Consider the following 56,724-nt stretch of genomic DNA (forward strand, 5'->3'; position numbering starts at 1 on the left):
GACAAGTAGTTTAGACTTAGGCGCAGATGGTGTAGTGACTGCGGGTGATATTATAACGTATACTTATACGGTAAGCAACACAGGAGATGTCACTTTATTTGATGTTAGCGTATTAGAAAACGCAGCAGACTTTACCGGATCAGGCGCTTTACCAACACCAGTATACCAGAGTGGAGGCGCGGATCTAGATCTAGAGGCAGACTTACAAGACTTAGCAATAGGAACAGGAACGATAGTTTACACAGCAACATATGCCATCACACAAGATGATATTGATGCAGGTGTTGTAACTAACCAAGCAACAGCCGATGGAACTGATCCACAAGGTGGTACAGTTACAGATGATAGTGATGATCCAAACGATCCAACAGATACTGATAATAATGGTGATGGCGAACCAGATGATCCAACCGATACAGTGATTCCACAGAATCCAGAGATCAGTATCTTAAAAACAAGTAGTTTAGACTTAGGCGCAGATGGTGTAGTGACTGCGGGTGATATTATAACGTATACTTATACGGTAAGCAACACAGGAGATGTCACTTTATTTGATGTTAGCGTATTAGAAAACGCAGCAGACTTTACCGGAACAGGAACCTTGCCAACACCAGTTTACCAGAGTGGAGGTGCGGATCTAGACTTAGATGCCGACTTAGAAGACTTAGCCGTAGGTGCAGGAACAATCGTTTACACAGCAACATATGCCATCACACAAGATGATATTGATGCAGGTGTTGTAACGAACCAAGCAACAGTAAATGGAACTGATCCACAAGGTGGCACAGTTACCGATGATAGTGATGATCCAAACGATCCAGCCGATACAGATAATAATGGTGATGGTGAACCAGATGATCCAACCGATACAGATCTTCCTCAAATGCCATTATTAAATGTTGTTAAAGTTGCTGATGTACAAGATAATGGAGATGGTATTATAGGTGTAGGAGATATTATCACTTATACTATAACTGTAAGTAATGCTGGTAACGTAGTATTAGATAATGTGACTATAACAGATACGTTTACTGATATCAATTTAATTCCTTTAACTCTAGATTCTGGACCAACATATGTAAGTTCAGATCAAGGAAGTACAGAAGGGGATTTGTTAGTTGGAGAAACAGCTACTTATATAGCAACGTATACCATAACTCAGGATGATGTTGACGCGGGTGGTTTAATAAATAGTGTAGTTGCCAATGCCGAAGATACTGATGGCAATACTCTAGACGATACAAGTGATGATGGTGACGATGCAGATGGTAATTCAGATGATGATCCAACAGTAACAGAAACAGATTCTGATTTTGAATTATCAGTTACTAAAGAACTAGATATAGCTGAGCCTCTTATCGGAGACGAAGTCACATTTACAATTACTGTGTCTAATGAAGGGTTTGTAACTGCTACCGGAGTTGTTGTTGAAGAAGTTATTCCAAGTGGATATACATTTGTTTCAGCAATTACTACTGCAGGCACTTATTCTGAATTTGATGGAGAGTGGATTGTTGGACAATTAGATCCAGGTCAAGTTGAAGTTCTTCAGATTATAGTGGAAGTTCTAGGATTTGGTGATTACTTGAATACAGCAACAATTACAGCTTTTACAGGTGGTGATGATCAAAATGAGGATAACAACAGTGATTCTGCAGAAGTAGATCCTATATGTTTAACGATTTATAATGAATTCTCTCCAAATGGAGATGGCGTTAATGAATTCTTCGTCATAGATTGTATAGAAACCTTCCCTAACAATAGGATAGAGATTTATAACAGATGGGGAAATATTGTTTATGAAACAAGCAATTACAGAAATGATTGGGGTGGAACTTCTAATGGGAGAGCTGTTCTTAGTCAAGGTGATAAATTACCAGTTGGTACATACTACTATGTAATTGATTTAGGAAATGGTTCAGAACCAAGAGTAGGATGGTTATACATAAACAGATAATTAATAAAGGCAAGATTAAAAACGATATTAAAATGATACAAAAATCATCATTAGTAAAAGGATTAATACTGTTAGTGTTTTGTGCACTAACCATTAATACTAGTTTTGCACAGCAGGACCCTCAGTATACGCAGTATATGTATAATACTACGAGTGTGAATCCTGCTTACGCTGGACAAAGAGAAGTATTAAGTGTTACGGGTTTGCATCGTACGCAGTGGGTTGGTATTGATGGTGCACCTCAAACACAAACTTTAGCAATCCATGCACCACTTAGAAATAATAAGATTGGTTTAGGACTTTCAATTGTAAACGACGCATTGGGTCCAGCAAATGAAACTTATATAGACGCTAATTTTTCTTATACTATTCGTTTAAATGAATCATTGACCAAACTATCATTTGGTGCTAAAGCTGGTGCTCATTTATTAGATACAGATTGGAGTAAAGGTCGTTTTCAAAATCCGGACGCCGTTTTTAATCAAAATATTAGTCTGTTTTCTCCAACAGTTGGAGCAGGTTTGTATTTACATAACAGAAAATGGTACATTGGTTTATCTGTACCTAATTTCTTGACTACTGAACATTATGATGATTTTCAAGAATCGGTAGCAAAAGAGCGAATGAACTATTACTTGATTGCTGGTTATGTATTCGACTTAAGTGAAAAAACAAAGTTAAAACCTGCAGCTTTAGTAAAAGCTGTTTCTGGAGCTCCAATAATTGCTGATCTTTCGGCTAACTTTTTATTCAACAAAAAATTGACATTAGGTGTTGCTTATCGCTGGGATGATTCGGTTAGTGGATTAGCTGGTTTTCAAGTTACAGATGGTCTATATATAGGATATTCCTATGATGCCACCACAACAAACTTAAATAACTATAACAGTGGTTCACATGAAATCATGTTACGTTTCGAATTACAAAAAATAGGTAGAATATTATCACCAAGATTCTTCTAAAAAAATGATTATGAAAACACACAAAATTATATGTATCCTAGTTTTAAGTCTTGTTTTTTCTATGGGATATTCCCAAAAAGGAAAAATTAGACAAGCATCAAAAGAGTATGATAACTTGGCCTACTTAAAGACAAGTGAAATTCTTTTGGAAGTTGCTGAAAACGGATTTAAATCTGTCGATTTATTGCAAAAACTTGCCAACTCTTTCTATTTTAATAACCAAATGGAAGAAGCTGCTAAATGGTATGGTGAGTTAATGACCATGAATGTAGATGGTATAGATCCTGAATACTACTTTAGATATGCTCAATCTTTAAAATCTATCGAAAACTATACGGAGTCTGATAAGTGGATGAAAAAGTTTGCGGCAGAAGATCGAGGTGATTTAAGAGGTAGAGCTTTTTCGTCAACTGTTGATTACTTATCTATGATTGATGAAGCGAGTAGAGACTTCGAAGTATATAACTTGGACATTAATACCGAAGTTTCAGATTTCGGTACAACACAATATAAGAACCAGTTGATTTTTGCATCGTCTCGTGGAAACGGAAAGAAATACAACTGGAACGAACAGCCTTTCCTTGATCTCTTTTCCGCAGAAAAACAAGAAGATGGTTCATATGGTAATGTTGAAAAGTTAGATACTGAAATCAATACCAAGTTTCACGAATCTACGGTAGCTTTCACTCCAGATGATAATGTGATTTATTTTACACGTAACAATTATTTCAAAAAGAAATATAAAAAGAGTGAAGATGGTACCAATCGTTTAAAAGTATTTAAAGCAACTCTAAGTGATGAAGGAAATTGGGATGATATCGAATCTGTACATTTCAATAGTGATGAGTATAGTGTAGCACATCCTGCAATTAATGTTCAAGGGACTAAGATGTATTTTGCTTCGGATATGTTAGGAACTCTTGGTAAGTCAGATATTTTTGAAGTCGATATTAATGAAGATGGAACATTAGGTGATCCTGTAAATTTAGGAGCATCTGTTAATACAGAAGGTCACGAAACATTTCCTTTTATCAATTCTGAAGGTGATTTATATTTTTCTTCTAACGGGTTTAGTGGTCTGGGAGGTCTTGATGTTTTTGTAATTAGAGATTTTGAAAACAAAAGAGAAGCTAGACAACCAATGGCTCTAGAAAATGTCGGTCGACCTATTAATAGTCCGATGGATGATTTTGGTTACTATGAAAATATTGGAACCAAAGAAGGGTTCTTTACGTCAAATAGAGAAGGCGGTAAAGGGGATGATGATATTTATAGTTTCACGATTCCGGAGTGTGCTCAAGATGTTGAAGGAACAGTAAAAGACAAAGAAACACTTGAATTACTTCCAGGCGCAATCGTGACCTTATTTGATGGAGAAGGCACTGCATTGCAACAAGTCACTGTAGGTGACGACGCAATCTTTAAGTTCGAAGATTTAGCTTGTGAAATGGAATATCTTATAAGAGGTCAAAAAGATACATATGCTTCAGATGAGCGACGTTTTACAACACCTAAGAAAAAGCAAAAACTAAACATCGAATTATTATTAGAAAAAGACGAAAAAGAAATTGGAGAAGGTACAGATTTAGCTGAAACTTTAGGTATTCCAATTATTTACTTCGATTTTGATAAATCAAACATTCGTCCAGATGCTGAAGTAGAGTTACAGAAAGTTATCGCAGTTTTGAAAAAATATCCTAGCATGATGATTGATGTAAGATCACATACAGATAGTAGAGCAACGTTTGAGTATAACGATGCATTGTCTAACAGAAGAAATAAATCCACACTAAAATATATTGTTGAAGTAGGAGGAATTGCTGCAGATAGACTTACAGGAAAAGGCTATGGAGAATCACAATTGCTTAATGAATGTAGCGATGGTGTAAAATGTTCTGAAGAAGATCACCAACTCAACAGACGTAGCGAGTTTATTATCGTAAAGATGTAAGCGCATCTATTAAATAAAAGTTAAAAGCTGCCTTTTTTAAGGCAGCTTTTTTAATTCTAGTGTATTTTGATAGTTAAATTGATAATGAGTTGTTATTTTTGTTTGTTATGACAGAAGAACTTGTAATTCTTGTAAATGAGAACGATGAACAGATAGGCACAATGCCTAAAATGGAAGCTCATGAAAATGCAGTTTTACATCGTGCATTTTCGGTATTTATCTTTAATGATAATAACGAGCTAATGTTGCAACAGCGTGCCAAACATAAATACCATTCACCACTATTGTGGACCAATACCTGTTGCAGCCATCAAAGAGATGGAGAATCCAATTTGGAAGCCGGTAAGCGTCGTTTGATGGAAGAAATGGGGTTTGTCACAGATTTAAAAGAAAGTATTTCATTTATCTATAAAGCACCTTTTGATAATGGTTTAACAGAACATGAATATGATCATGTAATGATTGGCCATTTTAATAATGAACCCATTATCAACCCAGACGAAGTAGAATCTTGGAAATGGATGACAATTGAAGCTGTGAAAGTTGACATTGAGTTACATCCAGAAATCTACACAGCTTGGTTTAAAATTATTTTTGATAAATTTTACGAACATATAAATATCTCAAAGTCATGAAGGTAACGGTTAGTAGAAAAGCACATTTCAATGCAGCACATCGCTTATATCGTAATGATTGGAGCTTTGAGAAAAATGATGAGATCTTCGGAAAATGTAATAATCCAAACTTTCATGGTCATAACTATGAACTTATTGTCAGTGTTACAGGTGAAATAGATAAGGAAACAGGTTATGTTATCGATATGAAAGTATTAAAAGACATTATAAAAGCTGAAGTAGAAGATGCATTTGATCACAAGAATCTCAATGTTGAAGTCCCAGAATTTAAAGACCTCAATCCAACTGCCGAAAATATAGTGGTCGTTATATATAACAAAATTAAACCAAAACTAAATAGAGACTTTGATGTTGAAATCACCTTATATGAGACGCCTCGTAATTTTGTAACGTATTCAGGATAATGAAAAATGATTTATATCCCATAAAGTTTCAACCCATTCTAAAAGAAAAGATTTGGGGAGGACAGAAGTTAAAAGCACTGCTAAATAAAGCATCTAATTTACCAAATATTGGTGAAAGTTGGGAAATTAGTGATGTAGAAGGTGATACTTCGGTTGTTGTAAATGGCAGCTTAAAAGGGCAAACCTTAAAAGCTATTTTAGAAACGTATAAAGCAGATGTTTTAGGTAAAAGAAACTATGATATCTTCGGAAATAAATTTCCATTACTCATAAAGTTTATCGACGCAAAAGAAGATTTGTCTATTCAGTTGCATCCCAATGATGAATTAGCAGCAAAACGTCATAGCTCTTTCGGAAAAACAGAAATGTGGTATGTCATGCAAGCTGACCAAGATGCAAATCTGATTGTTGGTTTCAATCAGAAAATGAATTCAGAAACCTATTTAAAACACCTGGAAGATAAAACCTTGACCGAGATTCTTAATTTTGATAAAGTCAAATCTGGCGATTCTTATTTTATAGAAGTTGGTCGCGTTCATGCCATTGGTGCAGGAGTATTGTTAGCCGAAATTCAGCAAACAAGTGATATTACCTATAGAGTATACGATTGGGATAGAGTTGATGATAAAGGGAACGAAAGGGAGCTGCATAACGATCTTGCAATCGATGCATTCAATTTTGAAATGGAAGACGATTTCAGAGTGGATTATAAAAAAGAACCGAACATGTCTAATGACTTGGTAAGCTGTCCTTATTTTAAGACGAGCTTTCTTCATGTGACAGAATCCATTTTAAAACTCAACACTAAGGATTCGTTCTTTATTTATATGTGTGTTGAAGGTGAGGCAATGATTGAAACAGAGGATGCTTCCGAATTTATTAAGAAAGGCGAAACCTTACTGCTTCCAGCAGCAATAAAAACCTATAAAATAACTTCTAGTAATGCAAAGCTATTAGAAGTTTATGTTTAATTTTGTAGCAAATAAAATTTTAAAATTATGGCAAATATTAGAGACCTGAAAAAAGACATCAATTTTGTTTTAGGAGATATTATTGAAGCGGTTTATGTTTGGGAATATAGTAATACAGACAAAGACACAAAGAAGAGTGAAGCGATTATTGACGAAGCTATCTCAAACTTTGATGAATTGATTGCAAAGGTTAATGATAAAAGTGTAGAGAATAAAAAAGCGCACTTTAAAGCAATTAATAGTGAACTCGAAGAGAAAGGAAGAGCGTTAATCGATAAATTAAATAAGTTGAGCTAAATCTTTTTAGGAGTAGTTGCATATGTGGCGAGCAATGCTATATTTGCACCTCTGAAAAGCCGATGTAGCTCAGCTGGCTAGAGCAGCTGATTTGTAATCAGCAGGTCGTGGGTTCGAGTCCCTCCATCGGCTCTATACATAAATAAAAAAGTCTCCATTTTAAATGGAGACTTTTTTTATGTATTTAGAATACGCCTACTGGTTTTCTTCGGATTTTCGTTCTTCAATAAACGCTTTTAATTGTTCGCCATATTTAGAGGCTTTGATATTATCATTTAAACTAGTGTAAATTTCTTCTAAGAATTTTATACTCGTGTTAGGTACTTCGCTAATGGCTAAATAAGGTGACACTTCGCTATCTGGATGGTTTACTGCAAAATTAATAGTATAGAGATATTTTCTTTTTAATAGATTATCAAAATCTGTTTTTAATGCCGCAATTTTGCTTGTGTCCTTTGCTTTTTGAGATTCGAAGCTCTCTTTAATCATGTCTAGATTTTTATTATTGAATTTAGACATCATAAGTAAATATTCATCTAAAACCTCTTGTTGTTTTGAGCCTTTCACGACAGCATCAAAGTTGAAGTTTTTTAAAGTCGAATTGATTTCGGTGATACCTTTATCAGCAAAAAAGACAACGGTGCCTTCTTCATTATCTTTCTTATCAAGTTTTAGAAATAGAATTTCAGGTTCGGCGAGATTTGTATGCAATTCAAAATTTGAACTTCCATTGATATCCAAAGAATCTAAAGTTACCATTATAGTATCCTGTTGTTTTTGGAGATAAACCGTTCCCTTTTTTAAACCTTTTACATGGCCTTTAAGTGTGAAATCATGCTGTTCTTCTTTTCCGCAGGAAAACAATAAAAGTCCGAGTAATACAATAATAAATTGCTTCATTAAGTTTGATTTTTTATGAGCGCAAATATGACATAATTATTTTTCAAATACTAGCCAGCAGCTGCTAATTCCATTAAAATTGTACATCCAATCGCAGCGATTGTACCAATCGCATAACCAAATACAGCGAGTAAAACACCTACAGTTGCTAATGAAGGATGAAACGCCGAGGCAACAATAGGAGCAGAAGCTGCGCCACCAACGTTAGCTTGACTCCCAACAGCTAAGAAGAAATAAGGCGCTTTGATAAGTTTGGCAACTCCAATGAGTAACAAGGCATGAATGGTCATCCAAACAACGCCTATAGCAATCAACCCAAGATTATCAAAAATAAGCGTTAAATCCATTTTCATACCAATAGAAGCTACAAGTATGTAAATAAAAACGCTCCCAAATTTACTTGCACCAGCTCCTTCGAAGTTTTTTGCTTTGGTGTTTGATAGTAAAATGGCAATTAGGGTTGCGATACTAATCATCCAAAAGAATTTTGAACCTAAAAAAGTAAATAAATTACGTGTGGTAAGCGATTCAATACCAGCAACTAAGTCTTCAAAGAAAGGAGCTAAAAAGTTAGAGCATAAATGTGCAATACTTACCGTTCCGAAGGCGATCGCGCCAATAATCATAAGATCTGTAAGCGATGGGTTTCGTTTTACGCTTTCTGAAAATGTCGATACTTTTTCTTTTAATTCTTCAATAGAAGATGTGTCTGCTTTTAACCACTTATTAATGCGATCACGTTTTCCTATACCAATTAATATGATTGCCATCCAAATATTAGCGACTACAATATCTACAAAGACCATTGCTCCATATTTTGCTTGATTGTACTCATATATTTCTAGCATAGCAGTTTGATTGGCTCCACCACCAATCCAACTTCCTGCGAGCGTAGATAAGCCTCTCCAGACGGCATCTGGTCCAAACCCGCCAACTGTTTCTGGTGAAACAGCAGCAATTAACAAAATAGCAATAGGTCCTCCAATGACGATTCCTAAAGTACCTGTGAAAAACATCACCAATGCTTTCCAGCCTAAATTAAAGACAGCCTTTAAATTGATGCTTAGTGTCATTAATACCAAAGCTGCGGGTAAAAGGTAACGACTGGACACATAATATAAATTAGAACTATGCTCTGTAACTTCTCCTGCTTCTGAAACCGTTTGCCATTCAGGGGAAATAAGTCCTGTAGTAGTTAGAATAGCGGGAATCATATAGGCCATAAATAAGCCAGGGACTATTTTATAAAACTTTGACCAAAAACCGGTTTTAATCGATTCGGTTAAAAATACAAATCCTAATGAGAGCATTAGGAGTCCAAAAACTATGGTGTCGTTAGTAAAAAGGGGTGTTGTGTCCATATTCAAAATACGTTAGTGCCTGCAAAATAACAAAATAATAAGTAGTATTTATACCTGCATAAAAAAAGCCACTCAATTAAGAGTCGCTTTCATCTGTTTTTTTAGGTTTGGGTTGTCTGTTTTTCTCCTTGAGGTATTGCATAAGCATCCACTCAATCTGACCATTAGTACTTCTAAACTCGTCAGAAGCCCATTTCTCGATTGCTTTAATCATATCTTCATTTATGCGTAATGCAAATGCTTTCTTTTTAGACATTTTACTTTGTAAATAGTATAATTATAATAGTCAATATAATCACTAAATATAGATATACAATGGTTAGCATTATTGCTTATTAATTTTTTTGTTATACACTAATATAAATAGTGGTAATCCTATACTGATACCAACAACAATAGGCATAAACCATCCACCAATATTAGTAGCATTGCCTCTGCCTTTTTCTACCATTACATAGTGTATGATTGCAAAAATTATAGCTATGAATAAATTAGTAAAACGCAATACTCGTGTACTAAAGCTATAATTTTTTAAGGCATTTTCTTTAGTAATGTTGACCATATGGTTGTGAATGTGCGGTTTCGTATTTAAAAAAAATAACAGTAAAAATGTAACAGTACCAATGATAGGTAATAACCAAATATAAATCTTGTCATTAAAACTGTCAGCTTCTCCCAAAACATTAAAATGTGTTGGGATACTGCCTGATAAATCACCATAATACATGATTGTATAAACTAACATCAATATGAATAAGGTTATAGATATTAGATCGACAATAATGTCCAGAGGTTCCCAAGGCACATTTATTTTTGGTCTGTTTGTTTTCATTGTTATCTATTCTTGTCACGTTCTAATACAACACTTGCCCAACCTGGAGCGATATGGTTAACAATCCAGCCTTCGCGACCATGTTGATTGAGTAAATCTTCAAAATTTTGCTGTCTATTTCTGAGCCCTAGTTTTGGGACAATTACTTTATATTCTTTCATAGCGGTTCATTATTTGATTTATCATTATCGTTTTTAAAAATTATTAAAGCTAGAATAACACCTATTATAGTTCCTATTAACGACCCATACACAACCCCCATGGCGACATTACCTGTTACAGCTCCAATCGTAGTTCCGAAACTGCTTCCTAATGCTACACCAAGAGCGATGCTATATGTTTAGTTTTTATTCATTTTAATGGCTTAAGGTTCCCGTATTTAAAACTGGCGATGCGTCTTTATCTCCACAAAGAATCACCATGAGATTACTTACCATAGCAGCTTTACGGTCATCATCTAACTCTACTATTTGTTTCTTGCCTAGCTCTTCAAGAGCCATTTCTACCATGCTAACTGCACCTTCAACGATTTTATGTCTTGCAGCAACAATTGCTGTGGCTTGCTGACGCTTTAACATCGCATTTGCAATTTCTTGTGCATAAGCTAAGTAGCCAATTCGTGCTTCTAAAACTTCAATTCCTGCAATAGATAAGCGTTCGTCAATTTCTCTTTCTAAGGCAGTACTTACTTCGTTTACACTTGATCTTAAGGTAATATCTTCGTCAACACCTTCATCTGCAAAATTGTCATAAGGATACATACTTGCCAATTTACGCACTGCAGCATCCGTTTGAACACGTACAAAATTCTCGTAAACGTCAACATCAAATGCTGCTTTATAAGTATTCTTTACTTTCCATACTAAAATGGTACTTATCATAATTGGATTACCAAGTTTGTCATTCACCTTTAAGCGTTCACTGTCAAAGTTTCTTGCTCTTAATGATATTTTCTTTTTAGTATAAAAGGGATTTGCCCAATAGAAACCATTTTTCTTAACTGTACCAATATACTTACCAAATAAGAGTAGTACACGAGACGAATTAGGTTGTACCATGATAAATCCTGGTGAAATGAGGATCGCAATTGGGATGATTAATAGAAATTCTCCATTTTGGGTCGCTATTGCTGTTGCTATTGGGCCAAAAAATAATATGAGGAATGCAAAGAGTATTATATATCCGTTTGCTGGGACTATTATTTTTTCTTCGTTCATTGGTTTAGGTTTTAATTAAATAATTCAATATGATATTATTTTGATATCAAATTTACATCAAAAATTTTTAACCTGCAAATTGAGTTTGGCACGCCATTTGCATTATATAAAATATAAATATAAATGTTTATGATGATGTTAGTAGAGGAGTGATTACCTCGCATAACGGAGTAACATTTATCATTTGGTTGGTTAGTTAGTAAAAACGCATCTCAAACTTTGAGATGCGTTTTTAATTTTTAGAATGTTTTAAGTTGAATTATTTCAAAATGAAATTTGAAACAGTGGTTATTAATTCTTCGGAAATTTTCCTTGAAGATTCATTATAGGATTTTGAGTTTTCTAGTTGACCACCTTCAATAATAAACAAGACATGATTCATGTTGTCTATAATTTTTAATTCGGCTTTTTCTGAAGCAGCTTTCAAAAGCTTAGCTTCATCTACAGATACCTGAAGATCTTTTGTGCCATTTACTATAAGCGTTGGAATACTTAGTGATTTGATAAGCTCTTGTGGATTGTATTGCATCCAATTCATGATAAACGGTTGGACATCAGCTCTAAAAATTGAAGCAAGTGCTGGTGGATAGTTGGTAGTTGTTTTGCCTTGTTTTAAACTTTCAAATGCTTTTTTTGTGCCGTCAACAAGTGACGGATCCATAGTGCTAATTTGTTCGGTAATAACTTCATCAATTGATTGCCCAGCACCAGCTAAAGAAATAAACCCGTCTGCTCGGTCTTTAGCGGCGAGCATACCAACTAAACTTCCTTGGCTATGACCAATAACATAGATTGTGGCGTATTTGTTTTTTGTCTTAAAATAATCGACTACAGATATAGCATCGGTAACAAAATCATCGAAAGTTATATTCGGGTCTACTTTATTTTTTAGAATTTGTTTTACAATGCGTTTGTCATATCTAAAAGTAGCAATGCCTTTATTTGTAAGTGACTCTGCTAATTTTTTTAAAGAATTACTTTTTAAGAAGTTTTGATTTCCATTTCTATCGGTAGGACCAGAACCAGCAATAATTATGGCTAATTTTGGTTTGCTTTGATCATTTGGTGATAATAATGTACCATCAATGAGTTTATTTACGGCAAGCTCTTCTGATGTATATGTGACTTCTTGACTGGATGAATTTATAAAAAAACAAAAGAGTAAAGCGCTTAAACAATATTTCATGATCATAATTTTGATTATTCTATGCAATCGATGTACCAAAGTTAACTAAAAATAATCACGAATATTATGTCATTTTAATGTTTAAGTTTTAAATAGATATGATTTCTGATGATGCATTTCATCGGTGAAATACAATATTTCATCTGTAAATGTTAAAATTAGATGTATTTCATCGATTAATTATGTATTTAAACTTGTAAATTGAAATAGAGTTATATATTTGAAGTGTACTAAAATTTAGTTTTTAGTTCAATGGATTAATTAATTAATATTTGCATGTGTTATGAATTAGAGACCCTAAATCTATCACATATAAAAAGCAAATTAGGAAAACCAAGGTTGAGGGACCTTGGTTTTTTCGTTTTATATAGTCACGTATTTATATAATCGTTCTAAAGGTTAGATTAATGCGTTCATCAATAGCTTTCTTTGTCTTTGCAATTTGGTGCAACCAATACTGCTGCATTTCACCTTTCATAACCAATAAACTACCATGATGTAAATTTATTTTATGTCGCTCTTCTTTAATATGTCGATGCTTAAAATGAAATGGTCTAGTCGCTCCAAAGCTAACAGATGCAATCACAGGATTTTGTCCAAGTTCTTTTTCATTATCTGAGTGCCAACCATTACTGTCATTTCCGTCACGATAGAGATTAAGTAGGACTGATGTAAACTTGTGATGTATTTCTTTTTCAATATCTGATTTGATTTCTGTTAATTCTGAAGTAAATACATGGGGATTCATCATAATATTAGAATACGAATAGGGTTTGTCGTTTTCAGAATATAAAGCAGTAAGTCGAGGTTGCTTGTGTGTTTTTCCAAAGATAGTAATGTCATCTTGTTGCCACTTTGTATATTTTCTGAGCACCTCAAAATAGTGATTGGCTGTTTTCGGATTATAAAAACCCGCTATGTATAACAGCTCAGCATTTGGAAGCTTAATTATTGTTTTTTCTTCGGAAAATAAGTCCATCACTTAAATTTTATCTAAATTAGCTATATCATGAAGATTCACAAAATATTAATTCTCCTATGTGTTGTTGTTGCTTTTTCGTTCTCTAAGCAGGATAAAAACGGATTACCAGATGGATTTGTTCATGTAAAAGATATTATTCCAGATATCGACGTGGACTTGCGCTATTTTTCAAATAACAATTTTGTTGGAGATACTATTGCTGGTTACAAAGTCAACACACTCATTTTGACAAAGGAATCTGCCGAAGCTTTAAAAAAGGTACAAGATGAATTGCAAGAGCAAAATTTATGTTTGCGTGTTTATGATGGATATCGACCACAACGTGCAGTGAATCATTTTATGAGTTGGGCAAAAGATTTAAATGATACAATTAATAAACAGCAATTCTATCCAGATGTAGAAAAGCGACATTTATTTAGAGAAGAATATATAGCCTCACGATCTGGTCATAGTCGAGGTAGTACACTCGATCTCACTATTATTGACGGAAACACCAATGTGCCTCTAGATATGGGAAGTCCGTATGATTTCTTCGGATTAGAATCTTGGGTGGATAATCCAGATTTGACAGAAACACAAAAGGCTAACCGACAATTATTACAAAAAGTGATGCTGAAAAATAATTTCAGGAACTACCCTAAAGAATGGTGGCATTTTACGTTGCGCTGGGAACCTTTCCCTAAAACCTATTTCGATTTTGAAGTTGAGTAAAGCTTAAAATTCACCTTTATATTTAATCGCTTGCTTTACATGCGCTAGATGATGGTTACTATGCCAAGCATAAGTACCAATGGTTTCGTCTAATCTATAACGTTTGCCATGTTCTGGATGCACAAACTCTCTCGATAGTTGATCTTCGGAAATGTTACGTAGTAGCTTGCCAAGTTTGGCGTGTAGTCCCTTGAGTAAATAGAGTGTGTCCTGAAGATTGTCATCGTTTCCATCAATCAATGTAGCCCAACGATCTTCGTGATAAGGTCTTATAGTTGGTGAATCTTCAGTCAATGCTAATTTGAATCTAATAATGCAATTCATATGGCTATCTGCACAATGATGAACCACTTGTTTAATAGACCAGCCATCTTGTCTGTATTGCCATTTCAATTGCTCAGAATCTAAATCTTTTGTAGCTGCTTCTATCGACCTAGGAAACTGTTCAATATCATTAATCCATGAGTTAATCATTTCCGATGATATAGAATCTGGAGCTTGAAATTCTCCCACTGGAAAACGTAATTTATAAAGTTCTTCTGAAGTCATAATTAAAGTATTAAAATCGTAATCTAAAGCTAATATTTGGTGTAATGCCTAAGGATAAATTGTCTATAGTTATAATGTCGCCATCTGTGTTTTTTGCATAATAGGTATTAATCACATTCTTTCTGTCTAACAGGTTCCAAATAGATGCGCCTATGGATGCATTAAGTTTGTTAGTGAATTTTAATTGATAAGTTGCAGATATGTCTGTTCTGAAATAATCGCTCAGTCGACTATTATTAGGAGATTCATACGCGATTTGATTGTTAGAATTATCCTGTTCAGATATAGGAGGAGTCTTTGGTTTTCCTGAGTGCCAATTGATACCTAGCGCTAGTTTTAGATTATTTATAGAGTAGGTGCTCGCAAAGGTCGCCGCATGACGAACGTCTATATTATTTGCAAAAGCCTCACCTTCGTTTAGATCCTCAAACACATAATCATTTTTACTATAAGAGTAACTCATCCAGGTGCTAAACGAATCAAACTGTTTATTGACTAAAAAGTCGACCCCTTTCACTTGATATTTGCCAATAGCATTTGCAAATTGAAACTGGTTTTGGAAACCTTGGCTTCGTGCTGTAATACCTTCAACATCTTTAATGAAAGCTTCGGCACTAATAAGGAGTTTGTTTTTATTGTAATGAATCCCAATAGCACCTTGTGCGCTTTTTATGATTGGAGTATCCTCGTTATTAGACAAAATCCATCGCCGCTTCTCTATGCCTAAAAAGTCATTTTGTAAGTCAATGATTTGAGATGTGGTTTGACTTTTTAATTCGGCCAAAAATTCTAATCTAAAATCGTTGTTTAGTTTATGACTTAAGGACAGTCGTGGTTCAGTGAAAAACTCAGAAAACTTTTCAATGTAGTTTGTTCTTATACCTATTCTAGCATAGGTGTTTTTATTAGCTGAAGTAAATTCGGCTTCACCATAAATGGAATGTGTTCTAACGACTTCTTTAATAAAACTTACAAAGCTAGGGTTGTTTAAATCTTCAGAATTACTTATAATCACTTCGCTAAATTGATAACCTCCATGCAATTTTAAGTTGTCATCGATATGGTTTGTGGCATTTAGCTTTATGCCAAAATCATCAACTTGATTATCCTGATTAAGACGTTGATCGTTGATGATGTCAAAATTGGTGGCTTTTAAATCGTAAGTCGTAAAATATACTTGAGCTGTAGTGGTTAACTTACTATTCCAGTATTTTAAATACTCAACTCCAGTAGCAAAATTGGTTTGTTCCAACTCATTTTTTAAAGGAATTTGCGGATTAATATTAGATTGCTGATCATAAGTTAGTCGGTTGTTAACAGTCAAAAAATTAAATCGAAATTGATCTTGGTCTGTCAGATCGTAAAGAAATTTTGTATTAATATCGTAAAAATAGAAACGTTCATTATTTGATATCACTTCAGAATTTCCTTGTTGCGTATTTGAAAAATCACTATCCTGAAACACACGTTGTAGATATTGGTCATAGGTAGGTGTGAAAATGAAATCGGTAACAGATCGTCTGGCAGATACTTGAATTTCGGCTTGTTCATTTAATGGAACTTTAGCAAAACCATCTGCATGAATCAGGTTAAAACCCACTCCAGCTTTAAAATCTTGATCAAGACTGTTAGATTGTTGCATATCTATAACACTGGATACGCCATCACCAAATTTCACACTGGTTCCGTTTTTTGAGACGTTGACTTCTTTGGTTAAATACGGATTGAATGCAGAAACCAATCCGAAGAAATGCCCAGATTGATACATTTTTATGCCATCCCACAGTATAAGGTTTTGATCATGTGTTCCGCCTCTTACATTAATATTAGAAACGCGTTCATCAACACTTATAATTCCAGGTAAAGCCTGTATGCTTTGCAAAATATCAGGTTCTATAAGTCCTGGAAGAATTCCAAAATCTTCGGTTTTGATATTGATTTTACCGTCACTCTTTTTAGAAATGCCTTTAGTTAAGAAATTTGTTATAACAACTTCCTCAAGCTTTTGAGTTATGAAACTACTAAACGGATTTGTGCGTTTTGAGATGACTACATTTCCAGAACCTAGAATAATAAAATCGAGATTGGTTTCAGATTTCAAGAATTCTAAGGCTTTTTCTAAGGTTAGATCTTCATTAGGTAAAACAGTAGTTTTATTCTCAATGGTTTGATCTAAATACGTAAAGTTAATGTTGAATTTAACCTCTAATTGCGTTAACACATCGGCAAGAGGGAGTTTGCTTTTTGAATTTGTTTGTGCAAAAACACATCCTAAGTTCAAAAAAAACACGATTATAAAAAATAAGCGTAAAGCTTTTCTAGTCACGTTTTAGCCTAATGATATTATCCGTTTTACTATACTTTAATTGTAATGGTAAAGTAATGGATTTTAAAGCAGTTTCGATATTATTATGCGTAAAAGTTCCAGTAAAACTTTGAGAATCGTCTATGTTCTCAAATTCGATAGAGACATTGTATTGTCTTTCAAATTCGGCAACGACCTCTCTGTAAGGAATACTTTTAAAGATACTCTTATTGTTTAACCACGATGGAGCGGATAGATTTTCTTTTTCAGTAGCAATATATTTCCCATCAATAATTAAAAAGGTGTCTCCTGCTAGGAGTATGGTTTCTTTTGTAGTTGTCTTAACTCTAACTTTTCCTTCGTAGCAAGTGACTTCGAAGTAATTTCCACGATGCTTAACGTTAAATTGAGTGCCTAAAACTGTAACGTTTCCTATGTTGGTGCTTACATCAAATGTTTCACCTTTTGCGACTCTAAAAAACGCTTCACCATTTAGAGTTACACTTCGACTATCGTTCCAGCTAGATGTGTTAAAACTGATAGTAGACATCGCATTTAATTCAACTTCTGATGCATCAGGTAACAGTATAGTTTCATGCTGAGATGCGATAGTATGTACTGTGGTGTCTAGGGTTGTTGTGTAATAATAAAGACCAAAACAAATCACTAATACTGCTGCAATTTTGGATAAGGTAGATAAAAGTGTATTTGATTTTTTAGATGTTGAATTAATAGAACTCCATATGGTTTCTAAAGTGTCTTCTGTATGAACAGTTTTAGCTTTAAAACCCTTAAGATGCATATCTAATTGGATTAAATCATTATAATCCTCAAGTTGCTTGAATGCTTCAAGCTCTTGTGGGTTTAGGTTATGATCTAACCATTTTTGTATGAGGTCTTCTCGGTTCATCGTATTCAATTCACATATAAAACAGCTGAATGTTAAAAACTCCTACCTTTTATAATTCGTCAATATCTTTTCTCAACTTTTTCAAAGCACCATAAATTCGTTTTTCTACAGCTTTTGTAGAGATATCTAGTAGTGCTGCAATTTCTTTAAAGCGTTTTCCTTCAACTCTATTCATTAAAAATGCGACGCGTTGTGCTTCGGTTAAATTGGCAATAGCATTTTCTAGTTTTGCTCTGTATTCCTTTTCTTGAAGCAGGAATTCCGGATTTATGTTAGTACTGTGCTTTGGTTTTGTTTGATGGTGTCGTAAAACTACTTTTTGATGCGCAAATTCATTCAGCATTAAATTGTTTGCAGTCGTAAATAAAAAACTTTTGGCTTTGTTCTGTGGAACTTTTGCACAGTTCTCCCACAATTTCACAAAAGCTTCCTGCATTTTGTCTTGCGGATTTAACTGACTGCCAAATTTGTAATAGAGGAAATTATGCAAATCTTTGGAGTATTTCCTATAGATAGAAGAAAATAATTGTTCTTCACAGATATGATCCTTAAGCGGTTTTGACATTTTTATTTTTGGTTGTGGCTAAGTTATAAAATTAAATGTGGAAGATAAAGGTAGGAGTTTCATGTTTTTAGTTGTTCTATTAAAAATATAAGTAATTGTTAAGTAAAATTAACCGTTAGTTTTAGTTTTTAGTTGGTTAAAAAGGATTGTTAGTCATAGCAATCCTTTTTTTATGGCATAATTTCAAACTTCGCTTCATAAATACATCACAAATCGTTAAATTTGCGTCTTTAAATTCCAAAAGAATATGTTTAATAATTTAAGTGAAAAGTTAGATAAGGCATTACACGTCTTAAAAGGGCATGGCAGTATTACCGAAGTCAATGTAGCAGAAACTTTAAAAGAAGTTCGTAGAGCCCTATTAGATGCCGATGTTAACTTTAAAATAGCTAAAGAATTTACCAATAAAGTTAAGGAAAAAGCTTTAGGTCAAGACGTATTAACAAGCTTGCAGCCAGGACAACTCATGGTGAAGTTAGTTAAGGATGAGCTGACAGAACTTATGGGAGGCGATGCCGAAGGAATTAACCTTTCTGGTAATCCAAGCATCATTTTGATGTCTGGTTTGCAGGGATCTGGTAAAACAACGTTCTCTGGTAAATTAGCGAATTACTTAAAAACTAAGAAAACTAAAAAACCATTATTAGTAGCTTGTGATGTTTATCGTCCAGCTGCGATTGATCAATTACATGTCGTAGGTGATCAAATTAATGTTGAGGTCTTTAGTGATAAAGGAAATAATGATCCAGTGGCTATAGCACAAGCTGGTATAGCACATGCAAAAGCTAATGGGTTTAACGTTGTCATTATTGATACAGCAGGTCGTTTAGCAGTTGATAAAGCGATGATGGATGAAATTTCTAACATCCACAGTGCTATTCAACCACAAGAAACCTTATTTGTGGTCGATTCTATGACAGGTCAGGATGCGGTTAATACAGCAAAAGCCTTCAATGATATCTTAAATTTTGATGGTGTTATTCTTACCAAATTAGATGGTGATACACGAGGTGGAGCAGCGATTTCTATTAAATCTGTGGTTAATAAACCAATTAAATTTATTGGTACAGGTGAGAAGATGGAAGCGATTGATGTCTTCTATCCGTCACGTATGGCAGATCGTATCTTAGGAATGGGAGATGTTGTGTCTCTTGTTGAAAGAGCGCAAGAGCAATATGATGAGGAAGAAGCTCGTAAGATTCAGAAGAAAATTGCCAAGAACCAATTTGGGTTTGATGATTTCTTGAAGCAAATTCAGCAAATCAAGAAAATGGGTAATATGAAGGATCTTATCGGAATGATTCCTGGTGCTGGTAAAATGATGAAAGATGTCGATATTGATGATGATGCTTTTAAAGGTATTGAAGCAATTATTCATTCGATGACACCAGATGAACGTTCTAATCCATCACTTATAAACGCAAGTAGAAAGAAACGAATAGGAAATGGATCTGGAACTTCGGTACAAGAAGTGAATCAACTTCTAAAGCAATTCAACCAAATGAGCAAAATGATGAAGATGATGCAAGGCGGAAAAGGAAAAGCAATGATGCAGGCTATGAAAGGAGCGCGTTAAGATTAACAAGTAAGCAGCAGAAAACTAAATAATATGACAATTCTAGACGGTAAAAAAGTAAGCAACGACATTAAAAACGAAATCAAGCAACAGGTTGATAGAATGAAAGCTAAAGGCGAGAAGGTTCCTCATCTAGCTGCTATTATCGTTGGAAATGATGGTGCAAGTTTAACGTATGTTGGAAGTAAGGTTCGTGCTTGTGAACGTGTTGGCTTTGAGTCTACAATGGTACGTATGTCTAATACTACCAGCGAAATAGAATTGCTAGATAAAATTGAAGAATTGAACCAGAATGATGATATCGATGGATTTATCATTCAGTTGCCATTACCACCACAAATCAATACTCAAAAAGTGTTGATGGCGGTTGATCCTAGTAAAGATGTTGATGGTTTCCACCCTGAAAACTTCGGAAAAATGGCACTTGATATGAGTACTTTTATTCCAGCTACACCTTTTGGGATTTTAGAATTACTAGATCGCTATGGTGTGCAAACCGATGGTAAGCATACTGTCATAATTGGTAGATCACATATTGTTGGACGACCAATGAGTATTTTGATGGGACGAAAAGGATTTCCAGGAAATTCAACGGTTACCTTGACGCATAGTCACACAAAAAATATCACACAAATTACCTCTCAGGCCGATATTATTATTTCTGCTTTAGGCGTTCCTAATTTCTTAAAAGCTGAAATGGTTAAAGATGACGTTGTCATCATTGATGTTGGAATTACAAGAGTTGAAGATAAGAATTCTCCAAAAGGTTATATCATCACAGGCGATGTAGATTTTGAGAACGTAAGTAAAAAGGCTAGTTATATAACACCAGTTCCAGGAGGTGTTGGTCCAATGACAATTGCTATGCTACTTAAAAACACATTACTGGCTCGCGAGCAACGTATGTAATCTTCATATTTAGTTATATTGCAGGATGATTAAACTCATTGCTGATTTAGATCGTGTTTTAATTTTAAGTTGGGAACATCTCTTACCTCTTAGTATTGCCATTATTTTTGCAATAGTTTTAATCAGATATGCTAAAACTATTTCTAAGGAAAAACAGCAAGGCTTAATTCATTACTTCGCCATATTTATTTCGGTTTCGGTTATAGCATTTCATGTGTATAATATCCTATTTAGAGATTATGATTTAAGAACGGATTTACCATTGTATTTGTGTAGTCTCCTCGGGATTTTGATTCCTATTTTTACGTATTATCGAAAATACTGGATGTTCGAAATTTTAGTCTTTTGGATTATCGCTGGAACACTACAAGGCGTAATTACACCAGATATTGCTGAAGGTTTTCCAAGCTTGGATTATTTTAGATATTGGATAGTACACTTGGGATTACTTATTGTAATCTTTTATAATATCTTCGTTTTTAAACTGAGGCCTAAGTTCAAAAGTGTATTTAAATCCTTTTTGGCATTGCAGATTTACGTTGTAATTATGATCGTCGTAAACTATCTTTTAGAGGCTAACTATTTTTATTTAAATAAAAAACCAGCATCAGCTTCAGTCTTAGATTATTTTGGAGAATGGCCTTATTATATCATCGTTGGCCAGTTGATAATTATTCCGTTATTTCTCATTATTTATTTGCCGTTTCATTTCCGAAGAACAACTACTTAGCAAATATCTGACTCATATCTTTAAAGGCTTTGAACTCTAGTGCATTTCCAGCTGGATCTAAAAAAAACATTGTGGCTTGCTCGCCAACCTGACCTTCAAATCGAACATAGGGCTCAATAACGAATTTAATGTCTTTTTTAGCTATAGTTTTTGCGAAATCATGAAACGTATCCCAAGGTAAAATCACTCCGTAATGTGGCACAGGAACAGATTTTCCATCGACAGCATTAGTGTGGACTGCATCTTCAGATTTTGGTTTATAATGAATCACCAATTGATGACCAAAAAAATTAAAATCGACCCAATGGTCACTACTACGTCCTTCTTCACAGTTGAGAATGTCTCTATAAAAGCTTCGGCATTCATCAAGGTTATGAACGGGAATTGCAATATGAAAAGGAGAGGCGGTAGTCATTAACGATTATGTTTTTTGTTTTGATTATACGTTTTATCTGAGCCTTCGAGCAGTGTATTTAATTCTTTAAACTCTTCAGAGGTTAGCTCTCGATATTCACCAACAGGAATATCTAGAGGAATATTCATAATACGAACACGTTTTAACGTCTCCACCTCATAAGTTAAATACTCACACATACGACGAATTTGTCGATTTAAACCTTGTGTTAGAATGATACTAAAAGTCTGCGAGCCTATTCGTTTAACCTCACATTTTTTTGTGGTTTTTTCTAAATCTTTCAGATAAATACCTCCAGACATTCGTATGAGAAAGGTTTGAGAAATAGGCTTGTCTACCGTAACGATGTATTCTTTTTCATGATTATTACTTGCCCTAAGAATCTTATTAACGATATCGCCATCATCAGTTAGCAGAATTAACCCTTCACTCGGTTTATCTAATCTTCCGATAGGGAAAACACGTTTAGGATAATTAATAAAGTCTATGATGTTATCTTTTTCTACGCGTGTATCAGTTGTGCAGACGATGCCAACAGGTTTATTAAAAGCGAGATAGACAAACTCTTCTTTGTTGTTTTCAATACGTTTTCCATCGACATGCACTTCATCAGTTGGAGAAATTTTCGTGCCCATTTCAGGAATCTCTCCATTAATAGTTACACGTCCAGCATCGATGAGTTTATCGGCTTCTCTACGCGAGCAGTAGCCAACTTCGCTGAGGAATTTGTTAATGCGTTTTAGGTTTTCAGACATGTTTCAAAAGTACGAAACTAAGCGTTAACAAAAGCTAGAATATGATTGTGGACTTCTTCAGATTTTAATCCGTGACCAAATCCCTTAGTTGTAACAAGCTTTGAGTTTTTATAGAAGGATTCATAATCTTTAGCATCGGTATACGGAATAACTTTATCTAACTCATCATGAATAATAAGTCCTTTGGCGTCTATGGTTTCTGAAAGCCGAGCGGCATTAAAATAGTCTGGTTTTTCATTAAAACGTTCTAGTACAAGATCATCCATGACTTTTGATACACGTTTATTATAGCTCATCATATCAACGTATCTATCAAAAACACCTACAAAATTTGAAGGAGCTCCAAGTAATACTAATTTATCTACGGATGGGAGTTGATATTTATGTTGAAAAAGTGCCGTTGCCATTCCACCAACAGAATGACCAATAATGATTTTGGCTTTAAATTTTTTAGCAACCACATTAATGCATTCAGAATAGATAACAGCATTAAAGAGTTTGCCGCTAGATCTGCCATGAGCTGGTGCATCTAGAGATATGATATTGTAGTCATGAACTTTTAATTCCTCAATTAACGTTTTCCATCTAAAGGAATTACTTTCCCATCCATGGGCTAATAAAATGGTGTCTTTTTTGCCTAACCAACGATAGGTCATAATATTGAGATGTTCGTACTGGATATCTTCAATAAAAGCGGTCATCAAGAAATCTTTTTCAAGTTCTTTGAGTTTTATTTTTCGAGGTTTTGAAAATAAATTAATCGCCATTTTCCCTGCTAATCTTGAAGAAAAAAGGCTGATAAGATTAATTATCGCACCAATAAGTTTAACTATTATTGCTTTCATTTAATCTTCTCTATTTACTAAATCCATAGAAAAAGCTGGCGTGCAAATTGAGATGTATTCACATACTTCTGTAAACGGATTAGAGTATTGAACTCTTGTGTTTTTTTTAATTTTAATTGATTGACCAGCTTCCAAAATAATGGTTTCATTCTCAATAACAAATTGTTTCTGACCTCTTATAATATAAGTGTATTCCTCAAATTTTGGAGTTTGAAAAGGCTCGCTCCAGCCAGCAGGAGCAACCATATGTGCAATACTTATTTGTGAGTTGCCATCTGTAGCATTTCCAAAGTGTTCTTCAATGAGTTTGCCGTCACTTGTGGGGACAACAAATGGGGAATTTTGTATGGTGTATTTTTTCATTATTTATTCTCCCTAAATTATTAATATAATATATAGTGCAATATAGCATCTGTGAAATTGCTCTAGGATGTTTTACCAATGCAAAATAAAAAATTTAATTTTTGCATTATCCGGAATTTGAACAGCTTCAATATTTAAGCTCATATCATATCTTAAATTCGCAGGTAATTCTTTTTTATCAATTGTAAACGATGCATTGATATCATTAACCGAAATCACAATTGATTTGATAAGGTTATTAATGCTCGAAATTTTATAATTGGCATTAATATCCTTAAACGTACTTAAGGTCGAAATATTCTGATTCGTTTTATAGGTTTCACTTATAATCTGAACACTCTCTATTACAGATGTAGAATCAAGAGCTTGACGAGGTGTTAGACTTAATAATTTTTTTCCTTCGGAAGAATAAATATCAATATCACTGTTCTGTCCTGTGAATTCATCCCCTTTTATCGCAAATCGAGCAATGGAGTCGTTTGGAAATGCTAATTGCAAATTCTTGACTTGTGTTGAATCGGTTAATAAGCCGATGTTTTGTTTACCAATCTGAAATGGATCTTGTTTTTTTTCTGAAGAACAACTCGCAAATATTAAAGTTGCGATAGTAAATAATGATAGATTTTTTAAAATTGTATTCAAGAGCGTAGTTATTAATTTAAAAGTTAAAATTTATTTTTATTTAAGCAATTTGGTCAAAATACCAAGAACACTTCTAATTACTGTTGGGCTTGTCAAAACTTTAATAATAGGGTTTTGTCGCGTACTTCTACTTCTAGAACGTGAAGTGCGTTGTTTGCTTTCAGCTTTTTTGAGTGCTTCTTTTTCTTTTTGTGCCTTCTCTTTGGCTTCTTCGGCTTCGGCAACTTCAATTTTTTTGTTCAGCATTTCGTAAGCACTATCTCTGTCTATGTCCTCGTTGTATTTTTTTGCGAGTTTAGACTTTCCTAATAAACCGCTTAGTTCTACATCTGTAAGGATATCCATTCTGCTCATTGGAGCACGCATCATGGTTGCCGCTAATGGTGTTGGTTTCCCTTTTTCATTTAATGCTGAAACTAAGGCTTCACCAATTCCGAGAGAAGTTAATACATCTGCAGTATCATAATAGTCAGTATCTGGATAGTTTTGAGCAGTCAATTTAATGGCTTTTCTGTCTTTAGCCGTAAAAGCTCTTAAAGCATGCTGAACTTTTAAACCTAACTGACCTAAAACAGCTTCGGGAACGTCTGTCGGATTTTGGGTTACAAAATATAATCCAACACCTTTACTACGAATCAACTTGACAATACTTTCAATTTGGTTGAGTAAGGCTTTTGACGCTTCATTAAAAATTAAATGTGCTTCATCAATAAACATGATGAGTTCTGGACGACCACTATCACCTTGCTCTGGGAATGTAGAGTATATTTCTGCCAAAAGACTCAGCATAAATGTTGAGAATAACTTTGGTCGATCTTGAATATCTGTTAAACGAATGATATTAATATAACCTCTACCATTATCATCAACTCGTAATAAATCGTCAACTTCAAAGGATGTTTCACCAAAAAACAGTTCACCACCTTGTTGTTCAATTTCTACTATTTTTCTGAGAATAGCTCCTGTTGATGCTGTTGAAATTCTTCCGTAAGCTTCGGTAAATTCTTTTTTACCTTCTTGTGTTGCATATTGTAATATTTTCTTGAAATCTTTTAAATCTAGTAGTGGTAGTTTGTTATCATCACAATATTTAAAGATGACTGCAACGACACCAGATTGAGTTTCAGATAAATCTAGAATACGAGATAGTAAAACTGGACCAAACTCACTAACGGTTGCACGAAGTCTTACACCATCCTGTTCAGAAAGCGTCATAACTTCTACAGGAAATGATTTTGGATTAAATGGAATTCCGATTTTTTCGTGACGTTCATCAATTTTTGGATGACCAGGACTAGGCTTTGCCAATCCACTTAAATCGCCTTTAATATCCATTAATAAAACAGGAACCCCTTTTTCGCTTAAATTTTCAGCTAAAACTTGAAGTGTTTTTGTTTTTCCAGTTCCAGTAGCACCAGCAATTAAACCATGTCTATTCATGGTCTTAAGAGGTATATTTATATAGGCATTTGTTAAGGTTTCTCCATCTAACATAGCAGAGCCTAGAGTAATATAGTCACCTTTGTTAGTGTTTCCATCTGTGATTTCTTTTAAAAAATCGTCCGTTCTGCTCATATTTCAAAATTTGTATAAAAATAGTGTAATTTTAGTCAAGTTTAAAATCAACTAAAATGAAAAATGCATCTCTTTTCATAATTATTTTATTTCTCTTCGGAATGAGTTCTTGCCAACAAAATAACAAAGACATTAGTTTTCATAAATCTCACGAACCTAAAAAGGCACAAGCACCTTTTAGTGATGTGGTTGAAGCTAACGGATTTCTGTTTCTTGCGGGTCAAGTTGGGATGAATCATGCCACGAGAACATTAGTTAAAGGAGGAATAGAAGCCGAAACCAAACAATGCCTTGAAAATATCAAAGCAGTTTTAGTGGAACATGAATCGTCATTAGATCGCGTTGTAAAATGTACGGTCATATTAAAAGATATCAACGATTTTACTGTATTTAATGACGTTTATAAAACCTATTTCCCCAACAAACCAGCCAGAACAACCTTTGCGGCTTCGGGATTAGCCGTTGGAGCTAATATAGAAATTGATGTTGTAGCTGTGAAGTAGCTTACAGTGTTCCATCTCAGTCTCAGTCTCTGTCACAGTTACAATCGCAGTTGTTGTCTAAATTAAAAACATAAAAGAGTTTCTGGTCTATCTAAATTTACTGCTTACTGTCTACTAATTACTGTCTACTAATTAATATATTTGCAGGCTATGACAAGAACAGAACGACAAGAACGCATCGACAAAGGATTGTTGCTTCCTCTAATGGAAGAATTTTATACCATTCAAGGTGAAGGTTTTCATAAAGGTACAGCAGCTTATTTTGTAAGAATTGGTGGTTGCGATGTTGGTTGTCATTGGTGTGATGTAAAGGAAAGCTGGTTAGCTGAATTACATCCGCCTACCGAAACAGAAAAGATTGTTGAGAATGCCGTAAAGTATAGTGAAACTATTGTCGTTACAGGTGGTGAGCCATTGACTTGGGATATGGGACCGCTAACAGCCCAGCTTAAAGCCAAAGGTGTACAAACCCATATTGAAACGTCTGGGGCATATGAGTTGACTGGAGAATGGGATTGGATTTGTCTCTCTCCTAAAAAGATGAAATTACCAACCGAAAAGGTTTATGAAAAGGCACACGAGTTAAAGTGCATCATCTATAATAAAGACGACTTTAAGTTTGCTGAAGAGCAAGCCGCTAAAGTAAATAAAGATTGCATTTTATACCTACAACCTGAGTGGAGTAAACGCGATAAAGTGGTTCCGCAAATTGTGGATTATGTCATGGCAAATCCTAAATGGAAAGTATCGCTACAAACCCATAAGTATTTGAATATTCCGTAATATACAGAAGACTATTTTTGTGTTTTGGCGCTTAGTAAATTAAAGCAATATAAGCCGTAATTATAGATTAATATGGGCTGACTTTTAGTGCTAAATTGTTCTTTTCATATTCATTAGCGTATTATCAAATATTTTGTCTAACTTCGTGACGAATATGTTGAACAAAATATAATAAAGAAAAAATTAATTAATCAGAAAAACATGATTGATGTGACCCTTTGCACATTGTTACATTAAGTCCTTATGAAATTTATCCCTTTAGTCATTTCCATGTTATTTGGATTTCAAATAGCAGCCCAAGATTTAGAATTACAAAGTAAAATAGAATTTGTCAATTCGAAGATTCAGCAAACCGCAAAAGGCGAACGCCTCAAATGGTTAGATAGTTTAACAGAACTCACCTATCGAAATCCGAAATTAGAATACGATGCTGCACTTCGTCAAACTATTGATTTAGCTATTGCATTAGATTCTTTAAACTTTGCAGCTCAAAAAGTCGCTGATTTAATGGGCTTTCAAAATAATTTTTTGGGTAAGCCTAAGGAAGGCCTCAAGCTGTTCAATACCTATAGTGAAAAATTAAATAAAGGAACTGATTTAAGCGCAATTGGTCACATGTATTTAAATGCAGCTGATAGTTATTACTATACAGATGACATCGACACCTCTTTTGAGTATTATGCCATTACTAAAACATATGCCAAAAAAGCAAAAGATGAGCAACTGCTTGGCTGGGCAACAATGTATACCGGTTATAATGAATCTGAAATCGGCAAGTTTGCAGAAGCGTCTCAAAGTTTAAAGGAAGCTGTAGACATTTTTATAAAACTGAAGGATACCACTAATATTCTTGGTGCTAAAAATGCGTTAGCGATTCTATATAGCAGAAATGCGTTTTATGAGGAGGCCGAAGAAGAGCGTAGTGAATCTATTTTGTTGATTGGAAAAACGAATAGATATAGAACGTTAACAAATCTGCACTTTAATGCTGCTGAGGATTATAAAAGAACAGGAGAATATGAAAAGCAATTAGTTAATATTAAAGCAGCTTATTTAGCAAATAGTAAAACAAATAATGCATCATTAGTGGAGCCTAAAATTTTATCACAATTGATTAATGCCTATTGTAAAAACGATAGTATACCTCTGGCTGAAAACTATTTTGAAGACCTTAATGCTATATATGTAAAGGGTGAAAGTGAAGATATTAAAGAACAAATTGTAAAAGCAAAACGTATATTGTTTTTTGCCAAAGGCGACTATAAAAACGCCATAAAATATAGTATTCAGTGGTTGTCAATATTACAAAATAAAAAAACGCATCTTGGTGATATTGTTGTAGCAGAACAGTTTTTAGCAGATTCATATAAAGCAAATGGAGATGATATCAATTATAAAACACATCTTCTGAATCATTATACCCTCAAAGATTCCCTTTCAAATATTCAAAAGTTAAAATCTTTAGCCTATTATCAAACGCTCTACGAAACCGAAAAACGGGATTTGGAGATTGAAAACCAAAAAGCAAATATCAGTCTATTAAATCTTCAGAATAAAAGCAAAACCCAATTTTTGATTTTTGGATCTTTAGGGCTTTTAGTTCTATTCGGTGGGATTATAGTGTATCGTTCCTTTATAAATGCTAAGAAACGAGGACTAGCGCAACAAGAGTTTTCTCAACAGCTTATTAAAACTCAAGAGGAAGAACGAACGCGGATTGCCAAAGATTTACACGATGGTGTTGGGCAGCAAATAACACTTATTAAAATGAAGGCTCAGAATACAGATCAAAAAGAATTATCTGGTCTAGCTCATAATGCCTTAGAAGAAGTGCGGAGTATCTCAAGAGACTTATATCCTGTCACCTTAAAAAAGTTAGGACTAACCGATAGTATTGAACAATTACTATTAGATTTGGATGAAGAAACCGACCTTTTCATATCGATAGAAATTGATGATGTGAATACTAATTTTAATGAAAACGAATCGCTTAATTTTTACAGGTTTATACAAGAATCTGTAAATAATGTTTTAAAGCATGCCAATGCCAAAACATTAATTGTAAATATAATAAAGCAAAGTGATGGAATTAAAGTCTTAATTAAGGATAATGGCCAAGGTTTTGAGGTTAGTAAAATGATTAATCAAAATAGTTTGGGTTTAAAAACGATGGCCGAGCGTATTAGTATGCTAAAAGGAAACCTGTCGATAAAAAGTAAAAAAGAAGAAGGCACGTCTATATTAGTTCAAATTCCAGTGTAAAAATGATTAATAATATCACACTTGTTGTAGCAGATGATCACCCTTTATTATTAAGTGGCTTAGTAGGTCAGTTAAAGGATTATAATTATGATATCTTAGCGACTGCAGAGCATGGAGCAAAAGCTTTAGAACTCATTATAGACTTAAAGCCAAGCATCGCTATTTTAGACGAAGAGATGCCTTTTCTCACAGGTTTTGAAGTGATAAAAAAAGGTAGAGAACAAAGTTTGGATACCAAATTTATTATTCTCACCTCACACAAAGAAAAAAGCTTTATCTATAAGGCACAAAAATTAAATATTTCAGGTTATATCATAAAAGACGAACCTTTTGAAGAATTACACAACTGTATACAAAGTGTAAGTAATGGCGTTCCTTATTTTAGTGCTGTTTTTAATTCGGTATTAGAAAACGAAGTATCCCCACAATTGCAAAAAATGAAATTATTGTCACCCTCAGAGCGAACGATTGTTAGGTTAGTAGGCCAAGGGAAATCCTCAAAAGATATCGGTGAATTTTTATCAGTATCTCCGAGAACCATTGAGAAACACCGTTCAAATATTATAGCAAAACTGGGTCTCATTAAAGAGAAAGACATACTCACCATTTGGGCAAAAGAAAATTTAGAGTTCGTTATATAGGCATAAAAAAGCCTAGATATCTATCTAGGCTTTTTTTTAGTGTTGTAAGTTGTGTTTACTTCGTAAAAGGAACTGCAACACGAACTTTGTCCCAACCCAAATGCATTGTAGCTCCAGCGTCTGTTGCTTCAAATGTGATTGAAAATGCTTCTAAAGATTCTGAGCCTTCTGTTGCCGGAACTGTAACTCTAGCGACCTCATTAGACTCTTTGTAGCCTCGTGTAGCCCAATTATCGACATCAGAACTTATAATAATTGTCCATTCTTTTTCTCCAGGAATTGTGAATAAAGAGTAAGCACCAGCCTTAATTGTTTTGCCTCCAAATTTCATGTCTGATAAAAATTGAATTTGTGTGGCATCATTAGCGCCAGTTCTCCATAGTTCTCCAAATGGAGCTAACTCTTTTCCTAGGGTTCTTCCCTTGAGTTGAGGTCTGCTGTAAAACACTTTAATGGCTTTGTCTGCTCCTCTACTTGGAAAAGATGCTAAGTCTAATGGACTCTTATCTAAACCAGGGAATTTTTGAGCATTCATATTTACTGAAATAAGCATTACAAATGCCATGGCAATAGTTGAGATAATTGATTTTGTCTTCATGATTGTTTTTTAGTTTATGTGAAATTAATAAAGGTAAAACCCAATGGTCTTAATATTATATTAAATGTCGAAATCGGATGTTAAAGTTTACAACAAGTTTAGGGCTGCTGTTAACAATCAAATCAATGTTTCTCGATTAGAAAGTGGTGTATACATTGTAGAACTTCATGACTTGTACCAACGTAAATCATAAAAGACAATAATTAGGGAATACTAATTAGTATAGATATAAAAAAAAGCCTAGATGTCTATCTAGGCTTTTTTAGTGTTGTAAGTTGTGTTTATTTCGTAAACGGAACTGCAATTCTGGCATTTCCCCAACCTAAATGCATATGAACACCATCATCAGATTTTTCAAAAGCAATAGAAAATGCTTCTAATGATTTTTTTCCTGTCGTTACCGGAACTGTTATTCTTGCAACATCATTAGCTTCTTTGTAGTAATAACTTCCCCAAACATTAAGGTCTTTACTAATGATTGCAGTCCATTCTTTTGCTCCAGGAATCACATAAAATGTATAAGTGCCTGCGGGAACTTTAGTCTTTCCTAGCATCATAGGTGTATAAAGCGTTAACTCGGCAGCTTCATTTGCTCCAGTTCTCCATACTTTTCCATTAGGAGCTAGTTTTTCTAACGAACGGTCTTTGAGTTGTGGTCTACCGTATACTATTTTAATGAGTTTGTTAGATTCTTTGTAACTCGTTGGAAATGATGCAGCATCCATCGGACTCTTATCTAAGCCGCTAAATTCTTGAGCATTCATATTTACTGAAATAAGCATTGCAAATGCCATGGCAATAGTTGAGATAATTGATTTTGTCTTCATGATTGTTTTTTAGTTTATGTGAAATTAATAAAGGTAAAACCCAATGGTCTTAATATTATATTAAATGTCGAAATCGGATGTTAAAGTTTACAATTTTCGAGTAAAATAATAAAATTTTATTTATTGAAATTACATATATATATTAAATTGTGATTTTTAGTTTTAATTTGTAACGGATATTTGATTTTATGTTTTATAATTGTAATGTTAGCAGCATATTTGCTTTATCAATTTGAATAAAGAATTAAAAATAATATAAAGATTAAAGTTATGTGCGGAATTGTATGTGCGTTTGACCTAAAACAAAAATCAGAAGATTTAAGACCTCAAATATTAGAAATGTCTCAAACCATTAGACATAGAGGTCCAGACTGGAGTGGAATTTATAGTAATGATAAAACGATTATGGCACATGAGCGTTTAGCCATTGTAGATCCAGCATCAGGAAAGCAACCTTTGTTAAGTGAAGATAAAAAACTCATTTTGGCTGCCAATGGTGAGATTTATAATCATAGAGAGTTGCGTAAGCAATTTGAGGATACTTATCAGTTTCAAACCGAAAGTGATTGTGAAGTTATTTTAGCTTTATACCAAGAAAAAGGTGTTGATTTTCTAGACGATATGAATGGTATCTTCGGATTTGCGATTTATGACGTAGAAAAAGATAAATACTTCGTTGCGCGTGACCATATGGGAATTATTCCTTTATATATTGGTTGGGATGAAAACGGAACCTTCTACGTCGCTTCAGAATTGAAAGCATTGGAAGGCGTTTGTACTAAAATTGAATTATTTCCTCCAGGACATTATATGTCCAGTAAAGATGGAAAATTTGTACAATGGTATAAGCGTGAATGGACAGAATACGATGCCGTAAAAGACAATGAAACAAGCATAGCAAAAATTAAAGAAGCTCTAGAAGCGGCAGTGCACAGACAATTAATGAGTGATGTGCCTTATGGTGTGTTATTATCTGGTGGATTAGACTCATCTGTAACGTCTGCCATTGCTAAAAAATATGCACAAAAGCGAATAGAAAGTGACGATACTTCGGAAGCGTGGTGGCCACAATTACATAGTTTTTCTGTAGGGTTAGATGGATCGCCAGACTTGGCCGCAGCACAAATAGTAGCAGATCACATAGGAACGGTTCATCACGAAATTAAATTCACAATTCAAGAGGGTCTAGATGCGATTCGTGATGTTATTTATAAGTTAGAAACTTATGATGTCACAACCATTAGAGCCAGTACACCAATGTATTTAATGGCAAGAGTTATTAAATCGATGGGAATAAAAATGGTATTGTCGGGTGAAGGCGCAGACGAATTGTTTGGAGGTTATTTGTATTTTCATAAAGCACCAAACGCTAGGGAGTTTCATGAGGAAACCGTTAGAAAATTAAGTAAACTTCATATGTATGATTGTTTACGTGCGAACAAAAGTTTAGCAGCATGGGGAATTGAAGGACGTGTGCCTTTCTTGGATAAAGAGTTTATGGATGTAGCCATGAGTATCAACCCCCAAGATAAGATGATTAATGGTGAGCGTATGGAAAAATGGGTTGTTAGAAAGGCCTTTGAAGATATGTTGCCAGAAAGTGTAGCATGGAGACAAAAAGAACAATTTAGTGATGGTGTTGGTTATAGTTGGATCGATACCTTAAAAGAAGTTGTAGCTGAAGAAGTTTCAGATGAACAATTAGCAAATGCTAAATACAAGTTCCCAATACAAACACCAACAAGCAAAGAAGAGTTTTATTACCGTTCTATTTTCGCAGAACACTTTCCTAGTGATGCAGCAGCTCTATGTGTGCCTCAAGAAGCTAGTGTAGCCTGTAGCACACAAATAGCGTTGGAATGGGATGAAGCATTTAAGAATATGAATGATCCTTCTGGTAGAGCAGTAGCGAGTGTTCATGATGATGCTTATGTGAAAGCATAGTATCAATTTTTTTAAAAAAGACCAATCATACGATTGGTCTTTTTTTTTATAATTTTTATATTTATAGTAAATTAAACCCAATGATGAGATACTTCTGCTTTCTTCTTTTGTTTTCTGTGTCTCTTTGTGCTCAAAATAATTCTCATTGGGAAAAACTGATTGAATCTGCTCATAATGTCGGATTCTGTTTATACAATACCGAAGAAGTATTTTGTAATATCCATCAAGCTAAATATGATGACCTTCAGAAGAATAGAACTGATGAAGAAGAAGAACTTCATTATTTTGTCATGAAAGAAGACTGGGCAGAATATAGAGTAACCGATTGGGCTCAAAGACAGTCCTTATCTAAGGCATCTTTAGTTCTTTTTTTTAATGTAAATCAAGGTTTTGAAAGTGATTTTGGAGGAATAGCAACTAGGCCAAGTGGCTTTTTTGTTGTGAGTTTAGGGGATACACTTAATTTTAAAATTAAACGATCGTATAAAAAGCAAGCATTGAGTTGTTCTATTTTTCATAAAAGTAAACCTAACATGTTGTCTAATATTTTATGGAGAGAGTTTATGTCTGGTAGATTAGGACTAATTGAAAACAAGGTCGAATTTCTGGTTTATAATAACGATAACATAAAGAAAAAATATAAGATTTTTAAAAAGCGATTTTTCAAGTATCAAAAGAGAGTTCGCAATTGAAATTTAAGATTAAAAGCCCATATATGCCTCTAAACCCCTATAAAGGTTGTAAATGACAGATAGGTGACATTTAAATGGCGTGTTAAAAACCAAGATAACTCTTTAGATTTGTACCAACAAAAATGATACAAAATGAAACATCCGTTATTAAAACCTAATCACTCAACAATGAAGATTATTTGGATGTTCCATGTGTCCATTTAAAAGCAATAAATACAAACACATGAAACAGCAAACACTTAAAGATAATTTATTATATCAGCGGAAGTTAAAAGGCTTCACGCAAGATGAACTTTCAGAAAGAACTACTGTTGGTGTACGTACAATTCAGCGTATCGAAAAAGGTGAAGTTCAGCCGCATTTACAGACTGTGAAATTATTAGCCGTCGGATTAGATATTGATGTAGAGGATTTAATTGTACTTGATGATCCTACAGAAGAAACTATACAACGTAAATGGATGCTTTTGCTGCATGCATTACCATTTTTCGGATTAATCATTCCGTTTGGGAACGTTTTATTTCCGCTTTTTGTATGGATTAGTAAAGCCGAAGACAATAAAATATATGATGTGCATGGTCGTGCAGTGATTAATTTTCATTGTACTATAAATCTGCTACTAATAATATCACTACTGCTGTTTTTTCCTTTTCCTGGTATTAATTTTTTCGGTACAGGCGCAGTTTTTCTTTTCGGTATCATTTTTAGTATTAAAAACACGATGTCTGCTTTAGGTTCTGGCACCTGTTATTATCCACTTTCTATTCCCTTTTTAAAGCCTAAACACGTTTAATCTTTTTTAATTTTTTTTACAAATGGTAGGATTATTAGTAATAATAGTAGTCTCTGGGGTGCTCTTGCATTTCATTGAGAAATAAAACATAAAGGTTTTAGGAATCATTCCTAACCAAAAGCACATGATCCAGTTTTTAATTGGCTTTGTATTTATAGCGTTAATAAATCTCTTATCGATTTATATTGAAACACTAATTCAGTCAGTTCATTGGGAAACGAAACCTATTAACTATAGGGTAATCTATGAAACATTTATATATCATCTTAAATCTGCTTTAACGGAAGATCTGGTATTCAGAGGCGCAATTCTGTACATACTAATAAGTAAAATAGGAGCTAAAACAGCGATTTTGATATCTGCTTTGTCCTTCGGAATATATCATGTGTTTGCCTATGAAATGACTGGAGACAGAATTGTTCCTGTGCTATACGTTATTCTTGTAACTGGTTTCACTGGATACGTTTGGGCGTATGCATTTGAAAAGACTAAATCCATAGCATTAGGCTTAGGGCTTCATTTAGGTTTTAATTTAATGATGACCTTCTTTTACCAATTACAACCTTATGGCGAATTACTGTTTGCGGAACAATCTAGAGTTGTTCTTTCGCAATGGAATGAATTATATTATTCGTTATTTAAAGGTTTGTTTCCGTCAATAATGACCTTTATTTTTTTGAAACTCTTGCTTAAATCAAGCTTTAAAATATTTAATAACAATGAAAAACTCTATTCTGAAGACGCTATTAAATAAATATCCAACGGGATGTCGTTTGGTGTTGGCAATCCTGCTTTTTGTTTTAGCTCTTGTATTAAGCACCGTAATAGACACGCCATTTTTAAAGACGTATTTTCCTTATGCTTCTGCTATCTTATTGGGTGTTGCGACTTGGCTATTATATAAAACCGAAAAGAAATCATTAGGTGCTATTGGGTTAAACTTGAGTTTAAGAAACTTATCTTTTTTGCCTTTAGGTTTGTTAATTGGCGCTATTGCCTTATTAGGCGCGAAATACGCAAGAGCATTATACGCTGGAGAATCGTTTGCCATAAGTGAGTCTATAAACTATTCAACTATATGGTATGCGCTATATTTTATTTTGCCAACCGTGGCGGTTGAAGAGTTTTTGTTTAGAGGCTATTTGTTTAAGAAAACCATCGAAATTACTAATGTCGTCATCGCAAACATCATTTTTTCTGTTCTATTTATGCTTATTCACGTTTTTGATGAAAATGCGATGAATAATAGAGGATTGATGATTCTTTTAATCATTAGTATTCCGGTTGGACATTTGTTATTTGCAACAGCTTTATTAAAATCGAAAACACTGTTCTTCCCTATCGGTCTTCATTTAGGTAACAATTGGGCGACACGACATTTAATTACTTCATGTGATGAGGGGAATAGTTTCTTGTACACGGTAAACAACACGTCATTTGATACTTGGCCGTCGTTTATTGGTTTTATTCTTATTTTTAATGGTGTGTTCCTATTTGTTGCGTTTTTAATTTGGAAATGGAATGATTTTCCATGGACAAAAAAACAGAATAAATAGATTCAAATTCAGGGCCTTTCATTCCTATTCAAGATTCAAAATATCACCTGTAAAGCGTTTTGTGTTTATTGTGAATTTCCGAAGATGTTAAAAAGAACAAAAATCTATTTTAAGCTGCTTTTTAATTGATTTAAGACTGTTTCCTGTAATTAACAAATGTTGATAATTATTGAATTCAATCCATGAAAAGCTTTTAAAAAGCCTCATTATTTCGTATCTTTGTTTGTACTCGAAAGGATGCTACATGCATCTTTTTTTGTGACATGTAAAATTGAAATTTTGCATAAAAATAAGAACTAGACATTTCAAAATAAATAACAATTTATGAGCGAGAAAAAAGAAGAATTTAACAAGCATAATTATTCGGCTGATAGTATTCAGGCATTAGAAGGTATGGAGCATGTACGTATGCGTCCATCCATGTATATTGGAGATATTGGTGCTCGTGGGCTTCACCATTTAGTATACGAGGTTGTTGATAACTCGATTGATGAAGCACTTGCTGGACATTGTAATAATATTACGGTAATTATTAATGAAGACAATTCTATTACTACTGAAGATGATGGTCGTGGTATTCCTGTAGATCTTCATAAAAAAGAAGGCGTATCTGCTCTTGAAGTTGTCATGACTAAAATTGGAGCTGGTGGTAAATTCGATAAAGATTCTTATAAGGTTTCTGGTGGATTGCATGGTGTTGGTGTGAGTGTCGTAAATGCACTATCAGATCATTTAAGAGCAACTGTTTATAGAGATGGCAAAGTGTGGGAGCAAGAATATGAACGTGGGAAAGCCATGTATCCTGTAAAACAAATTGGAGAGTCTGATAAAAGAGGTACAACAGTAACGTTTAAACCAGATCCAACTATTTTCACCCTAACATTAGAATATAGTTATGATACGCTTGCGAGTAGACTGAGAGAATTAGCATATCTAAATAAAGGAATAACTATTCATTTAGTGGATAGGCGTTCTAAAAAAGAAGATGGCGAATTTGAAGGTGAAACGTTTCATTCTACTGAAGGGCTTAAAGAATTTATCCAATTTTTAGATGCAACAAGAGTGCCTTTAATGAAAGATGTTATCGCATTTGAAGGTGAGAAAAATGGTGTGCCTGTTGAGGTGGCTATGATCTATAACACGTCTTATACTGAAAATTTACACTCGTATGTAAATAATATTAATACACACGAAGGTGGTACGCACTTATCAGGTTTTAGAAGAGGTTTAACGCATACTTTGAAAAAATATGCTGATAACTCAGGAATGTTAGACAAATTAAAATTTGACATTGCTGGTGATGATTTCCGTGAAGGATTAACTGCTATTATTTCAGTAAAAGTTCAAGAACCACAATTTGAAGGACAAACAAAAACCAAATTAGGTAACAGAGAAGTATCTGCATCTGTAAGTCAGGCAGTGTCTGAAATGTTAACTGATTATTTAGAAGAAAATCCTGATGATGCTAAAATCATTGTTCAAAAAGTAATTCTTGCTGCTCAAGCACGTCACGCTGCGCAAAAGGCACGTGATATGGTGCAACGTAAAACAGTCATGAGTATTGGAGGTTTGCCTGGTAAACTAAGTGATTGTTCAGAACAAGATCCTTCAAAATGTGAAATTTATCTTGTTGAGGGAGATTCGGCAGGTGGAACTGCAAAGATGGGTCGCGATAGAGCATTTCAAGCGATTTTGCCTTTAAGAGGTAAAATTCTTAACGTGGAGAAAGCAATGACCCATAAGGTTTTTGAAAACGAAGAAATCAAAAATATATTTACCGCATTAGGTGTAACTATAGGAACTGAAGAGGATAGCAAAGCGCTTAACCTTTCAAAATTAAGATATCATAAAATTGTGATTATGTGTGATGCCGATATAGATGGGTCTCACATTGAAACTTTAATTTTAACTTTCTTCTTTAGATATATGAAAGAGTTGATTGAAAACGGTCATATCTTTATCGCAACGCCACCTTTATTTTTAGTTAAAAAAGGAGCGAAAAAGGAATATGCTTGGAATGACGAAGAACGCTTAGCTCTAATGGAACTATATGGAGATGGCGCAAAAATTCAACGTTATAAAGGTCTTGGTGAGATGAATGCTGTACAACTTTGGGATACCACAATGAACCCTGAGTTTAGAACATTACGTCAAATACAAATCGATAATAGTGCAGAAGCTGATCGTGTATTCTCAATGCTTATGGGTGACGAAGTGCCACCTCGTAGAGAATTTATCGAGAAGAATGCTATCTATGCAAATATTGATGCATAACTAAAAGGTTATACTTCGTTTGATATAAAAAAGCAGCTAATTATTAGCTGCTTTTTTATGTTTAAAACGATACTAAAAACCGATTAAAAGTAGTTTTCAACGATTAAATGCGTATAATTAAGTATTTTTACTACATTTATACCAAACTATAACCCAAGCATATTATGAAAAAGCTTATAATTGTGTTACTATTATTTGTCTCGGTACAGCAATCTAAATCACAAGAATTGGAAACAATTCTATTAGCAGCAGATGATGCAAGCTTACTTACCCAAAACTATTTAAATCCTGCCATGAAAGGTTTGATGTATAGTATGAATGGTGGTTGGTATACAACTGCCAAAACCCATAAAAAATTTGGTTTTGATATTACCATCACTGCTAATGCTTCTTTTGTTCCAAGTAAAGATCAAATGTTTGCGTTCATACCTAGTGATTATACTTATTCATCATTGCCAAATGGAGAAACCTCTTTAAATACAGTTATGAGTGAAAATGATTCAGAAACTGAGATTGATATAAGTATTCCTCTTAATGATGGTACTTTTAAAGTCGCGAGTTTTGATATGCCAGGAGGTATCACTGAAGATTTGCCCATCAATGCCGTTCCTACACCAATGGTTCAATTGGGACTTGGATTGCCATTCAAGACTGATATAAAAATTAGATTAGTGCCAAAATTAAACTTTGATGATAGCGTTGAAGCTAATCTTTTTGGTGTTGGATTACAGCATGATCTAATGCAGTATTTAGGACCATTAGATAAGCTGCCTTTAAGTATTTCAGTTTTAGGAGCCTTTACTAATATGGAAGTTAGCTATGCTATTGAAGATGAAAATACAGAGGATGAAGTTTCGGTGAATAATGGTGAAGCCACATTTAAAATGAATACATGGACTATCCAAGCAATTGCTTCGTTAGATTTTAAGATTATTACGTTTTATGGGAGTGTTGGTTATAATAACGGAAAAACCACCGTTAAAATGAAAGGTGATTATATCCTAACTTATGATATTGAAGATAGTAGCGGTAATGTTATAGGATCTATTGATGAATCAATAAGTAATCCAATAAACTTAGATTTTGAAGCAAATGGTATGAGAGCAACTATAGGGACGCGTTTAAATCTCGGGTTTTTTAAGATCTTTGCTGATTATACGTTGCAAGAATACAATACGGCTTCTGCTGGAATTGCTTTCAGTTTTAGATAGAATATAATACGTCAAATAAGTAATAAAAAGCGTAAGATTTAATCTTACGCTTTTTTCATTAAAACCTTAAAAATTCGTAATTTTGCACTCTCAATTAACAAGACAATTTAAAATATAAAACATATGAAGGTTACAGTAGTTGGAGCAGGAGCAGTAGGCGCAAGTTGTGCAGAATATATTGCCATCAAAGATTTTGCGAGTGAAGTTGTATTATTAGATATTAAAGAAGGTTTTGCAGAAGGTAAAGCAATGGACTTAATGCAAACGGCTTCATTAAACGGTTTTGATACTAAAATTACTGGTGTCACTAACGATTATTCTCAAACAGCAAATAGTGATATTTGTGTGATTACTTCTGGTATTCCACGTAAACCAGGTATGACTCGTGAAGAATTAATTGGGATTAATGCTGGTATTGTGAAAATGGTATCGTCGAGCCTCATTGAGCATTCTCCAAATACAATTCTTATTGTGGTGAGTAACCCAATGGATACCATGACGTATTTAGTTCATAAAACTACAGACTTGCCTAAAAGTAGAATTATTGGAATGGGTGGCGCATTAGATTCTGCACGTTTCAAGTTTAGACTAGCTGAAGCGTTAGGTGCTCCAATTAGTGATGTTGACGGAATGGTAATAGGTGGACATAGCGATAAAGGTATGGTGCCTTTAACAGCACATGCTACTAGAAATAGTGTAAAGGTTTCTGAGTTTTTATCCGAAGAACGTTTAAATCAAGTTAAAGAAGATACCAAAGTTGGAGGTGCAACATTAACAAAGCTTCTAGGGACTTCTGCTTGGTATGCACCAGGAGCAGCAGTAAGTGGATTGGTGCAAGCTATTGCTTGTGATCAAAAGAAAATGTTCCCTTGTTCTGTATTATTAGAAGGTGAATACGGACTAAATGACCTTTGTATAGGTGTTCCTGTAATTTTAGGACGTAATGGTATTGAAGAGATTGTAAAAATCAAATTAAGTGATGCTGAAGAAGCGCACCTAAAAGAAAGTGCTGAAGGCGTTAAAAAAACTAATGGATTGTTAGAACTTTAAGCATATTACAGTTGAAAAATTTGTTATGGCAAGATATTTGTCTGTAATGAGTTAATAACAAATAAGTTCATAATCATAACAAATTTAAAACAATGAAAAAATTCTTATTCTTATTCTTAGCAACTTTTAGTTTGACACTTGTAGCGCAAGACAAATTAATTGAAGGTATTGTTATAGCTAAGCAAACTATAACAAGTGAAAATGCTCAAGTTCAAGCACAATTGGAGATGATGGGTGACATGGAAACGACTACATATTTCAAAGGTCAGAAATCCAGAACAGAACTTGAAAACCCAATGACTGGAAGTGTTATCACAATAGCAAATGGTGAAACTAATGAGGTTTTGACACTCATGGACAATATGATGGGTAAAGTGTATAACTATCAAAAAACAGATAGTTTAGAAGAGAAAATAAAGGACATTAAAGTTGTTGCTGGTGATAAAACCAAAATGTTTTTAGGATATGACTGTAAGCAATATACAGTGACTATCAAGCAAGAAGGTGTAGAAATGGCGTTGGATATGTATACCACTGAAGCTATTCCTGTATCATCACAACAAACAGCTATGTTAGGCGATAAATTAAAAGGATTCCCTTTATTTATGACCATGACTATGAATCAACAAGGAATGGAAATGTTAATCACTACTGAGGTAACCGAAATCAAGAAAGCCAAGGTGTCTGATGATCAATTTAACATGACTCCTCCAGAAGGTTATACAAAAGGACCAGGTCAATAAGATACTTTCCTGTAAACAAAAAAAAGAGCAACATCAAGTTGCTCTTTTTTTTTGCATTGTTCTTAAAAACTAACAGTTCAACGAATGAGGGCAGGTCAATCTAGAATTTTTGTTATATTTGGCGCATGAACTCGAGATGGTACATTAGTACTTTAATTATAATCTTCACCTTACTAGGTGGCATAGCTAATAAAGAACAGTTTTCTGAGCCTAATCAGGAAATCGTTTTACAGTTTGCCAGTGATGAGGTTAATAGTCTTGATGCTCAGCAGGCGATTAATATTGTTAAACAACAATTGCAAGATGCAGGTGTTGAGAATATTCAAGTTCAAAAACAAAATGACGGTCAACTAAAGATTACATACTACAGTAATTCAGATGTTAATCGTATAAAAAAATTACTTTCGAAAGAAGCGGCGTTAGAAATTGGTTATGTCTCTCAAGATAATAACCAAAGCAAAATTCCTTCCGAAGACCATACAATTGCCTACGATCTTGATATCTATGAGATTCAGCATGGTGATGACCTTTCAGCTTCAAACGGAAAACTAGCTTTAGAAGCTAAAGCAGAAACTGATAGACTCTTAAACCCTAATGTATTTGTATCTGCTGAAGATATCAATACTACGGAATTAGATCATACTGTTAAAGTGACCTATAAATTCCGTAAGGATATTGCAATTGATAATAGATCACGAAAAATTCCAGAAGTTAGAGCAGGCCCAGAATTTTATGGGATTTGTAATTTTGGTTAAATACTTATACTTCCCATTATACTTTCACAGTACGTACTGAGACACCGATATAATTTTGGTATGTCTCACCATTAAAGTTAGCTTTTTGAATGTCATCGAAAAGTTATACAAACAACATATATAATTATAAAAACAATTGTCAAATCAACGGTAAATTCTATATTTGCCCTTCCGAAATTTCGGAATAAAACATTTGACCTAAAAAAAATAAAATAATGCAAAACAAAGGATTAGTTAAGCTTTTTGCAGTGTTATTTGGATTGGTAAGTATTTACCAATTAGCATTTACATTCAAAAACAACCAAATCGACAACGCTGCAAAAACTTATGCAGAAAGTAAATTTCAAACGCCTGATGAGATTAATGATGCGCAAGTTCGCTACTTAGATTCCATTTCTAATGTAGAAGCTTATAGCATGTTGGGTATTGCAAGCTTCACAGGAAAAGAAGTTAAGGAAAAAGCCATGAATCTTGGTCTTGACCTTAAAGGAGGATTAAATGTGATTCTTCAAATATCAGTAAGAGACATTCTATATGGTTTATCAAATAAAAGTACAGATCCAGCATTCAATAAAGCATTAGAAGATGCCGAAGAAATTCAGAAAGATGCACAAGAACCTTACTTAGAATCTTTTTTTACAGCTTGGGATGCCGTTAAAGGGTCTCAAAAATTAGCGTCTCCAGATATTTTTGCTAACAAAGACTTAGAGGATGATGTTAAATTAACAATGACTGATTCTGATGTTGAAAAAGTATTAGCAGAAAAAGTTGATGAGTCAATCATTTCTGCTTTCGAAGTATTACGTAAACGTATTGATCAGTTTGGTGTAACATCTCCAAATATTCAACGTTTAGGAAACTCTGGACGTGTATTAGTTGAATTACCAGGAGTAAAGGATATCAAACGTGCTACTCAGTTAATTACAACGACTGCACAATTACAATTTTGGGATGTAGTTAAAGCTCAAGACCTAAATGATTTTATCGTTAAAGCGAATCAAACGCTTAAAGCGAAATTAGATACTAGTGAAAAAGTTGAAACAGTTGAAGCTCAAGATAGCTCAGCTACTGATAGTACTATTGATGATTTATTAGGAGAAACATCTACAGATTCTACTGCAATAACTTCAGTGAATCCATTATTAGAAATGATTGTGGATCCAAATAGCCAAGGCTTATTTACGCTTCGATTAGAAGATAAAGAGAAGTTGCTAGAGTATTTAAAAATGCCAGATGTATTGGCTAATCTTCCAGCAGATATGCGTTATACTAAGTTTGCTTTTGGTTTACCTTTCGCAAATGCAGATACAGGAGCAGAGTACATCGATTTATATGCCCTTAAAGGTAACAAGGCACAAGAACCAGAATTAAGTGGTGGTGTGGTTACAGATGCACGTCAAGCTTATACGCAAACGAATAGGCCATCGGTTTCTATGCAAATGAACGCTAAAGGTTCTAAGGTATGGGAAGAAATGACTGGTCGTGCAAATCAAAACCAAAGTCAGATTGCCATTGTTTTAGATAGTATTGTTTATTCTGCACCTACTGCTTCAAGTGGAGCAATTTCTGGTGGAAATACTGAAATCTCTGGAAACTTTACAGTAAAAGAAGCTGAAGATTTAGCAAACGTTTTAAGAGCCGGTAAATTACCTGCTAGAGCTGAAATCGTTCAAGCTGATCAAGTTGGACCTTCATTAGGACAAGAAGCAATTGATAGTGGTACGAAGTCATTCTTAATTGCATTATCTTTAGTATTACTATGGATGATTATGTACTATGGTAAAGCTGGTATTTTTGCGGATATTGCTTTAGCGTTTAACATCTTATTAATCTTTGGTGTACTTTCAGGATTGGGAGCTGTATTAACACTTCCTGGTTTAGCTGGTATTGTATTAACCATTGGTATGTCGGTTGATGCCAACGTACTTATTTTTGAACGAATACGGGAAGAGCTTGGTAAAGGGAAATCGCAAAAAGAAGCCGTTAAAGATGGTTTCGCTAATGCATTGTCTTCAATCTTAGATGCGAATATCACAACAGGTTTAACAGCATTAATTTTATTCGTATTTGGTACAGGTCCAATTAAAGGTTTTGCAACAACCTTATTAATTGGTATTATGACTTCATTATTTACAGCAATTTTTATCACGCGTTTATTGGTAGATTGGTATGTAAACAGTGGAAAGAGCTTAGATTTCTCAACATCAATTACTAAGAATTTATTTAAGAACAATAATATCAACTTCATTAGTAAACGTAAAGTTGCTTATGTGGTTTCTGGTATTTTAATCTTAGTGAGTTTAGGATCGTTATTTACTAATAAACTAGACCAAGGTATTGACTTTGTTGGAGGTAGAACTTATCAAGTTCGTTTTGGTGAAGCTGTAAGTGCTGAGAAAGTTTCAGAAGACTTAACTGCAGTATTCAATAGTGTTGAAGTAAAAACAATTGGTAGTGCAAATCAATTAAAGATTTCTACGAAATATAAGGTTGATGAAAATTCAGTTGAAACCGACGAAGAAGTGAAAACGATGTTGTTCGAAGGATTAAAACCATACTTGCCAAGCGGTGAAACGTTTAAAGACTTTTCCGAAGCAAAAGGCGATATTGGTATTGTATTATCTAGTAAGGTGAGTCCAACAATTGCCGATGATATCAAGAGTGAATCGTTATTAGCAGTCTTAGGATCACTACTTGTAGTGTTCTTGTATATCTTAATTCGTTTTAAGAGATGGCAATTCTCATTAGGAGCTGTAGCTGCAGTATTCCATGATGTGATTATCGTTTTAGGGATCTTCTCATTATTATACAAATTCATGCCATTCAGTATGGAAATCGATCAAGCATTCATCGCAGCGATTTTGACCGTAATTGGTTACTCCCTGAATGATACGGTTGTTGTATTTGATAGAATTAGAGAGGTGCTTGCAGAACGTGCAGGATTTAAAGGTGGTGTAAATATCAACTCTGCGATTAATAGTACATTGAGTAGAACATTAAATACGTCGTTAACAACCTTAGTGGTGTTATTGGCAATGTTCACTTTTGGTGCAGAATCGCTTAGAGGATTATTATTCGCCTTAATTATTGGTGTTGTTGTTGGTACATACTCTTCAGTATTTATCGCAACTCCATTAATGTATGATACTTTAAAGAATAAAGGTATCGCACCTCCAAAAGAGGAAGAAGACAAAAAATAAATGTCATTCACATATATTAAAAAAACCACTTCATTTGAAGTGGTTTTTTTGTTTCTTAAGTTTTTTCTTCAGAGTATTTATCAGTTTGTATGTTTTTTCGCGCAAACTTTTGTTAATTCCTGTATCTTTAATAAAAACTGTTAAAGTCTGTAAACATGAAAAAAATAATACTCTTAATTTTCACGATAGTCTCAATTCATACGTATGCACAGGATGTGGTTATGCAAAATGGAACAATAAATGCATGTTCTGGGATTTTTACAGATTCTGGAGGAGAATTTGAGAATTATTCGAATGATGAAAGCTTTGTATTAACAATATGTCCTGAGGAAATAGGACAGTTTGTACAACTTTCATTTACAAGTTTTGGTACGCAACTCGGTGCAGATAGTATGACTATATATAATGGAGATAATATTGCAAGTCCTTCTTTAGGCGTTTTTTCTGGAGCAAACAATCCAGGTTTAATATCTGCAAACGATAGTACAAGTTCTGGGTGTTTAACTATTGAATTTATTTCAGATGGTATAGGGGATACAACAGGTTGGTCTGCAGATATTTATTGCTTCACTCCTTGTCAAATTATTACATCACAATTAGATACTTCAACACCAATACCAAATACAGATGGTTTTATTCAAGTGTGTGCAGGTGAGGATATTACGTTAAGTGGTAGTGGTAATTTTGAAATTGACGGAGTAGGAGCAACGTATGAATGGGATTTAGGTGATGGAAATACAGTGTCTGGACAAACAGCTACATTCTCATATGATACATCTGGGATATATGTTGTCAATCTGAGGATCAGTGATACTAATACAAGTACTCATCCTAATGGCTGTTTTAATACCAATTTAATAAACCAAGTGATTCAAGTGTCTGGCGTGCCTGATTTTACAGGAACAGAAGCTGCTGATGATACGCTTTGTTTTGGAGAAACAACAACTATTGAAGGTATTGTAAACCCTTTTGCTGTGATTTATAATTGCCCTCCACCTGTAAGTGGTACAACTTTTTTACCAGATGGCTCTGGCGCAGTTTATAGTACTTGCGTAACCGTAAATTGTTTTGAATTTGATGAGGTATTAATAGATGCGTCACAACTTTTGGATATATGTATGAACATAGAGCACTCCTATTCAGGTGATTTAAATATCAAAATCATTTCTCCTAATGGTCAAGAAGCAGAATTATATTCTCAAGGTGGTGGGAATGTTTATTTTGGGGGTGCAAACGATGATGCTAGTAATATTCCTGGAATAGGTGCAGATTATTGCTTTTCTATGTCTGCTACCACATTATTAGCAGAGGCTAATACCATTACTGCTGGGTTTAATCCGCCGGGTGATTCATTTGAACCAGGAACTTATTTGCCTGTCGAATCATTTAATGCTTTGGTTGGAAGCCCGCTTAATGGAGAATGGTGCATTGAAATTATTGATAACCTTGCTATAGATAATGGTTATATATTTTCATGGGAATTAAATTTTGATCCAGATCTTCCGCAGCAAGATTTTTCTTTTATTCCTTCTATTACGTCCCAATCATGGGATCCCAATCCTAGCATAACTGAAACAAATGGCAATACCATTACAGTAGCTCCAAATGCGTCAGGAGAATATTGCTATATCTATAGAACTGTTGACATATTTGGTTGTGAGTTTACTGAAGAAATTTGCATTACTATCGCCGATGAAGATCAACCGCCTGTAACCTATTATGAAGATACTGATGGTGATGGCTATGGTGATACTGGTAATTTTATAATTGAGTGCTCTGATTTTCCGCCAATAGGATATGCACTAAATAATTTAGATTGTGATGATACTAGTGATACAGTTAATCCTGGAGCACCAGATACAGAGGGAAATGGCGTAGATGAAAACTGTGATGGTGTAGATGGGATTGCTTTAAGTATTGAAGACCAAATTTTGGCCAATATATCTGTATTTCCAAATCCGTTTAACGCAAACATAACAATCAATTTGCCTTTAGGTTTGACTGGAAATAAAATCGATATCAATATCTATGATTTAAATGGTCGTATAGTTTACAATAAAAGTCACGCTATTGTCGATAGTAAAATAACAATCACTAGCTTAAATGATTTGGCTAAAGCTCCATATTTTATAAAAATATCAGATAACGAAATTGGATTCACTGTAATTAAAAAATTAATTAAACTGTAACGAGTAAGAAATTTTTATCACTTTAGAGATATACAAAATTTCTTATGCTGAAAAAAACGCTTACTGTTTTATTGATGTTACTTTTTTCAATGACTTAGACTCAAAGGGGAGAATAACAAAAACCCGTAACATATTAAAAGGAATATACAGACATTATTTTTTACCGGGATTAATATAACTTACGATTATGGAATTCCTTTTAACAACGGAAACTTGAATAATGTGAGTTGTCACAAAGTAGGACTAAGCTTTAATCTTGATAGACGGGGAATGGATCACTTATAAACTAATGATCAGAAAACTCTATTTTATCTCCTTTTTCTAAAGTCCATTCGTCACTCAATCCGGAATTAACTTCAAGAACATACTTTGCTTGGCCTTCAGAAGGTAAAGACGTTTCGTCAAAAGGCTTAGCGTTTTTCTGAATACTAACGATAGTTTTGTCTTCAGCGATGTAGATAATATCTAATCCAATTTCAGTATTCTTCATATAAAACGAACGGTAATCTATATCAGGAAAAATAAACAGCATCCCCTGATTGGTAGCCATGCTTTTACGATACATTAAACCTGTTTGAGTCGAGTATTCGTCATCTGCAATTTCGATATCCAAATTGACTAAAAGTGAATCTGACGCCGCTTTTCTTAACTGAAGCTCACCTTCCTTTTCAAATATAATCTTCACTTCCTTTACTTCGGAAGATTGACGCTCTTCCTTGCATGATGAGAGTTGCAAAGCAGCGATTCCGAAGACACTTATAGAAACGATTTTTAAAAATGGACGTTTCATTATTAGCTCAGTTTCGTTTTAGGCTTATAAACAAACATAAAATACAAACCGATTAAAATAAACGGAATACTTAACACTTGTCCGGTATTCATAAATGAGACATAATCATCTCTGCCTTCTACTTGTGCTTCTTTTACAAACTCAACAAAAAATCTAACGGTCCAAAGTAAGACAAGAAATAATCCAAACAAAAAGCCTGATTGTTGTCTTTTATTGGTTTTCCAATAGAAATATAACAGAATTAGAAATACGAAGATATAACTACCTGCTTCATACAATTGTGCTGGATGTCTAAAAGGAACTTTCTCTAGAAGTTCAGCATATTTAGAGTTATTTCCTACAGCTGCATAAGCTTGTTTAACATCTTCGATGCCAGTAGCTTTTACAATTTCATACTTATTATAATGGTCTTGCACAAAACGAACGCCTAGAGATGATTCTGTGATTTTTCCAATAATTTCAGAATTAATAAAATTTCCTATTCGAACAAAAACAGCACCCAATGCCACAGGAATAACAACAAGGTCTAATATCCATATCAATGGTTTTTTTAAGATTTTCTTGTTGTATAAATACATAGAGATAATCATCCCAATAGCTGCACCATGACTCGCAAGTCCTTGGAAGCCTGTAAATTCAAATCCGCCTGCAAATTTAAAAGGAAGAAAGATGCTAAAAAAGTCTTGCGTAATCAGTTCACGTTGATAAAAAAGCACATGACCTAAACGTGCGCCGAGCATAATCCCGATAACCGAATAAATAAATAAAGAATCTAAAGACTCTTTAGTTTGTTTTTCGTTGTTATAGATGCGTTTCATGATGTTGAACCCAAGTATAAATGCGACAATCCACATTAGACTATAGAAGTGAAGTGTGAAAAATCCTAAGTCAAATCCTTTAGATGGATTCCAGACCATTTCGAGAGCAAGCATAAAATTGGTTTTTGTTGGGCTAAAGATAGTATTTATGAATAAAATACAATACGCATTAGGATAGTTTTAATCTTCTTTCTCAGGAACTGGGTCATAGCCAGATCTTCCCCAAGGCGACGGAACGAAATAGAAAATGTACAGTGTACATTTTTAGAGAACGTGCGAGCTGGCGCATTGGTAATTTTTAGTTGTCATCCTTCTCAGGAACTGGATCATAGCCAGATCTTCCCCAAGGATGACAACTAAAAATACGTCTTAAGGCTAATTTTCCACCATTCCAAAGCCCGTGTTTTTCTAAAGCTTCTTTAGAATAGTGAGAGCATGTTGGTTGGAACCTACATGTTGCAGGAGTCAATGGAGAGATTAAAGTTTGATAAACTTTGATTAGAAATAAAAAAGGAGCAACTAGTATGCGTTTCATGACTAGTTGGTCGTAAAAGTAGTTCCATCCTTGCCATCATTCAACTGAATGCCTTTTGCTGCTAACTCATCACGAATTTTATCAGACATAGCAAAATCTTTATTTGCTCTTGCTTCTTGTCTTAATTGTATGAGTAGTTCTACAGCTCCAGCTAATTTATCGCTTCCTGTGTCGGCTTTGGTAACATTAACCAATCCTAAAACATCAAAGGTGAAATCATACATGGTTTTCTTCAAGAGCTCTAAGTCTTCCGAAGTTAATGATGCACCTCCAACTTTAATTTGATTCATTTGTTTTGCAGCTTCAAAAAGATGTGCAATTAAAATCGGTGAATTAAAATCGTCGTTCATTGCATCATGGCATTTTTGACGCCATTCAGAAACATTAAATGTGGATGTGCTTCCAGATTTCAAATCATCTAACAAATTAATAGCATCCATTAAACGATAGAAGCCTTTTTCACTTGCCTGTAAACCATCATCAGTTAAATCTAAAACGCTTCTGTAAGAGGATTGTGCATTAAAAAAGCGAACTATGCTAGGAGCGTATGCTTTGCTGAAAAAACTATTGTTTCCAGATAATAATTCATCAGGATTAACCGTATTTCCTGTGGATTTAGACATGCGTTGTCCATTAAGTTGTAGCATATTAGCATGCATCCAGTAATTGACAGGCGATTGTCCTTTTGCTGCTTCACTTTGTGCGATTTCACATTCATGATGCGGAAATTTTAAATCCATTCCTCCGCCGTGAATATCAAAATTATCACCAAGATATTTGGTGCTCATAGCAGTGCATTCTAGGTGCCAACCTGGAAACCCGTCACTCCAAGGAGAAGGCCAGCGCATAATGTGTTGAGGTTCGGCGCGTTTCCAAAGTGCAAAATCCTGTGGATTCTTCTTGTCAGTCTGTCCGTCAAGCGCTCTTGTATTATGTATTAAATCCTCCAGATTACGCTTGCTTAGTTTTCCGTAGTCGTTAGTTTCATTAAATTTATGAACATCAAAATATACAGACCCATTAACCTCATATCCAAAACCGTTATCAATAATCGTTTTGATGAGTTCTATTTGTTCAATAATGTGTCCAGTTGCTGTAGGCTCTATACTAGGTGGTAGAAAATTAAACGTCTTTAAAACATTGTGAAAATCGACCGTGTAGCGTTGCACAACTTCCATCGGTTCAATTTGCTCTAAACGTGCTTTTTTTGTGATTTTATCCTCACCAGTATCAGCATCATTTTCTAAATGTCCAGCATCTGTAATGTTTCTCACATACCGCACTTTATAACCTAAATACTTCAGGTAACGAAACACCATATCAAAAGACATAAACGTTCTTACATTTCCTAGATGCACATTGCTGTAAACCGTAGGGCCACATACGTACATGCCGACATAACCGTCTTCAATAGGTTGAAACGTTTCTTTTTTTGCGCTTAGCGTATTATAAATTTGAATCTTTTGCTCTTTGTACAAATGCATAAAGTGACGATTTAAAAATGCGTTGATTAGATTAAAATTTTTTAATATTCAAAGCTAACATTTTATTTTTTCTTCGGAAGAGTGGAAACCTAAAAAGACGTATCCATTTTAATGTAGTCTAAAAACTCTCTTTTGGTTTCTTTATTTTTGAATTTCCCACCAAATTCTGAAGTTACCGTACTACTATCAACATCTCTTATACCTCTTGAATTGACACATAAATGCTTAGCATCAATAATACAAGCAACATCTTCGGTGTTTAATACTTTTTGGAGTTCTTTTACAACTTGAATAGTCAAGCGTTCTTGAACTTGAGGTCTTTTTGCAAAATAATCTACGATTCGATTCATTTTAGAGAGCCCAACAACAGTTCCGTTAGAAATATAAGCTACATGCGCTTTACCAACAATTGGTAAAAGGTGATGTTCGCAAGTTGAGTATACCGTGATATTTTTCTCAACAAGCATCTCTCCATATTTATATTTATTTTCAAAAGTTGATGCGCTTGGCTTTTGGTCTGGATCGAGTCCGCCAAAAATTTCATTTACAAACATCTTTGCTACTCTATTTGGTGTTCCTTTTAAACTATCGTCAGTTAAATCAAGACCTAAAGTTTCTAAGATGTGTCTCACATCATCTTTGATAAGGTCTACTTTTTCAGAAGAGGTTAACTTAAAAGCATCACGACGTAGAGGTGTTTCTGAAGAAGTCCCAACATGATTATCGCCAACAGCATCAATATCTTGTGTGTGTTTATCTATTTTCATTTTTCATATTCCGTAAAAACGGAAATTCATTTTAATTAAAATATAGTTCTTTTATTTAAAAAGAGAGTGCAAAGATAAGCAATAAAAAAAAATGATAATAGGGTAGGTGTTTTTTAATTTAAGATGTTATATGCCTATAATCGGCATGTATGTACATGATATCCAATTTAACAGTTTGTTTACTAAAATTTTCTTAAATTCCGCATCCAATAAATATAAATAATCATGAACTCAAAATTACTGTTCCCTCTAATGTTGTTCTGTGCTTTACTGGCAACACCTACAATGTTTTCTCAATCTTCAAATCAATCCAGAAAACAAAAAACAGTTAACTATAACATCAATGTAAATAACCCTTTAAATAGCTCCGAGCTAGCCCAAATTAATCAGGTTTATGGAAGCACAGCAAATATAAATGTCTTGAGCATTCCACAGCGATTAAAGGATATTAAAAATATTTTGCGTAATCGAGTTGAAATAAAAAATATCCCAAATCCAAGCGATCAAAAGGCATGTACTTTATTATCTGATGTGCCTTTAATGGATTATTATGTTAATGATTTGCAACGAGACACGAATTTTAATCCACAGAATTTTAATCCGTTAAAATATTTATTCAATTTTTATTCCAACGGCGGAACACATATGTATAGAGTAGATAATACCAGTTACTTTATTGTTATCAAATCTCAACATAAATAAAATATTAATTAGCCATTTATAATTTTCAGTTATGAAAAAAGCACTACTCATATTTTTCACATTATTTTCATTACAAACTTATGCGCAGGATGTTCTTATGCAAGATGGAACTGTAACAACCTGTTCAGGAACTTTTTTTGATACAGGAGGTTCAGGAGCTCCATATTCAAGTGATGAAAACTTAGTTTTAACTATTTGTCCTGAAAACCCAGGACAGTTGGTGCAATTAAATTTCACAGAATTTAGTACGCAATTAGGAGCGGATGTCATGACCATTTATAATGGTGATAGTGTGGCAAGTCCGCCTTTTGGTACTTATGATGGTGCTAATACACCAGGTTCTGTAACTGCTACAGAAGACAATGGATCAGGTTGTATAACCATTCAATTTGTTTCAGATGGAGCAGGTACAATAACAGGGTGGGCTGCAGATATTTCTTGTTTCACACCTTGTCAAGTTATTACTTCACAATTAGACTCAGCTAGTCCAGCACCAAATGGTGATGGTTATATAAGAGTTTGTCCAAATCAAGAAATCACACTTACCGGTAGTGGTAATTTTGAGTTTGATGGCACAGGAGCAACATATGAGTGGGATTTAGATAATGGAAATTTCGTTGATGGACAAACAGCAACATTCTCATACGATACTCCGGGAGTATATATCGTTAATTTAAGCGTTAGAGATGCAAATACAGATTCAGATCCTTTAGGATGTGCAAATACGAATTTAATTAATCAAGTGATACAAGTGGCTACAGAACCTGACTTTACAGGAACTCAAGCTGCAGATGATACGTTGTGTTTTGGAGAAACCACAACGATTGAAGGTGTAGTAAGCCCTGTGCCTTTTGTGAATGATTGTACACCACCAGTTAGTGGAACAACATTCTTGCCAGATGGTTCAGGAGCAGTTTATACAACTTGTATTACAGTAGATTGTTTTGAATCTGACCAATTACTAACTGATCCAGCACAGCTTATTGAGATATGTGTGAATATGGAACATTCTTATTCTGGAGATTTAGATATAAAAATTATTTCACCAAATGGCCAAGAGGCCGATTTATTTACTCAAGCTGGTGGAGGAACGTATTTTGGAGGCGCTAATGATGATAATTCTAATACGCCTGGAATTGGCGCAGATTATTGTTTTTCTATGTCTGCAACAACACTACTGTCAAATGCACCTACAGTAACAGCTGGTACAAATCCACCAAATAATTCATGGGAACCTGGTACTTATTTGCCTGTTGAATCTTTCAATGATTTAGTTGGAAGTCCGTTAAATGGAGATTGGTGTATAGAAATCGTTGATAACCTTTCTATTGACAACGGATATGTGTTTTCTTGGGGATTAAATTTTGATCCTAATATTCAACCACCAGAATTGTCATTTACACCTGTAACCGTATCTGAATCTTGGGATGCAGATCCTTCGATAACTAATGTTACTGGAAATACAATTACTGTTGCACCATTAACAGCTGGAACACATTGTTATACTTATAGAGCAGTTGATGACTTTGGTTGTGAATATACCGAAGAGGTTTGTATCACAATGGAAGAAGAATTATTGGCAGATGTTAGTGCAGTTACAAATCCAATTTGTAATGGCGAAGATGCTCAATTCCAAATTACTGGCTCTCCAAACGGAACAGTAAGTTATACCATTAATTCAGGTGCTATACAAACAGTAGTTCTGGATGCTTCAGGTGTAGCTATAGTTACCTTAGGGGTTCCTGCCGTTGATCAAACTTTTAGTCTTATTGATATTACTGTCGGAGCTTGTACACTTACTTTAAGTGACGATAGTGAAACAATCCTTGTTGGTCAAGTATTTGATACTTCCTTTACGATGACGCCAACTTGCGATGGTGGCACTGCAACAATTACTGGTGATGCTGGAGGTGTATTTTCTTTTGAAGACCCTCAACCCACTGATGGAGCTGTAATAGATCCAGTAACAGGTACAATTACAAATGGTGTTTCTGGAACAACTTATACGATTTTGTATGAATTTGTAAGTTCTTGTACCCCAGGAAATACGGTAACAGTTACCGTTCTCCCTGCTCAAGACGCAGGCTTTACATTGACACCAACATGTGATGGGGCTACAGCTACAGTAACAGGTGATTTAGGTGGAACATTTTCTTTTAACCCAATACCTGTTGATGGTGCGATTTTAGATTTGTTAACAGGAACAATCACTAATGGTACTCAAGGAGCTACTTATACCGTTGTGTATTCAGTAGTTGGTGCTTGTCCAGTGTCATCTACAGAAACAGTGACAGTTTTACCTTTTGAAGATTCTAGTTTTACATTGACTGCTACTTGTGAAGGCGCAACTGCAGTTATTACTGGAGATGCTGGTGGAAGTTTTGTTTTTAATCCAGTTCCAACAGATGGGGCTACAATCAATGCTTCTACAGGGTTAATCTCTGGAGTATCAGGGACAACTTATACAGTAGAATATACAACATCAGGACCATGTCCAGAAACAACTAGCGAAAGTGTATCTGTTTTACCTTCGGAAGATTCTTTATTTACATTGATTCCAAGTTGTACAGGTGCGACAGCTACTATTACTGGAGATATTGGAGGAGTTTTTGTATTCAATCCAGTTCCAACTGATGGAGCAACAATAGACGCGGTAACAGGAGAAATTACTAATGGAGTTTCTGGTATTTCATATACTGTAGAATATACAACTTCGGGAGCATGTCCTTCAACAACGTCTGTATCTGTAACTGTTTTCCCTGAGGATAATTCAAGTTTTACAATATCACCTACTTGTGATGGAGGTACTGCAACAGTTTCAGGATTACCTGGTGGAACATTTGCATTTAATCCAAATCCAGGTGATGGAGCAGTTATTGACCCATCTACAGGAACCATAACAGGAGGCCAATTTGATGCAACTTATACTGTAGAATATACCACAAATGGTATATGTCCTACAACAACAACGCAATCAGTGATAGTCTTTTCTCAGCCTATCGTTATTGCTCCAACCGCTTTAGCGGTTTGTGACGATGGTACACCAGATGGCATAACAAGTATAGATTTAACATTAAAGAATGTAGAGGTTACAGGTAACAA

53 protein-coding genes, 1 tRNA gene and 1 pseudogene are annotated in these 56,724 nt (G+C 34.3%); 30 read left to right on the forward strand and 25 right to left on the reverse strand.

Annotated elements, in window-relative coordinates; all coding sequences use genetic code 11:
- The 8 genes and pseudogenes from V7719_RS17400 to V7719_RS17435 all read left to right on the forward strand — a co-directional run.
- Positions 1-1,957: pseudogene (locus V7719_RS17400) on the forward strand (DUF7507 domain-containing protein); the annotation flags it as partial.
- A gap of 32 nt (positions 1,958-1,989) precedes the next feature.
- Positions 1,990-2,919, forward strand: coding sequence for a PorP/SprF family type IX secretion system membrane protein (locus V7719_RS17405; protein WP_335731224.1), 930 nt, complete (start codon positions 1,990-1,992; stop codon positions 2,917-2,919).
- Positions 2,920-2,929: 10 nt separating this feature from the next.
- Positions 2,930-4,870, forward strand: a complete 1,941-nt coding sequence (locus tag V7719_RS17410) for an OmpA family protein (protein ID WP_335731225.1) — start codon at positions 2,930-2,932, stop codon at positions 4,868-4,870.
- Between the two features lie 107 nt (positions 4,871-4,977).
- A complete protein-coding gene (gene idi / locus V7719_RS17415) occupies positions 4,978-5,505 on the forward strand; it encodes an isopentenyl-diphosphate Delta-isomerase (RefSeq protein WP_335731226.1) in 528 nt (175 codons plus the stop codon).
- Positions 5,502-5,909: a 6-pyruvoyl trahydropterin synthase family protein gene (locus V7719_RS17420; RefSeq protein WP_335731227.1), complete on the forward strand. Its 408-nt coding sequence runs from the start codon at positions 5,502-5,504 to the stop codon at positions 5,907-5,909. Before idi ends, V7719_RS17420 begins: the two co-directional genes overlap by 4 nt.
- Positions 5,909-6,880, forward strand: a complete 972-nt coding sequence (locus V7719_RS17425) for a type I phosphomannose isomerase catalytic subunit (protein ID WP_335731228.1) — start codon at positions 5,909-5,911, stop codon at positions 6,878-6,880. Before V7719_RS17420 ends, V7719_RS17425 begins: the two co-directional genes overlap by 1 nt.
- A 27-nt stretch (positions 6,881-6,907) precedes the next feature.
- On the forward strand, positions 6,908-7,177 hold the full coding sequence (locus V7719_RS17430) for a hypothetical protein (RefSeq protein WP_335731229.1): 270 nt from the start codon (positions 6,908-6,910) through the stop codon (positions 7,175-7,177).
- Between the two features lie 58 nt (positions 7,178-7,235).
- Positions 7,236-7,309, forward strand: a tRNA-Thr gene (locus V7719_RS17435).
- Positions 7,310-7,372: 63 nt separating this feature from the next.
- Here the strand turns inward: V7719_RS17435 and V7719_RS17440 are convergent.
- The 8 genes from V7719_RS17440 to V7719_RS17475 form a co-directional block, all read right to left on the reverse strand.
- Entirely contained in the window at positions 7,373-8,077 is a 705-nt protein-coding gene (locus V7719_RS17440) for a DUF4369 domain-containing protein (protein WP_335731230.1), read from the reverse strand.
- A 50-nt stretch (positions 8,078-8,127) separates the two neighbouring features.
- Positions 8,128-9,438 (reverse strand): DUF819 family protein, encoded by a 1,311-nt coding sequence (locus V7719_RS17445; RefSeq protein WP_335731231.1) that lies wholly within the window; start codon positions 9,436-9,438, stop codon positions 8,128-8,130.
- 76 nt (positions 9,439-9,514) lie between these two features.
- Positions 9,515-9,694, reverse strand: a complete 180-nt coding sequence (locus V7719_RS17450; RefSeq protein WP_335731232.1) for an Arc family DNA binding domain-containing protein — start codon at positions 9,692-9,694, stop codon at positions 9,515-9,517.
- 69 nt (positions 9,695-9,763) lie between these two features.
- Entirely contained in the window at positions 9,764-10,270 is a 507-nt protein-coding gene (locus V7719_RS17455; RefSeq protein WP_335731233.1) for a DUF1648 domain-containing protein, read from the reverse strand.
- Between the two features lie 2 nt (positions 10,271-10,272).
- Complete coding sequence (locus V7719_RS17460) at positions 10,273-10,431, reverse strand: hypothetical protein (protein WP_335731234.1); 159 nt, start codon at positions 10,429-10,431, stop codon at positions 10,273-10,275.
- A gap of 195 nt (positions 10,432-10,626) precedes the next feature.
- Positions 10,627-11,487 carry an SPFH domain-containing protein gene (locus V7719_RS17465; RefSeq protein WP_335731235.1) on the reverse strand — a complete coding sequence of 287 codons (861 nt, stop codon included), beginning with the start codon at positions 11,485-11,487 and terminating at the stop codon, positions 10,627-10,629.
- 259 nt (positions 11,488-11,746) lie between these two features.
- Complete coding sequence (locus V7719_RS17470; RefSeq protein WP_335731236.1) at positions 11,747-12,673, reverse strand: alpha/beta hydrolase; 927 nt, start codon at positions 12,671-12,673, stop codon at positions 11,747-11,749.
- Between the two features lie 379 nt (positions 12,674-13,052).
- Entirely contained in the window at positions 13,053-13,652 is a 600-nt protein-coding gene (locus V7719_RS17475; RefSeq protein ID WP_335731237.1) for an alpha-ketoglutarate-dependent dioxygenase AlkB family protein, read from the reverse strand.
- Between the two features lie 30 nt (positions 13,653-13,682).
- On the opposite strand from V7719_RS17475, the gene V7719_RS17480 reads away from it, so the two are divergent.
- The gene (locus V7719_RS17480) at positions 13,683-14,366 is read left to right on the forward strand and encodes a M15 family metallopeptidase (RefSeq protein ID WP_335731238.1); all 684 of its coding nucleotides are present in this window, start codon (positions 13,683-13,685) and stop codon (positions 14,364-14,366) included.
- A gap of 3 nt (positions 14,367-14,369) precedes the next feature.
- Here V7719_RS17480 and V7719_RS17485 read toward each other — a convergent pair whose 3' ends face one another.
- From V7719_RS17485 to V7719_RS17500, 4 genes are read right to left on the reverse strand one after another with little or no spacing between them, the layout of a single operon-like run.
- On the reverse strand, positions 14,370-14,915 hold the full coding sequence (locus tag V7719_RS17485; protein WP_335731239.1) for a YfiT family bacillithiol transferase: 546 nt from the start codon (positions 14,913-14,915) through the stop codon (positions 14,370-14,372).
- Positions 14,916-14,925: 10 nt separating this feature from the next.
- Positions 14,926-17,205 (reverse strand): TonB-dependent receptor plug domain-containing protein, encoded by a 2,280-nt coding sequence (locus V7719_RS17490; protein WP_335731276.1) that lies wholly within the window; start codon positions 17,203-17,205, stop codon positions 14,926-14,928.
- 28 nt (positions 17,206-17,233) lie between these two features.
- Positions 17,234-18,130 carry a FecR family protein gene (locus V7719_RS17495; RefSeq protein WP_335731240.1) on the reverse strand — a complete coding sequence of 299 codons (897 nt, stop codon included), beginning with the start codon at positions 18,128-18,130 and terminating at the stop codon, positions 17,234-17,236.
- Positions 18,131-18,179: 49 nt separating this feature from the next.
- Positions 18,180-18,695 carry an RNA polymerase sigma factor gene (locus tag V7719_RS17500; RefSeq protein ID WP_335731241.1) on the reverse strand — a complete coding sequence of 172 codons (516 nt, stop codon included), beginning with the start codon at positions 18,693-18,695 and terminating at the stop codon, positions 18,180-18,182.
- Positions 18,696-18,942: 247 nt separating this feature from the next.
- On the opposite strand from V7719_RS17500, the gene ffh reads away from it, so the two are divergent.
- From ffh to V7719_RS17515, 3 genes are read left to right on the forward strand one after another with little or no spacing between them, the layout of a single operon-like run.
- Positions 18,943-20,271, forward strand: coding sequence for a signal recognition particle protein (gene ffh, locus V7719_RS17505; RefSeq protein ID WP_335731242.1), 1,329 nt, complete (start codon positions 18,943-18,945; stop codon positions 20,269-20,271).
- 33 nt (positions 20,272-20,304) lie between these two features.
- On the forward strand, positions 20,305-21,180 hold the full coding sequence (locus V7719_RS17510; RefSeq protein ID WP_335731243.1) for a bifunctional 5,10-methylenetetrahydrofolate dehydrogenase/5,10-methenyltetrahydrofolate cyclohydrolase: 876 nt from the start codon (positions 20,305-20,307) through the stop codon (positions 21,178-21,180).
- Between the two features lie 25 nt (positions 21,181-21,205).
- Positions 21,206-21,910 (forward strand): YwaF family protein, encoded by a 705-nt coding sequence (locus V7719_RS17515; RefSeq protein WP_335731244.1) that lies wholly within the window; start codon positions 21,206-21,208, stop codon positions 21,908-21,910.
- On the opposite strand, the gene V7719_RS17520 is transcribed toward V7719_RS17515, so the two are convergent.
- The 6 genes from V7719_RS17520 to V7719_RS17545 form a co-directional block, all read right to left on the reverse strand.
- The gene (locus V7719_RS17520) at positions 21,903-22,325 is read right to left on the reverse strand and encodes a VOC family protein (RefSeq protein ID WP_335731245.1); all 423 of its coding nucleotides are present in this window, start codon (positions 22,323-22,325) and stop codon (positions 21,903-21,905) included. The genes V7719_RS17515 and V7719_RS17520 overlap by 8 nt on opposite strands.
- Positions 22,325-23,080 (reverse strand): pseudouridine synthase, encoded by a 756-nt coding sequence (locus tag V7719_RS17525; RefSeq protein ID WP_335731246.1) that lies wholly within the window; start codon positions 23,078-23,080, stop codon positions 22,325-22,327. Before V7719_RS17525 ends, V7719_RS17520 begins: the two co-directional genes overlap by 1 nt.
- A gap of 17 nt (positions 23,081-23,097) precedes the next feature.
- Positions 23,098-23,925: an alpha/beta hydrolase gene (locus V7719_RS17530; RefSeq protein WP_335731247.1), complete on the reverse strand. Its 828-nt coding sequence runs from the start codon at positions 23,923-23,925 to the stop codon at positions 23,098-23,100.
- Positions 23,926-24,288, reverse strand: a complete 363-nt coding sequence (locus V7719_RS17535; protein ID WP_335731248.1) for a cupin domain-containing protein — start codon at positions 24,286-24,288, stop codon at positions 23,926-23,928.
- Positions 24,289-24,360: 72 nt separating this feature from the next.
- Positions 24,361-24,930 carry a hypothetical protein gene (locus tag V7719_RS17540; RefSeq protein ID WP_335731249.1) on the reverse strand — a complete coding sequence of 190 codons (570 nt, stop codon included), beginning with the start codon at positions 24,928-24,930 and terminating at the stop codon, positions 24,361-24,363.
- 36 nt (positions 24,931-24,966) lie between these two features.
- Positions 24,967-26,505, reverse strand: coding sequence for a helicase HerA-like domain-containing protein (locus tag V7719_RS17545; RefSeq protein ID WP_335731250.1), 1,539 nt, complete (start codon positions 26,503-26,505; stop codon positions 24,967-24,969).
- 56 nt (positions 26,506-26,561) lie between these two features.
- Here V7719_RS17545 and V7719_RS17550 point away from each other — a divergent pair, with 56 nt between their 5' ends.
- From V7719_RS17550 to V7719_RS17565, 4 genes are all read left to right on the forward strand, one after another.
- Positions 26,562-27,008, forward strand: a complete 447-nt coding sequence (locus V7719_RS17550) for a RidA family protein (RefSeq protein WP_335731251.1) — start codon at positions 26,562-26,564, stop codon at positions 27,006-27,008.
- A gap of 150 nt (positions 27,009-27,158) precedes the next feature.
- Positions 27,159-27,791, forward strand: coding sequence for a 7-carboxy-7-deazaguanine synthase QueE (locus V7719_RS17555; protein ID WP_335731252.1), 633 nt, complete (start codon positions 27,159-27,161; stop codon positions 27,789-27,791).
- Positions 27,792-28,034: 243 nt separating this feature from the next.
- Positions 28,035-30,053 carry a sensor histidine kinase gene (locus V7719_RS17560; protein ID WP_335731253.1) on the forward strand — a complete coding sequence of 673 codons (2,019 nt, stop codon included), beginning with the start codon at positions 28,035-28,037 and terminating at the stop codon, positions 30,051-30,053.
- A gap of 2 nt (positions 30,054-30,055) precedes the next feature.
- Positions 30,056-30,694 (forward strand): response regulator transcription factor, encoded by a 639-nt coding sequence (locus V7719_RS17565; protein ID WP_335731254.1) that lies wholly within the window; start codon positions 30,056-30,058, stop codon positions 30,692-30,694.
- A 55-nt stretch (positions 30,695-30,749) separates the two neighbouring features.
- Here V7719_RS17565 and V7719_RS17570 read toward each other — a convergent pair whose 3' ends face one another.
- Together V7719_RS17570 and V7719_RS17575 are read right to left on the reverse strand one after the other, a co-directional pair.
- Positions 30,750-31,292, reverse strand: coding sequence for a DUF2911 domain-containing protein (locus tag V7719_RS17570; RefSeq protein ID WP_335731255.1), 543 nt, complete (start codon positions 31,290-31,292; stop codon positions 30,750-30,752).
- Between the two features lie 281 nt (positions 31,293-31,573).
- Positions 31,574-32,119 carry a DUF2911 domain-containing protein gene (locus V7719_RS17575; protein ID WP_335731256.1) on the reverse strand — a complete coding sequence of 182 codons (546 nt, stop codon included), beginning with the start codon at positions 32,117-32,119 and terminating at the stop codon, positions 31,574-31,576.
- A gap of 270 nt (positions 32,120-32,389) precedes the next feature.
- On the opposite strand from V7719_RS17575, the gene asnB reads away from it, so the two are divergent.
- The 12 genes from asnB to V7719_RS17635 all read left to right on the forward strand — a co-directional run bounded on the left by asnB (position 32,390) and on the right by V7719_RS17635 (position 48,526).
- The gene (gene asnB, locus V7719_RS17580) at positions 32,390-34,063 is read left to right on the forward strand and encodes an asparagine synthase B (protein WP_335731257.1); all 1,674 of its coding nucleotides are present in this window, start codon (positions 32,390-32,392) and stop codon (positions 34,061-34,063) included.
- Between the two features lie 80 nt (positions 34,064-34,143).
- Complete coding sequence (locus V7719_RS17585) at positions 34,144-34,755, forward strand: hypothetical protein (protein ID WP_335731258.1); 612 nt, start codon at positions 34,144-34,146, stop codon at positions 34,753-34,755.
- Between the two features lie 223 nt (positions 34,756-34,978).
- The gene (locus tag V7719_RS17590) at positions 34,979-35,548 is read left to right on the forward strand and encodes a helix-turn-helix domain-containing protein (RefSeq protein ID WP_335731259.1); all 570 of its coding nucleotides are present in this window, start codon (positions 34,979-34,981) and stop codon (positions 35,546-35,548) included.
- 124 nt (positions 35,549-35,672) lie between these two features.
- A complete protein-coding gene (locus tag V7719_RS17595; RefSeq protein ID WP_335731260.1) occupies positions 35,673-36,302 on the forward strand; it encodes a CPBP family intramembrane glutamic endopeptidase in 630 nt (209 codons plus the stop codon).
- Positions 36,268-37,104, forward strand: coding sequence for a CPBP family intramembrane glutamic endopeptidase (locus V7719_RS17600; protein WP_335731261.1), 837 nt, complete (start codon positions 36,268-36,270; stop codon positions 37,102-37,104). The genes V7719_RS17595 and V7719_RS17600 overlap by 35 nt, the downstream gene beginning before the upstream one ends.
- Positions 37,105-37,428: 324 nt before the next feature.
- On the forward strand, positions 37,429-39,378 hold the full coding sequence (gene gyrB, locus V7719_RS17605; RefSeq protein ID WP_335731262.1) for a DNA topoisomerase (ATP-hydrolyzing) subunit B: 1,950 nt from the start codon (positions 37,429-37,431) through the stop codon (positions 39,376-39,378).
- A gap of 164 nt (positions 39,379-39,542) precedes the next feature.
- A complete protein-coding gene (locus V7719_RS17610; protein ID WP_335731263.1) occupies positions 39,543-40,589 on the forward strand; it encodes a DUF6588 family protein in 1,047 nt (348 codons plus the stop codon).
- A gap of 123 nt (positions 40,590-40,712) precedes the next feature.
- Positions 40,713-41,639 carry a malate dehydrogenase gene (gene mdh / locus V7719_RS17615; RefSeq protein ID WP_335731264.1) on the forward strand — a complete coding sequence of 309 codons (927 nt, stop codon included), beginning with the start codon at positions 40,713-40,715 and terminating at the stop codon, positions 41,637-41,639.
- Between the two features lie 92 nt (positions 41,640-41,731).
- The gene (locus V7719_RS17620) at positions 41,732-42,382 is read left to right on the forward strand and encodes a hypothetical protein (protein ID WP_335731265.1); all 651 of its coding nucleotides are present in this window, start codon (positions 41,732-41,734) and stop codon (positions 42,380-42,382) included.
- A gap of 125 nt (positions 42,383-42,507) precedes the next feature.
- A complete protein-coding gene (locus tag V7719_RS17625) occupies positions 42,508-43,137 on the forward strand; it encodes a hypothetical protein (RefSeq protein WP_335731266.1) in 630 nt (209 codons plus the stop codon).
- A gap of 215 nt (positions 43,138-43,352) precedes the next feature.
- Positions 43,353-46,337: a protein translocase subunit SecDF gene (gene secDF / locus V7719_RS17630; RefSeq protein WP_335731267.1), complete on the forward strand. Its 2,985-nt coding sequence runs from the start codon at positions 43,353-43,355 to the stop codon at positions 46,335-46,337.
- Positions 46,338-46,492: 155 nt separating this feature from the next.
- Positions 46,493-48,526: a PKD domain-containing protein gene (locus V7719_RS17635; RefSeq protein ID WP_335731268.1), complete on the forward strand. Its 2,034-nt coding sequence runs from the start codon at positions 46,493-46,495 to the stop codon at positions 48,524-48,526.
- A gap of 286 nt (positions 48,527-48,812) precedes the next feature.
- Here the strand turns inward: V7719_RS17635 and V7719_RS17640 are convergent, their stop codons facing one another.
- The 5 genes from V7719_RS17640 to folE all read right to left on the reverse strand — a co-directional run bounded on the left by V7719_RS17640 (position 48,813) and on the right by folE (position 52,920).
- Entirely contained in the window at positions 48,813-49,316 is a 504-nt protein-coding gene (locus V7719_RS17640; RefSeq protein WP_335731269.1) for a DUF192 domain-containing protein, read from the reverse strand.
- 2 nt (positions 49,317-49,318) lie between these two features.
- Positions 49,319-50,248, reverse strand: a complete 930-nt coding sequence (gene lgt, locus V7719_RS17645; protein ID WP_335731270.1) for a prolipoprotein diacylglyceryl transferase — start codon at positions 50,246-50,248, stop codon at positions 49,319-49,321.
- A gap of 184 nt (positions 50,249-50,432) precedes the next feature.
- On the reverse strand, positions 50,433-50,669 hold the full coding sequence (gene yidD / locus V7719_RS17650) for a membrane protein insertion efficiency factor YidD (RefSeq protein WP_335731271.1): 237 nt from the start codon (positions 50,667-50,669) through the stop codon (positions 50,433-50,435).
- Positions 50,670-50,671: 2 nt separating this feature from the next.
- Positions 50,672-52,153 (reverse strand): cysteine--tRNA ligase, encoded by a 1,482-nt coding sequence (gene cysS, locus V7719_RS17655; RefSeq protein WP_335731272.1) that lies wholly within the window; start codon positions 52,151-52,153, stop codon positions 50,672-50,674.
- 89 nt (positions 52,154-52,242) lie between these two features.
- Positions 52,243-52,920, reverse strand: a complete 678-nt coding sequence (gene folE / locus V7719_RS17660; RefSeq protein WP_335731273.1) for a GTP cyclohydrolase I FolE — start codon at positions 52,918-52,920, stop codon at positions 52,243-52,245.
- Between the two features lie 225 nt (positions 52,921-53,145).
- Here folE and V7719_RS17665 point away from each other — a divergent pair, with 225 nt between their 5' ends.
- Both V7719_RS17665 and V7719_RS17670 read left to right on the forward strand, forming a co-directional pair.
- Positions 53,146-53,622: a hypothetical protein gene (locus tag V7719_RS17665; RefSeq protein ID WP_335731274.1), complete on the forward strand. Its 477-nt coding sequence runs from the start codon at positions 53,146-53,148 to the stop codon at positions 53,620-53,622.
- Positions 53,623-53,653: 31 nt separating this feature from the next.
- The coding region (locus tag V7719_RS17670; RefSeq protein WP_335731275.1) for a PKD domain-containing protein at positions 53,654-56,724 on the forward strand (3,071 nt) is incomplete at its 3' end.

Origin of the sequence: Psychroserpens sp., from assembly GCF_036960315.1 — a bacterium.
Lineage (GTDB): Bacteria > Bacteroidota > Bacteroidia > Flavobacteriales > Flavobacteriaceae > Psychroserpens.

Coding starts and splice junctions, on each gene's coding strand:
- V7719_RS17405 (WP_335731224.1), top strand. CDS start 1,990: ATGATACAAAAATCATCATTAGTAAAAGGATTAATACTGTTAGTGTTT.
- V7719_RS17410 (WP_335731225.1), top strand. CDS start 2,930: ATGAAAACACACAAAATTATATGTATCCTAGTTTTAAGTCTTGTTTTT.
- idi (WP_335731226.1), top strand. CDS start 4,978: ATGACAGAAGAACTTGTAATTCTTGTAAATGAGAACGATGAACAGATA.
- V7719_RS17420 (WP_335731227.1), top strand. CDS start 5,502: ATGAAGGTAACGGTTAGTAGAAAAGCACATTTCAATGCAGCACATCGC.
- V7719_RS17425 (WP_335731228.1), top strand. CDS start 5,909: ATGAAAAATGATTTATATCCCATAAAGTTTCAACCCATTCTAAAAGAA.
- V7719_RS17430 (WP_335731229.1), top strand. CDS start 6,908: ATGGCAAATATTAGAGACCTGAAAAAAGACATCAATTTTGTTTTAGGA.
- V7719_RS17440 (WP_335731230.1), bottom strand. CDS start 8,077: ATGAAGCAATTTATTATTGTATTACTCGGACTTTTATTGTTTTCCTGC.
- V7719_RS17445 (WP_335731231.1), bottom strand. CDS start 9,438: ATGGACACAACACCCCTTTTTACTAACGACACCATAGTTTTTGGACTC.
- V7719_RS17450 (WP_335731232.1), bottom strand. CDS start 9,694: ATGTCTAAAAAGAAAGCATTTGCATTACGCATAAATGAAGATATGATT.
- V7719_RS17455 (WP_335731233.1), bottom strand. CDS start 10,270: ATGAAAACAAACAGACCAAAAATAAATGTGCCTTGGGAACCTCTGGAC.
- V7719_RS17460 (WP_335731234.1), bottom strand. CDS start 10,431: ATGAAAGAATATAAAGTAATTGTCCCAAAACTAGGGCTCAGAAATAGA.
- V7719_RS17465 (WP_335731235.1), bottom strand. CDS start 11,487: ATGAACGAAGAAAAAATAATAGTCCCAGCAAACGGATATATAATACTC.
- V7719_RS17470 (WP_335731236.1), bottom strand. CDS start 12,673: ATGAAATATTGTTTAAGCGCTTTACTCTTTTGTTTTTTTATAAATTCA.
- V7719_RS17475 (WP_335731237.1), bottom strand. CDS start 13,652: ATGGACTTATTTTCCGAAGAAAAAACAATAATTAAGCTTCCAAATGCT.
- V7719_RS17480 (WP_335731238.1), top strand. CDS start 13,683: ATGAAGATTCACAAAATATTAATTCTCCTATGTGTTGTTGTTGCTTTT.
- V7719_RS17485 (WP_335731239.1), bottom strand. CDS start 14,915: ATGACTTCAGAAGAACTTTATAAATTACGTTTTCCAGTGGGAGAATTT.
- V7719_RS17495 (WP_335731240.1), bottom strand. CDS start 18,130: ATGAACCGAGAAGACCTCATACAAAAATGGTTAGATCATAACCTAAAC.
- V7719_RS17500 (WP_335731241.1), bottom strand. CDS start 18,695: ATGTCAAAACCGCTTAAGGATCATATCTGTGAAGAACAATTATTTTCT.
- ffh (WP_335731242.1), top strand. CDS start 18,943: ATGTTTAATAATTTAAGTGAAAAGTTAGATAAGGCATTACACGTCTTA.
- V7719_RS17510 (WP_335731243.1), top strand. CDS start 20,305: ATGACAATTCTAGACGGTAAAAAAGTAAGCAACGACATTAAAAACGAA.
- V7719_RS17515 (WP_335731244.1), top strand. CDS start 21,206: ATGATTAAACTCATTGCTGATTTAGATCGTGTTTTAATTTTAAGTTGG.
- V7719_RS17520 (WP_335731245.1), bottom strand. CDS start 22,325: ATGACTACCGCCTCTCCTTTTCATATTGCAATTCCCGTTCATAACCTT.
- V7719_RS17525 (WP_335731246.1), bottom strand. CDS start 23,080: ATGTCTGAAAACCTAAAACGCATTAACAAATTCCTCAGCGAAGTTGGC.
- V7719_RS17530 (WP_335731247.1), bottom strand. CDS start 23,925: ATGAAAGCAATAATAGTTAAACTTATTGGTGCGATAATTAATCTTATC.
- V7719_RS17535 (WP_335731248.1), bottom strand. CDS start 24,288: ATGAAAAAATACACCATACAAAATTCCCCATTTGTTGTCCCCACAAGT.
- V7719_RS17545 (WP_335731250.1), bottom strand. CDS start 26,505: ATGAGCAGAACGGACGATTTTTTAAAAGAAATCACAGATGGAAACACT.
- V7719_RS17550 (WP_335731251.1), top strand. CDS start 26,562: ATGAAAAATGCATCTCTTTTCATAATTATTTTATTTCTCTTCGGAATG.
- V7719_RS17555 (WP_335731252.1), top strand. CDS start 27,159: ATGACAAGAACAGAACGACAAGAACGCATCGACAAAGGATTGTTGCTT.
- V7719_RS17560 (WP_335731253.1), top strand. CDS start 28,035: ATGAAATTTATCCCTTTAGTCATTTCCATGTTATTTGGATTTCAAATA.
- V7719_RS17565 (WP_335731254.1), top strand. CDS start 30,056: ATGATTAATAATATCACACTTGTTGTAGCAGATGATCACCCTTTATTA.
- V7719_RS17570 (WP_335731255.1), bottom strand. CDS start 31,292: ATGAAGACAAAATCAATTATCTCAACTATTGCCATGGCATTTGTAATG.
- V7719_RS17575 (WP_335731256.1), bottom strand. CDS start 32,119: ATGAAGACAAAATCAATTATCTCAACTATTGCCATGGCATTTGCAATG.
- asnB (WP_335731257.1), top strand. CDS start 32,390: ATGTGCGGAATTGTATGTGCGTTTGACCTAAAACAAAAATCAGAAGAT.
- V7719_RS17585 (WP_335731258.1), top strand. CDS start 34,144: ATGATGAGATACTTCTGCTTTCTTCTTTTGTTTTCTGTGTCTCTTTGT.
- V7719_RS17590 (WP_335731259.1), top strand. CDS start 34,979: ATGAAACAGCAAACACTTAAAGATAATTTATTATATCAGCGGAAGTTA.
- V7719_RS17595 (WP_335731260.1), top strand. CDS start 35,673: ATGATCCAGTTTTTAATTGGCTTTGTATTTATAGCGTTAATAAATCTC.
- V7719_RS17600 (WP_335731261.1), top strand. CDS start 36,268: ATGAAAAACTCTATTCTGAAGACGCTATTAAATAAATATCCAACGGGA.
- gyrB (WP_335731262.1), top strand. CDS start 37,429: ATGAGCGAGAAAAAAGAAGAATTTAACAAGCATAATTATTCGGCTGAT.
- V7719_RS17610 (WP_335731263.1), top strand. CDS start 39,543: ATGAAAAAGCTTATAATTGTGTTACTATTATTTGTCTCGGTACAGCAA.
- mdh (WP_335731264.1), top strand. CDS start 40,713: ATGAAGGTTACAGTAGTTGGAGCAGGAGCAGTAGGCGCAAGTTGTGCA.
- V7719_RS17620 (WP_335731265.1), top strand. CDS start 41,732: ATGAAAAAATTCTTATTCTTATTCTTAGCAACTTTTAGTTTGACACTT.
- V7719_RS17625 (WP_335731266.1), top strand. CDS start 42,508: ATGAACTCGAGATGGTACATTAGTACTTTAATTATAATCTTCACCTTA.
- secDF (WP_335731267.1), top strand. CDS start 43,353: ATGCAAAACAAAGGATTAGTTAAGCTTTTTGCAGTGTTATTTGGATTG.
- V7719_RS17635 (WP_335731268.1), top strand. CDS start 46,493: ATGAAAAAAATAATACTCTTAATTTTCACGATAGTCTCAATTCATACG.
- V7719_RS17640 (WP_335731269.1), bottom strand. CDS start 49,316: ATGAAACGTCCATTTTTAAAAATCGTTTCTATAAGTGTCTTCGGAATC.
- lgt (WP_335731270.1), bottom strand. CDS start 50,248: ATGCTTGCTCTCGAAATGGTCTGGAATCCATCTAAAGGATTTGACTTA.
- yidD (WP_335731271.1), bottom strand. CDS start 50,669: ATGAAACGCATACTAGTTGCTCCTTTTTTATTTCTAATCAAAGTTTAT.
- cysS (WP_335731272.1), bottom strand. CDS start 52,153: ATGCATTTGTACAAAGAGCAAAAGATTCAAATTTATAATACGCTAAGC.
- folE (WP_335731273.1), bottom strand. CDS start 52,920: ATGAAAATAGATAAACACACACAAGATATTGATGCTGTTGGCGATAAT.
- V7719_RS17665 (WP_335731274.1), top strand. CDS start 53,146: ATGAACTCAAAATTACTGTTCCCTCTAATGTTGTTCTGTGCTTTACTG.